41 protein-coding genes (1 of these 41 running past the window's edge) are annotated in these 57,671 nt (G+C 75.4%); 14 read left to right on the top strand and 27 right to left on the bottom strand.

All coding sequences use genetic code 11. The annotated features are described in order from the left end of the window. Window positions 1-368: 368 nt before the first annotated feature. From E0L36_RS08760 to E0L36_RS08750, 3 genes are all read right to left on the bottom strand, one after another. On the bottom strand, window positions 369-1,844 hold the full coding sequence (locus E0L36_RS08760; protein WP_180928247.1) for an FGGY-family carbohydrate kinase: 1,476 nt from the start codon (window positions 1,842-1,844) through the stop codon (window positions 369-371). Between the two features lie 186 nt (window positions 1,845-2,030). Continuing rightward, window positions 2,031-2,834: a DeoR/GlpR family DNA-binding transcription regulator gene (locus E0L36_RS08755; protein ID WP_180928246.1), complete on the bottom strand. Its 804-nt coding sequence runs from the start codon at window positions 2,832-2,834 to the stop codon at window positions 2,031-2,033. Next, a complete protein-coding gene (locus E0L36_RS08750; RefSeq protein ID WP_180928245.1) occupies window positions 2,831-3,484 on the bottom strand; it encodes a histidine phosphatase family protein in 654 nt (217 codons plus the stop codon). Before E0L36_RS08750 ends, E0L36_RS08755 begins: the two co-directional genes overlap by 4 nt. Before the next feature lie 439 nt (window positions 3,485-3,923). Here E0L36_RS08750 and E0L36_RS08745 point away from each other — a divergent pair, with 439 nt between their 5' ends. Next, a complete protein-coding gene (locus tag E0L36_RS08745; RefSeq protein ID WP_180928244.1) occupies window positions 3,924-5,381 on the top strand; it encodes an FGGY-family carbohydrate kinase in 1,458 nt (485 codons plus the stop codon). A gap of 498 nt (window positions 5,382-5,879) precedes the next feature. Here the strand turns inward: E0L36_RS08745 and E0L36_RS08740 are convergent, their stop codons facing one another. Further along, window positions 5,880-6,311: a protein-tyrosine phosphatase family protein gene (locus E0L36_RS08740; RefSeq protein WP_180928243.1), complete on the bottom strand. Its 432-nt coding sequence runs from the start codon at window positions 6,309-6,311 to the stop codon at window positions 5,880-5,882. Between the two features lie 164 nt (window positions 6,312-6,475). Here E0L36_RS08740 and E0L36_RS26950 point away from each other — a divergent pair, with 164 nt between their 5' ends. Further along, window positions 6,476-7,591 (top strand): hypothetical protein, encoded by a 1,116-nt coding sequence (locus E0L36_RS26950; RefSeq protein ID WP_219636525.1) that lies wholly within the window; start codon window positions 6,476-6,478, stop codon window positions 7,589-7,591. 240 nt (window positions 7,592-7,831) lie between these two features. Then, window positions 7,832-8,167: a YnfA family protein gene (locus tag E0L36_RS08730; RefSeq protein WP_180928242.1), complete on the top strand. Its 336-nt coding sequence runs from the start codon at window positions 7,832-7,834 to the stop codon at window positions 8,165-8,167. A 93-nt stretch (window positions 8,168-8,260) separates the two neighbouring features. Here the strand turns inward: E0L36_RS08730 and E0L36_RS08725 are convergent, their stop codons facing one another. From E0L36_RS08725 to E0L36_RS08665, 13 genes are all read right to left on the bottom strand, one after another. Further along, complete coding sequence (locus E0L36_RS08725) at window positions 8,261-9,637, bottom strand: serine hydrolase (RefSeq protein WP_180928241.1); 1,377 nt, start codon at window positions 9,635-9,637, stop codon at window positions 8,261-8,263. A 179-nt stretch (window positions 9,638-9,816) separates the two neighbouring features. Further along, entirely contained in the window at window positions 9,817-10,581 is a 765-nt protein-coding gene (locus tag E0L36_RS08720; RefSeq protein ID WP_180928240.1) for an SDR family NAD(P)-dependent oxidoreductase, read from the bottom strand. 158 nt (window positions 10,582-10,739) lie between these two features. After that, window positions 10,740-12,119, bottom strand: a complete 1,380-nt coding sequence (locus tag E0L36_RS08715) for a hypothetical protein (protein WP_180928239.1) — start codon at window positions 12,117-12,119, stop codon at window positions 10,740-10,742. Between the two features lie 141 nt (window positions 12,120-12,260). Next, complete coding sequence (locus E0L36_RS08710; protein ID WP_180928238.1) at window positions 12,261-13,301, bottom strand: NADP-dependent oxidoreductase; 1,041 nt, start codon at window positions 13,299-13,301, stop codon at window positions 12,261-12,263. Window positions 13,302-13,366: 65 nt separating this feature from the next. Continuing rightward, the gene (locus E0L36_RS08705; protein ID WP_180928237.1) at window positions 13,367-14,590 is read right to left on the bottom strand and encodes an FAD-dependent monooxygenase; all 1,224 of its coding nucleotides are present in this window, start codon (window positions 14,588-14,590) and stop codon (window positions 13,367-13,369) included. 34 nt (window positions 14,591-14,624) lie between these two features. Further along, the gene (locus E0L36_RS08700; protein ID WP_180928236.1) at window positions 14,625-16,142 is read right to left on the bottom strand and encodes an aldehyde dehydrogenase family protein; all 1,518 of its coding nucleotides are present in this window, start codon (window positions 16,140-16,142) and stop codon (window positions 14,625-14,627) included. Then, complete coding sequence (locus E0L36_RS08695) at window positions 16,139-17,530, bottom strand: cytochrome P450 (protein ID WP_180928235.1); 1,392 nt, start codon at window positions 17,528-17,530, stop codon at window positions 16,139-16,141. Before E0L36_RS08695 ends, E0L36_RS08700 begins: the two co-directional genes overlap by 4 nt. A gap of 7 nt (window positions 17,531-17,537) precedes the next feature. Continuing rightward, window positions 17,538-18,428 carry an SDR family oxidoreductase gene (locus tag E0L36_RS08690; RefSeq protein ID WP_180928234.1) on the bottom strand — a complete coding sequence of 297 codons (891 nt, stop codon included), beginning with the start codon at window positions 18,426-18,428 and terminating at the stop codon, window positions 17,538-17,540. Beyond that, window positions 18,425-18,850 carry an ester cyclase gene (locus tag E0L36_RS08685; protein WP_180928233.1) on the bottom strand — a complete coding sequence of 142 codons (426 nt, stop codon included), beginning with the start codon at window positions 18,848-18,850 and terminating at the stop codon, window positions 18,425-18,427. Before E0L36_RS08685 ends, E0L36_RS08690 begins: the two co-directional genes overlap by 4 nt. 274 nt (window positions 18,851-19,124) lie before the next feature. Continuing rightward, window positions 19,125-21,662 (bottom strand): SDR family NAD(P)-dependent oxidoreductase, encoded by a 2,538-nt coding sequence (locus E0L36_RS08680; protein WP_180928232.1) that lies wholly within the window; start codon window positions 21,660-21,662, stop codon window positions 19,125-19,127. Window positions 21,663-21,667: 5 nt separating this feature from the next. After that, window positions 21,668-27,961 (bottom strand): SDR family oxidoreductase, encoded by a 6,294-nt coding sequence (locus E0L36_RS08675; RefSeq protein WP_180928231.1) that lies wholly within the window; start codon window positions 27,959-27,961, stop codon window positions 21,668-21,670. Next, the gene (locus tag E0L36_RS08670; RefSeq protein ID WP_180928230.1) at window positions 27,958-29,664 is read right to left on the bottom strand and encodes an acyltransferase domain-containing protein; all 1,707 of its coding nucleotides are present in this window, start codon (window positions 29,662-29,664) and stop codon (window positions 27,958-27,960) included. Before E0L36_RS08670 ends, E0L36_RS08675 begins: the two co-directional genes overlap by 4 nt. Continuing rightward, the gene (locus tag E0L36_RS08665; RefSeq protein WP_180928229.1) at window positions 29,661-31,076 is read right to left on the bottom strand and encodes an NAD(P)/FAD-dependent oxidoreductase; all 1,416 of its coding nucleotides are present in this window, start codon (window positions 31,074-31,076) and stop codon (window positions 29,661-29,663) included. Before E0L36_RS08665 ends, E0L36_RS08670 begins: the two co-directional genes overlap by 4 nt. Window positions 31,077-31,826: 750 nt before the next feature. Here E0L36_RS08665 and E0L36_RS08660 point away from each other — a divergent pair. The 4 genes from E0L36_RS08660 to E0L36_RS08645 all read left to right on the top strand — a co-directional run bounded on the left by E0L36_RS08660 (window position 31,827) and on the right by E0L36_RS08645 (window position 36,742). Continuing rightward, window positions 31,827-32,777, top strand: coding sequence for an IclR family transcriptional regulator (locus E0L36_RS08660; protein WP_180928228.1), 951 nt, complete (start codon window positions 31,827-31,829; stop codon window positions 32,775-32,777). A 60-nt stretch (window positions 32,778-32,837) separates the two neighbouring features. Further along, the gene (gene lpdA / locus E0L36_RS08655; protein ID WP_180928227.1) at window positions 32,838-34,244 is read left to right on the top strand and encodes a dihydrolipoyl dehydrogenase; all 1,407 of its coding nucleotides are present in this window, start codon (window positions 32,838-32,840) and stop codon (window positions 34,242-34,244) included. An 11-nt stretch (window positions 34,245-34,255) separates the two neighbouring features. Further along, window positions 34,256-34,819 (top strand): FABP family protein, encoded by a 564-nt coding sequence (locus E0L36_RS08650; protein ID WP_180928226.1) that lies wholly within the window; start codon window positions 34,256-34,258, stop codon window positions 34,817-34,819. A gap of 162 nt (window positions 34,820-34,981) precedes the next feature. Continuing rightward, a complete protein-coding gene (locus E0L36_RS08645; protein WP_180928225.1) occupies window positions 34,982-36,742 on the top strand; it encodes a hypothetical protein in 1,761 nt (586 codons plus the stop codon). Window positions 36,743-36,749: 7 nt separating this feature from the next. Here the strand turns inward: E0L36_RS08645 and E0L36_RS08640 are convergent, their stop codons facing one another. Together E0L36_RS08640 and E0L36_RS08635 are read right to left on the bottom strand one after the other, a co-directional pair. Then, window positions 36,750-37,493, bottom strand: a complete 744-nt coding sequence (locus E0L36_RS08640; protein ID WP_308416672.1) for an ankyrin repeat domain-containing protein — start codon at window positions 37,491-37,493, stop codon at window positions 36,750-36,752. A gap of 17 nt (window positions 37,494-37,510) precedes the next feature. Continuing rightward, the gene (locus E0L36_RS08635) at window positions 37,511-38,092 is read right to left on the bottom strand and encodes a heme-binding protein (RefSeq protein WP_180928224.1); all 582 of its coding nucleotides are present in this window, start codon (window positions 38,090-38,092) and stop codon (window positions 37,511-37,513) included. A 312-nt stretch (window positions 38,093-38,404) separates the two neighbouring features. Here E0L36_RS08635 and E0L36_RS08630 point away from each other — a divergent pair, with 312 nt between their 5' ends. From E0L36_RS08630 to E0L36_RS08620, 3 genes are all read left to right on the top strand, one after another. Continuing rightward, window positions 38,405-39,754, top strand: a complete 1,350-nt coding sequence (locus E0L36_RS08630) for a sensor histidine kinase (protein ID WP_180928223.1) — start codon at window positions 38,405-38,407, stop codon at window positions 39,752-39,754. Continuing rightward, complete coding sequence (locus tag E0L36_RS08625; protein ID WP_180928222.1) at window positions 39,751-40,509, top strand: response regulator transcription factor; 759 nt, start codon at window positions 39,751-39,753, stop codon at window positions 40,507-40,509. The genes E0L36_RS08630 and E0L36_RS08625 overlap by 4 nt, the downstream gene beginning before the upstream one ends. A 187-nt stretch (window positions 40,510-40,696) precedes the next feature. Continuing rightward, window positions 40,697-41,302 carry a DUF1989 domain-containing protein gene (locus E0L36_RS08620; protein ID WP_180928221.1) on the top strand — a complete coding sequence of 202 codons (606 nt, stop codon included), beginning with the start codon at window positions 40,697-40,699 and terminating at the stop codon, window positions 41,300-41,302. A 65-nt stretch (window positions 41,303-41,367) separates the two neighbouring features. On the opposite strand, the gene E0L36_RS08615 is transcribed toward E0L36_RS08620, so the two are convergent. The 4 genes from E0L36_RS08615 to E0L36_RS08600 form a co-directional block, all read right to left on the bottom strand. Continuing rightward, on the bottom strand, window positions 41,368-42,678 hold the full coding sequence (locus E0L36_RS08615; protein WP_180928220.1) for an MFS transporter: 1,311 nt from the start codon (window positions 42,676-42,678) through the stop codon (window positions 41,368-41,370). Window positions 42,679-42,724: 46 nt separating this feature from the next. Then, window positions 42,725-44,119, bottom strand: a complete 1,395-nt coding sequence (locus E0L36_RS08610; protein ID WP_180928219.1) for an FAD-dependent oxidoreductase — start codon at window positions 44,117-44,119, stop codon at window positions 42,725-42,727. 273 nt (window positions 44,120-44,392) lie between these two features. Then, window positions 44,393-45,457 carry a sugar-binding transcriptional regulator gene (locus E0L36_RS08605; RefSeq protein WP_180928218.1) on the bottom strand — a complete coding sequence of 355 codons (1,065 nt, stop codon included), beginning with the start codon at window positions 45,455-45,457 and terminating at the stop codon, window positions 44,393-44,395. Between the two features lie 125 nt (window positions 45,458-45,582). Then, a complete protein-coding gene (locus E0L36_RS08600) occupies window positions 45,583-46,542 on the bottom strand; it encodes an ArsR family transcriptional regulator (protein ID WP_180928217.1) in 960 nt (319 codons plus the stop codon). Window positions 46,543-46,689: 147 nt separating this feature from the next. Here E0L36_RS08600 and E0L36_RS08595 point away from each other — a divergent pair, with 147 nt between their 5' ends. Together E0L36_RS08595 and htpG are read left to right on the top strand one after the other, a co-directional pair. Further along, on the top strand, window positions 46,690-47,292 hold the full coding sequence (locus tag E0L36_RS08595) for a TetR/AcrR family transcriptional regulator (RefSeq protein WP_180928216.1): 603 nt from the start codon (window positions 46,690-46,692) through the stop codon (window positions 47,290-47,292). 285 nt (window positions 47,293-47,577) lie between these two features. After that, a complete protein-coding gene (gene htpG, locus E0L36_RS08590; RefSeq protein WP_180928215.1) occupies window positions 47,578-49,515 on the top strand; it encodes a molecular chaperone HtpG in 1,938 nt (645 codons plus the stop codon). Window positions 49,516-49,600: 85 nt separating this feature from the next. Here the strand turns inward: htpG and E0L36_RS08585 are convergent, their stop codons facing one another. Continuing rightward, the gene (locus tag E0L36_RS08585; protein WP_180928214.1) at window positions 49,601-51,064 is read right to left on the bottom strand and encodes an NAD-dependent succinate-semialdehyde dehydrogenase; all 1,464 of its coding nucleotides are present in this window, start codon (window positions 51,062-51,064) and stop codon (window positions 49,601-49,603) included. Between the two features lie 286 nt (window positions 51,065-51,350). Further along, window positions 51,351-53,045, bottom strand: coding sequence for a helix-turn-helix domain-containing protein (locus tag E0L36_RS08580; RefSeq protein WP_180928213.1), 1,695 nt, complete (start codon window positions 53,043-53,045; stop codon window positions 51,351-51,353). A 219-nt stretch (window positions 53,046-53,264) separates the two neighbouring features. Here E0L36_RS08580 and E0L36_RS08575 point away from each other — a divergent pair, with 219 nt between their 5' ends. Beyond that, window positions 53,265-54,374, top strand: coding sequence for a zinc-binding dehydrogenase (locus E0L36_RS08575; protein ID WP_180928212.1), 1,110 nt, complete (start codon window positions 53,265-53,267; stop codon window positions 54,372-54,374). Between the two features lie 162 nt (window positions 54,375-54,536). Then, window positions 54,537-56,135 carry a hypothetical protein gene (locus tag E0L36_RS08570; protein WP_219636135.1) on the top strand — a complete coding sequence of 533 codons (1,599 nt, stop codon included), beginning with the start codon at window positions 54,537-54,539 and terminating at the stop codon, window positions 56,133-56,135. Between the two features lie 142 nt (window positions 56,136-56,277). Here E0L36_RS08570 and E0L36_RS08565 read toward each other — a convergent pair whose 3' ends face one another. Further along, the gene (locus E0L36_RS08565) at window positions 56,278-56,652 is read right to left on the bottom strand and encodes a helix-turn-helix transcriptional regulator (RefSeq protein ID WP_180928211.1); all 375 of its coding nucleotides are present in this window, start codon (window positions 56,650-56,652) and stop codon (window positions 56,278-56,280) included. Between the two features lie 448 nt (window positions 56,653-57,100). Beyond that, window positions 57,101-57,671, bottom strand: the 3' portion of a protein-coding gene (locus E0L36_RS28465; RefSeq protein ID WP_180928210.1) for a DUF309 domain-containing protein. It continues 161 nt past the right edge of the window; the window shows 571 of its 732 coding nt (coding positions 162-732); its start codon lies off the right edge, out of view; its stop codon occupies window positions 57,101-57,103.

Below are 57,671 nucleotides of genomic sequence, written 5' to 3'. Positions count from 1 at the left end.
GGGAATCCCCGTCGCCACCCCCGGAGTTGGCCGTTCCCCGGACTGGAGCACTCACCTCGCACACCCACCGGCCCGTGTTCACACTCCGGAGTGACATTCGAGTGACAACAGCCTGCCGCCGCACGGGAGGTGCCGGCGCGAGCGGCGAACTCACCGTGCTCGACCCGGTGTTCCGGCACGCGGGACGGGGACCCCCACGTGGCACGGCCGCCGCGCGCGGGCACGGCCACGGGGGGGAGGAGCGGGACTCGGAGCACGGACAGCGCGGGAGGTTCGTCAACCCCTCGGCGGCGTTTCGTCAACTCCTCGGCGGCGTACGGCGGTTGGTGGCGGTCGCGGGACCACCGTCGACCACGCGGGGGGGGCGGTCAGGGGGTGGTGAGCCAGCCCCGGGCGCGCAGTTCGCCGGTGAAGCGGGCGTAGGACTCCTCCAGTGCGTCCCGTTCGGCGGCGACCGGCTCCACCAGCCGCCCCTTGCCGACCATCGCGGCGGCGGCCGAGGTGAGATCGGGATGCAGACCGCCCGACGCGGCGAGCAGCGCGGCCCCGACGGCGGTCTCCGCCCCCTCGGTGACCTGGAGCGGACGTCCGAGCACCGTGGCCCGCACCCGGGTCCACAGCGCGCTGCGGCTGCCCCCGCCCGCCGCGTACAACGGGCCCTCGACACGCACCCCCAGGCCCTCCACGGTCTCCAGCGCGAGCCGTTCCAGGAAGGCGACGCCCTCCAGTGCCGCGCGGTGCCGCTCCACCTCGTCCGCCGGGCCGCCCAGGGTGAAGCCGCGGGCCTCGCCGGAGACGAAGGGGAAGCGCTCCCCCTCCCGGCGCAGCGGGTAGCTCACCCCCCGGGCCGGTCCCCGCGCCGCCGCCTCGGCGTCCAGCGCGGGCAGCCGTTCGGCCGGGGTGTCTGCCAGCGCCTCGCCGCCGGTGCTGGAGGCGCCGCCGGGCAGCCACCAGCCGTCCGGGTGCCGGTGGCTGTAGAAGGAGCCCGCCGGGTCGGTGACCAACTCAGCGGTGACGCCCTTGAGGACGTAGGTGGTACCGAGCACACCGACGAACTGGCCGGGGCGGACCGCGCCGGTGGCGAGTTGTCCCGCGCAGCCGTCCGTCATGCCGAGCCGGACCGGGCAGCCCTCCGGAAGCCCGGTCTCGGCCGCCGCCGCGGCGCTGACCCGGCCGACCTCGGCTCCCGGTGCCCGTACCTCCGGCAGCAGTTCGGGCGGGACGTCCAGCGCCTCGAAGACCTCGGTGGCCCACTCCCCCGCCGCCGGGTCGTAGCCGGTCTTCAGCGCGTGGCTCCAGTCGGTGGCGACGGGGCCGCCGGTGAGCCGCCAGCCGAGCAGGTCGGGGGTGTGCAGCACGGTGCGCGTCCGCGCGGCGTCCGCGCCCGCCTCGCGGAGGGACCAGACCAGCCGCCCCAGTGCCGCCGTCGGGCCGACGGACAGTCCCGTCGACCGCCAGCGCCCGGCGCCGAGCCGCTGCGCGGCCGCGTTGAGGTCGGCCGCGCGCCTGTCGTCGTACATCAGCGCTGGCGCCACCGGCTCACCAGCGGTGTCGGCGAGCACCAGGGTGCCGGAGGTGGCGGAGGTCGCGACGGCCACCACCTCCCGCCCCCCGCCGGGCAGCGCGGCGGTGGCCTGGCGCAGCGCGGCGGCGGCCGCGGGCCACCAGGCCCGCGCGTCCTGTTCGCTGTGCCCACCGGGACCGCGCACCGGCGCGGGGAGCGGCGCTCCCCCGGTGGCCAGGGTCCGGCCACCGGCGTCCACACAGACCACGCGGACGGCGGCGGTGGCGACGTCGATTCCGGCGACGACGGGGACGGGGGTGGTCTCGGCGGGCTGACTCATGGCGGGTGCGACCTTTCTGGGCGTGCGTCAGGGTCCGCCCCCGGGGCGGGCGACCGCGTGCGGCGGGATACGGAGCGGCTTCGGGATCGGGGGGCGGAGGGTCAACGGGCCGGGTGGCCGGGATCGTTCAGCCGGAGCGGCCGGGCGGACCGGCCGGGGCGGGCGAGCCGGGGCGGGCGAGCCGGTTCAGCCGGGGCCGCGCGCCACGGGCGGCGCGACGAGGACGTCGGTGCGCTCGCGCAGCCGGGTGAGCAGGTCCTCGGACAGGCCGTCGTCCACCACCAGGTGGTCGAAGTCCTCGACGGGCGCCAGCCGGTGCAGCGCGGTCCTGGCGAGTTTGGACCGGTCCATCAGCAGCACCCTCCGGTTGCCCGCCGCCACCATCGCGCGCTTGACGAGCACCACGTCCTGCTCCTGGTGGTAGGTCATCCTGGCGTCCAGCGCCGAGGTGCTGACCAGCACGATGTCCACCGAGAGGGCCTTGACCGCCTCCATGCAGGGCATGCCCAGGAACGAGTCGTGGGTGTGCGAGTACTCGCCGCCCAGCGCGATGAGCCGCACCCCGGCCAGTCCCGCGAACACCTCTACCACCCGGCGGGCGTTGGTGACGACCGTCAGCGGATCGTGCTCCACCAGCCGCCGCGCCAGGGCCAGCGCGGTGGTGGAGTCGTCGAGCAGCACCGACATCCCCGGTTCCACCAGGCGGGCCGCGGCCGCGGCGATGGCCTCCTTGGCCTCGATGTTGACGCCGAGCCGGTAGTCCAGGTTGCTCTCGAAGACGGTGGAGGGCAGCGCGGAGGCGCCGCCCCGGTACCGGCGCAGCACCCCCCGCCGGGCGAGTTCGTCCAGGTCCCGGTGGACGGTCATCAGGCTGACGCCGGTGAGTTCGGCCAGCTCCGCGCCGCTCACCGTGCCGTGCCCCACGACGTGTTCGGTGATCCGCTGACGGCGGGCCTCCTGCGGAGCGGTGCCCGCGCCGGGGCCCGTCACGCCCCCGCCTCCCCCGGGGCCCGGCCGGGCCCGGCGGACGGCCGCCCGGTGGGGACGTTCAGCGAGCGCAGCGCGGCCCGCTCGCCGTCCAGGTCGACCCGGGTGACGGCGGCGTTGTCGAGCCGGGGGAAGATCGCGCGGTACCGGCCGACGGGGATGTCGAGCAGTCCGCAGAGGGCGACCCGCAGCAGGCTGTTGTGCGCCACGACCAGGACGGTGCCGCCCGCGTGCCGCCCGGCCAGCTCGCGCAGCGCCGCGGTGGCGCGCGCGGCGGCCGACGAGGGGAGTTCGGCGTCGGGGAAGGCGCCGCCCTCGGGGTCGTCGCGGAAGCGGCGGACGATCTCCGCGTCCTCCGCCTCCATCTCGGCGATGGTGCGGCCCTCGCCCCAGCCGAAGTGCATCTCGCGCAGACCCTCGTAAACCTCGGGGCGCAGCCCGAGGGCCTCGGCCGCCGGGGCCGCGGTGCGCCGGGCGCGGCTGAGCGGGGAACAGGCCACCGCGTCCGCTCCGTGCGTGGCGGCCCAGCGGCCCAGCTCGTCCGCCTGGCGCAGGCCGCGCGCGGTCAGCGCGACGTCCGAGCTCCCCGCGTAGCGGTTCTCCGCGTGCCACTCCGTCTCACCGTGCCGCACGAGCAGCAGCCGGGCTGTCATCGAACGTGCCCTCCTCCGCGGGTGGTTCCGCCTCGGCGGGTGCGCCGATGGCGCACACCGCATTGCCTCTTCAACTGGAGTCTGTTAAATCTAACACCCACGATGTTGGAAAAGGGTGGCCGTCACCGTTCGCGGTGGGTCCACGGCCGTCGACCGGCATCCGTCCCACTGGTCCGCACCCACCGGGAGCGCGGCACCCGCCGTCCCGGACCTCGCGAACCGCGAGCCCGGCGGGCCGCGCACCGCGTCGCGGTACCCCGGAGCTGTCCGGGGTACCGGGACAGCCCGGAACCGACCGGGGGCCCGGTCCCCCGCAGAAAGGCCCGACCATGCGCCTGCTCAGCACCGGAGCCCCGAGCGCGCCACCCGGCGCGCGCCGTGCCGCGCCCGGCCCCGCCACCGTGGCCCCCCGCGCCTGGGCGGGAAGGGCGGTGCGGGCGTGAGCGTGATCCTCGGGATCGACATCGGCACCTCGGTGACCAAGGCCGTCGCCTTCGACCACGACCGCACCCCCCTCGCCTCCGCCTCCCGGCGCAGCGACGTCCGGCGGCTGTCCGGCGGACGGGTGGAACAGGACCTGGAGGAGGTGCTGGGGACCGTCGCCGAGGTGGTGCGGGAGACGGCGGCGGCCCTGCCCGTCCCACCCACCGCGATCGCGCTCACCGGACAGGGGGACGGACTCTGGCTGCGGGACGCGGCCGGGCGCGCGGTGCGTCCCGCGATCTCCTGGATGGACGGCCGGGCGGCCGGGCTGGTCTCCGGCTGGCTGGCGGACGGCACCGTGGGCGAGGTGTACGCGCGCACCGGCTCGGGCATGTTCCCCGGCTGCCACGCGCCGCTCCTCGCCTGGCTCCAGGAGCACGAGCCGGAGTCGCTGCGGAGCGCCGCCGTCGCCGGGTACTGCGTCGACGCGGTGGCGCAGCGGCTCACCGGCCAGGTCTGCGTGGACGCCTCGGACGCCACCCTCCCGCTCCTCGACCCGGTCACCCGGGAGTACGCGCGCGAGGCGCTGGCCGCCTGCGGAATCGAGGAGCAGGCCCGGCTGCTCCCGCCCCCCGCCGCGCCGGGCACCGTGCTCGCGCTGGACGCCGAGGGGGCGCGGCTGCTCGGCCTGCCCGAGGGCCTGCCGCTGACCGCCGGTCCCTACGACCTTCCGGCCTGCGCGATCGGCGGCGGCGTGCGGGAGCCGGGGGACGGTCTGCTCATCGTCGGCACGACCCTCGCCTGTCAGGTGCTCACCGACCGGGTGGAGATCTCCACCTCGGCGGAGCCCGCCGGGATGTGGCTGTGCACTCCGGATCGGGAGCGCTGGCTGCGGGCGATGCCCGCGATGGTGGGCACCGCGGCGCTGGAGTGGGTGCTCGCCCTCACCGGTGGCGGCACCACCGACCTCGACGGCTTCCTCGCCGACAGCCCGCCCGGCGCGCGCGGCGCGCACGCGCTGCCCTTCCTCTCCGAGGCCGGGGAACGCGCCCCCTTCGTGGACCCCGCGGCGCGCGGCCGGATCGACGGGCTGACGCTGGGGCACGGCCGGGCCGACGCGGTCCGCGCGGTCTGCGAGGCCATCGGCTACGCGGCCCGGCACTGCCTGGAGACGGCCGGGCTGACCGGAACGCTCGCCGCCTGCGGCGGGGGAACCCGTTCCGGGCCGTGGGCCCAGCTCTTCGCGGACGTGCTCGGCCGTCCGGTGCGCATCCCCACCGAGACGGAGGTGGGCGCGCTCGGCGCGGTGACGGTGGCCCGGCGGGCACTGGGCGAGCCGTTCCCGGAGGGCGGTCAGCCCTTCCGCACCGTGGACCCCCGGCCCGAGCACCGCGCGGTGTACGAGCACGGCTACGCGCGCTACCGCGCGGCGCTCACCGGGGCCCGTGCGGGCTGGGAGCCCCGCGAGGGCTGACCGCGCCGAACGACACGGAACCACCACGCCGTGTCACCCCACACCGCGTCACCGCACGCCCCGCCCGGGCCACTTCGGCCCCGGGCGGGGCGGCGCCGCACCACCGGCACGCCACCCGCCCCCGCGCCGCCCGCCGTTGCCCTCTCCCGGCGTCATCTCCCGCCCAGCGTCCGGCTGTCACCCAAGCCGGGCGGCGCTCCGGCGGGCCGGACGCGGTGTCCGCGCATGGTCAACCGCCGGGCACGGCAGCGCTGTTGGAGGTCGATGGCCCAACGCCCAGGTACACGGGGAAGGTTGCCCGCCCATCCCACGCGCCTCCGGCCCCCGCGCCCCACCCGCCCTCTCCCCGGGAGGGAGCCACACCACCGTCCCGGCGGCGGGAACGGCCCGAGCGATGGGCCAACGACGGCTGTCCGCAACGGGGTTGGCGGAGTACGGAGCGGCGGGGGCGGTCCGGCCGGGTTCGCCCCGTACCGAACCCGGCCGCTCCCTCGCGAACTAGGGGTTGAAGCGGGTGACGAAGCGGCGCTGCCACGGTGTCTCCACCGCACGGCGCGCGTAGTGCTCCCGGACGTATCCGACGGCCTCCCTGGCTGGCACCCCGTCGAGGACCGCGAGGCAGGCCAGCGCGGTACCGGTACGTCCGTACCCGCCGCCGCAGGCGACCTCCACCCGCTCCCGTCCGGCGCGCTCCCACGCCTCACGCAGCGCGGCGGCGCACGCCCGGCGGTCGGCGGGCAGCCGGAAGTCCGGCCAGCGCAGCCAGCGGAACTCCCAGTCGGCCGGGGCGGGTTCGCGACCCAGCAGGTACAGCGCGAAGCCGGGCTCCGGGCCCTCCGGCAGGGGCCGGCGCAGACCCCTGCCGCGCACCAGACGTCCCGAGGGGAGTCGCAGTATCCCCGGAGCCCCGGGGTCCCATCCATCGTTCACCTGGCCGAGCGTACGGGGCGGGCCCGCCGCCCGGAGTGGGTCACCGCGACGCGTGGACCCGTATCCGTCGGAACACGGACAACCGCCACTCCGGCATCCGACACACCTGGGGAGATACCGGAGTAAAGCCACGATTCCACGCATGACATATCTACGTTGTCATTATGGGATCAAAGGTCGTCCTCCATACCCTGCTGGCCGTCTCGCTCGGCTCACTCGGCTCATTGACACCGGCGTCCGCGACGCCCGCCGAGGCGACCGCCCACGAGCGGACGTTCGGCCACCGGGGCGCCCCCGAGTCGTTCACCGTGCCGGACCGCGTCTGCGTCCTGCGGATCACCGCGCGCGGCGGTTCGGGAGGCACGCGCCCGGGCGCGACCGGGGGCGCTCCGGCCATGGTCACCGCGTCCCTGCCGGTCACCCCGGGCGAGACCCTGACCGTCGAGGTCGCGGGGGCGGGCACCGGACGGAGCGGCGGCTACGGCGGCGGTGGGGACGGCGGGGAGACCATGGGCGGGCTCGGCCCCGGCGCGGGTGGCGGCGGCGCCTCCACGGTGAGCCGGGGCCGGTCCGCGCTGCTCGTCGCGGCCGGAGGTGGCGGAGCCTCCGCGCACGCGGACGGCGGAGCCGGGGGGACGAACGGGGTATCCGGCTCCGACGGACGTCCGGACGGCGAGACCGCCACCGTCGGACGGGGTGGACGGCCCGGCGGCGCCGGGGGGTTCGGCGGTGGTGGCGGCACCGGACCCACCGCCGACGGACAGCGCGGCTCCGGCGCCCAGGAGACCCGTGGCGGCGCGGGCGCCGACCTGATGGCGCGGCTCTCCCGGGTCGCCACCGGCGGCGGGGGCGGAGGCGGCGGGGCCGTGGGAGGCGGGGGTGGGGGCGAGGGCGGCTCGTTCGCCGCCCTCCCCGGCCGCAGCTACGCGGTGGGCTCGGGAGGCGGCGGAGGCGGCAGCAGCCTCACCCCGCCGGGGGGCCGGGTCACCACCGCGACCGGCCCACGCGGCGACGGGGCCGTCACCGTCTCCTACCGGCCCGGATCGGGCTGCCCCAGCGCCGAAGGGGCCCGCTCACCGGAGGGCGGACCGTCCCCCCGGGGAGACCGCTCGCCCACCCCCGAGGGGGCCGGTCGCGACGAGCCGGGCGCGGACGGGGGCGGCCACGTCGCCTCCTCCGGCGCCGACTCCACGCTCCACACCCGGCTGTTGCTCGTGGCGGGCGGACTCGCCGTCGCCGGTGGCCTGTTCCGCGCGCTGGCCGCCCGGCGCCGGAGCTGACCCGCCCTCGCCTCATCCGGTGGGCCGTCCCCGGACACGGCGGCGGCCCGCGCGCGAGCGCCGTCACTCACGGGCGGGGCGGAACGGGACGGGCGGTCGCGGGGTACGGGGCAGCGGTTACGGTCGGGGACGCACGGGCGACCCGAGGGCCGTCCGTCCGCACGGACCGCCGTCCGCGCCCCGCGGACGGGCCGGGCACGGCCCCGCAGCCATCACCGCACCGCCCGGAAGGACCCCGCCGTGCTCGCCAGCCGCTCCCTCGCCCTGTTCGCCCTCGCCGCCCTCTTCGAGATCGGCGGCGCCTGGCTGGTGTGGCAGGGGCTGCGCGAGCACCGGGGCTGGGTGTGGGCCGGGGCGGGGGCGATCGCGCTGGGTCTGTACGGCGTGGTGGCGACCTTCCAGCCGGAGGAGCACTTCGGCCGTGTCCTCGCCGCGTACGGCGGGGTGTTCGTCGCGGGGTCGATCGCCTGGGGGATGGTGGCGGACGGCTACCGGCCGGACCGCTACGACGTGTTCGGCGCGCTGGTCTGCCTGGCCGGGATGGCCGTCATCATGTACGCGCCGCGCGGCGACTGACCCCGCCCCACCCGCCGCGGGGACGGGTGGGGCGGGCCCGGCAGGAGGTGCCGGACGGGGGGACGCCGGGGACGCGGATGCTCCGAGGGGGCGTCAGGGGGTGTGCCAGCCCCGGCCGTCGACGCCGCCGGGTAGCGGATCCGCCGGGTCGTAGGGGGCGCGGGTGAACACGAAGGAGCCCAGGTCCAGATGGCCGGCCCGGCCGTCCGCGTCCCGCACCACGCGCAGCGTCTCCCCCGCGTGGTAGCCGTCCAGGCCGAGCCAGGCGTCCGCACCGGCCGGGCGCAGCCGCGAGGCGCGGCCGCCGCCGGTGAGCGGGGCCAGCGCCAGGGCGCCACCGGCGAGCAGCCGTACCGTGTGGGGCTGCGTCCCCCAGTACCAGAGGCCGGTCAGTTCCAGCAGCGTCTCGTCGAACTCGCCCAGCGGCGCCCAGGGTTCGGGGACGCGCGGCTCGTGCCGCGCGAGCAGGCCGATCAGGTCGGCGGCGACGTCCCGGACGGCCGGGCCGGAGGTGGCGTTGGCCAGCACCACGGCGCCGGTCCGCTCCTCGGGGTCGACCCACAGCCCGGCCAGGAAGCCCGGCATCGAGCCGCCGTGGCCGATCAGGGTGCGCCCGCCGGCGCGCAGGATCTGCACGCCCAGCCCGAACACGGCACTGTCCTCGGCCGGCAGCGCGCCCGAGGCGGGTTCCCGCATCCGCTCGACCGCCTCCGCGCTCAGCACCCGCGGGTCGCCGTCCGAGAGGACCGCGCCCCAGCGGCACAGGTCCTCCGCCGTGGACCACAGCTGCCCCGCGGGCCCCATCAGCCCGGTGTCCGTCTCGGGTTCGGAGAGCAGGACGTCCGCCCAGGGATGGACGGCCCAGCCACGGGCGTGCGGGGGGCTGGGCAGCGGCGTGGTGGTGGCCATGCCGAGCGGCTCCAGGATCTCCTCGGCCAGCGCCCGCTCCCAGGGCTTGCCGCGCAGCCGCGTGACCAGGGCGCCGAGCAGCGCGTAGCCGGGGTTGGAGTAGTGGAAGCGCCGCCCGGGCGGATGGCGCAGGGGGTCCTCGCCCAGCAGGTCGGCGAGGGCGGGCCGTTCGGTGCCCGGGGACCGCTCCCACCAGGGTCCCGGCGTCTCGGCGGCCAGTCCTGCCGTGTGCGACAGGAGCTGGGCGACCGTCACGTGCCCGACCCCGGTGCCGGGCAGATGTGTCTCCAGCGGGTCCCCGAGATCGAGGGTGCCCTCCTCCGCGAGACGCACGACCAGCGCCGCGACGAGGGTCTTGGAGATCGATCCGATGCGGTAGGGGACGTCGGGACCGGTGGGTGGCAGGCCCCGGGCGTCGCTCCAGACCACCCGTCCCTCCCGGAAGACCGCCCCGGCCAGCGACGGCGCGCGGCCCTCGGCCTGGCCGACGGCCAGGCGGTGACTCAGCGCGCGGTGCGTACCGGGCAGGATTCCGGACTGCTCGCCGGAGAACGGCTCCATGGTGCGCGGCTCCTCAACTTCCAGAGAATTCCCGAAACATGCCGACGGCACCCCGGAGGCCCACACGCCCGGGTGCCGCGCCGCCCGGGTCCGCGTGGGGGCGGGGGCCGGGCGGCCCGGGCGATCGTACGCCGCCCACCTGACTCCGGACCGAGTCCGGGTAGACGCCGGTGGCCGGGTCAGACGGCGGCGTAGCCGCCGTCCACCGGGTGGTAGCTGCCGTACACGAAGGAGGCCCGGTCGGAGAGCAGGAAGGCGACCACCTCGGCCACCTCCTCGGGGGTGCCCATGCGCCCGACGGGGTGCAGTCCGGTGAAGTACCGCTTGGCCTCCTCGTCGAAGTCGACGAGGAAGGCGGTGTCCACGAAGCCGGGGCCGACGGCGTTGATCCGCACGCCGAGCGGCGCGTACTCCAGGGCGGCGGTCTTGGTGAGCCCGATGAGGCCGTGTTTGGCCGTGGTGTACGCGGGCGATCCAGGCAGCGGCTTGGTGCTCAGCACCGACCCCATGTTGACGACGGCGCCGCCCCCGGAGTCGACGATGGCGGGGAGTTCGTGGTGCAGGCTGTGGAAGACGCCGGTCAGGTTGGTCGTCAGGACGCGCTGGAACTCCTCCGGCGGGAACTCACCGGTGACGCCCTTCGGCCCGGGCGTCCCCGCGCTGTTGACGGCGAGGTGCAGCCCGCCGTGGGCCTCGCACGCGGTGCGGACCGCGCGCCCCACGGCCTGGTGGTCGGTGACGTCGGCGGTGACGCCGATCGCCCGGTGGCCGTCGGCGGCGAGCGCGGCGGCCGCCTTCTCGACCTTCTCACCGTCGCGGCCGAGGAGCGCCACCGAGGCGCCCGACTCGGCCAGCCGTCGCGCGACGGCCAGTCCGATACCGGAGCCACCACCGGTGATCAGGGCCGACTTGCCGGTGAACTCGGGGGGTTGGGCAGTGGGCATGGTGTTTCCTCATCTCTCGGGTTCCGCCCGCCACACGGCAGCGGACGGTGACGACAGGGGGACGCACAGGGCTGAACGGGGCTGAGCGGTCCGGCGGTCCGGGGCGGCGTCCCGCCCGGGTCCGGGTGGGGACGCCGTGCGGGTGCCGGGCGGGGAGGCTATCCGGCGTGCCCGGCGACGCGCCCCGTGGCGCCCTCCGGCAGCGGCGCGGGCGGGCGGCCGGGGGCGAGCAGTGCGCGGACGGCCAGCGCGGGCCGGAGCACGGCGGTGGGTGGGGCGAGCAACTGCTGCACGTCCATCAGCGTCCGGTTGACGGTCGCGGAGCGGTGGCTGGCCCGCAGGACCCGGCCGGTGTACCAGCCGCGGAAGCCGGTCCCGCGCGGCCGGGGCCCGGTGGTCTCCGCGTGGGCGAAGTCCCCGGCCGCCGCCATCCGCCAGGGGTCGGCCACCACCCGGGCGGCGGCCGCGTAGTAGGCGCGGGCCAGGGCGCCGTCCGCGCCGCCGGTGGCGTCCAGCGCCTCGGCCAGGGCGGCGGCCTGCCGCGCGGCGACCGTCATGCCCTGCCCGTAGAGGGGGTTGAAGCTGCACAGCGCGTCGCCGAGGGTCACGAAACCGGCGGGCGGGTTCCGCAGCCGCTCGAAGCGGCGCCACCGGGCGGCGGGGAAGGTGAACTTCCGCGGCGCGTCGCCGGGGACGGGCTCGCCGTCGAGCACCACCCGGCGCACCGTCTCACCAGGCAGTTCGGCGGCGAACCGGGCGAAGCCCTCGGGGTCGGTGGGCGCGTGGGCGCGGTGCCAGCCGCCGAGCGTCACCATCCAGCGGCCGCCCTCCACCGCGAAGACGGAGGCGGCGCGCTTGTCCCCGTCCGCGCCCGCCAGCAGGTGCAGCAGTCCGCCCCCGGCCAGCCGCTCCCCCGGCGCCCGGCGGTAGAGGCGGGTGGTGTAGCCGACGCCGACCCGTATCTCGTCCGTACGTGGCCGCGGGCAGCCGAGCTCCCGCAGCCAGGATCCGGCGGCGGAACCGCCCCGGCCGGAGGCGTTGACCACCAGGTCGGCGACGAGCGGCGCGCCGTCGCGCGGCCGCGCCCCGGTGATCCGGCCGGGTCCGCCGGTGAGGCCGTCGACCGGGGTTCGGTCGCGGATCTCCACGCCGGGCAGCTCCGCGACGCGGGCCCGCAGAGTGAACTCCAGCAGGGCGCGGGTGGCGCTGAGGCCCTCCGCCCCGCTGCGGAAGCGCCTGCGCGGCGCGCCCTGCTGGTGCATCAGCAGGTCCTGGCCGGGGTCGAAGGGCACCGCGCCCGCGGCGGTCAGCTCGGCGCCGAAGCCGGGGAAGAACTCCTCCAACTGCCGTTTGCCGCCCAGGAGCAGGGCGTGCCCGTGCTCCCCGTGCGGGACGCCCCGGCGCGGGAGCGGGGCGCCGGGCAGCTCGTCGCGGTCCAGTACGGTCACCCTGGCGAAGCGGTCCGCCAGGACGCGGGCGGCCAGCAGGCCGCCGAGGGAACCTCCGATGACGAGGGCGTGCCGGCCGGTCGCACCCATGGTGCCGTCCTCTCCTGAGCGTCGTGTGCTTCCTGGGGTGCCCGGGTACGGGCGGGCCGGGCGGTGGCCACCGGGTGGGGTCGGTCGCGTCCGGGCCGCCTCCGGGCCCCGGTGGGCCGTCTCCGGGCCACGGGCGGGGCGTTACCGGGCGGGGGCCTGGGGGTCGAGACGGACGAGGGCCTTACCGGTGTTGTCTCCGGTGAACAGGCCCAGAAAGGTCTCCGGTGCGCGCTCGATACCCTCGGTGACGGTCTCGCGCCAGGTGAGTTCCCCGGAGCGGACGAGCGGGGCGACCTCCTCCAGGAAGCGCGGCAGGAGGTTCTGGTGGTCCGTCACGATCATGCCGCGCAGGCTGAGGCGCTTGCCGATGGCCTGCGCGAGGTTGCGGGGGCCGGGGGGCGCCTCCACGTCGTTGTACTGGGCGATGGCCCCGCAGAGCGCGACCCGGCCGTGCTCGTGGAGGGCGCCGATGGCGGCTTCGAGGTGGTCGCCGCCGACGGTGTCGAAGTAGAGGTCGATGCCGTCCGGGGCCGCCTCGCGCAGCTGCTGGTCCACCGGCCCCGCCCGGTAGTTGAAGGCCGCGTCGAAGCCGAACTCCTCGACCAGCACCCGCACCTTCTCGTCCGTCCCGGCCGAACCGACCACCCGGCGGGCGCCGTTGAGCCGGGCGAGCTGACCGGCCTGGCTGCCGACCGCCCCGGCGGCTCCGGACACGAAGACGGTGTCGCCCTTCCGGAACCCGGCGATCTCGAACAGGCCCGCGTAGGCGGACAGTCCGGTCATGCCCAGGGCGCTGAGGTAGGCGGTGAGCGGGATCCCGTCCGTGTCGAGGGGGGTGGCCTCGGCGGCCGGGACCTCGGCGTACTCGCGCCAGCCGGCGAAGTGCAGCACGGGGTCGCCCGGGGCGAGGCCGGGGGCCCGGGAGGCGAGGACCTCGCCGACCGCGTGCCCGGGCAGCGGCTCGCCGAGGGGGTACGCCGGGAAGTAGGCGTAGCCGGGGGTGTCGCCCATCCGCCCCCGCATGTACGGGTCGACGGAGAAGTAGTGGTTGCGGACGAGCACGTGTCCCTCGGCGGGCTCGGTCACGGGGGACGCGCGCAGCGCGAAGTCGTCCGGGCCGGGGGTGCCGTGCGGGCGGGAGACCAGGTGCCAGGCGCGGCCGGTGGTGGGGAGCGCGGTCATGCGGAGCTTCCTCTCGGGTGTCCGGGCGGGGCGGCGCGGCGCGGGCCGACGCCGGGGGCGTGGGGTCAGGGCAGGTCGTCGGGGTGGACGCGGTGCGGGGTGTTGAGCAGCCGGTCGAAGACGCCGTACTTGAGCGGCAGCGCGTGCAGCATCCGGAAGCGGGCGCGCCGGGCGGCCACCTGCCAGCCGGAGCGCATCGCCAGCGAGGCTTCCTGACGTTTCTGGAACCGGGCGACGAACGCCTTGTGGCGGCGGCGCTCCGCGATGAACTCGCCGAAGGCCGTGGCCGGGACGGAGGGGCCGCCCGCCCCGTTGGCCAGCGCGGACGCGATGAGCGGCGCGACGCCGACCACGTCCTGGATGGCCAGGTTGACGCCCTGGCCGAGGGTCGGTGTCGCGGTGTGCGAGGCGTCCCCGATGAGCAGCACGCCGTCCCGCGCCCACTCGTCCAGCTCCGCGTTGAAGACCTCCAGGAAGCCGGTGTCGTCCCAGGAGCGCAGGTGGCGTTCGACGAGGGGCGCCAGCCGGGGGTCGATGGTGACGACCCGCTCCCGGAAGCTCTCCAGGCCCCGCGCGCGCAGCGCGCCCAGGCCGCGCTTGGGCAGGTTGTGGCTGACGCGGATCGCGTCCGGATAGGTGGGCAGCACCGCGAGGTGCTGGTCGCGCCGGACCACCAGTTCGGACTCCAGCGGCCAGCCGTCGGGGCGGGGCAGCCGGAAGGAGAGCAGGTCCCGGGCGGACTGGTCGGTGCGGGGGGCGAGTCCGGCGGCCTTGCGCACCTTGGAGAACCGCCCGTCGGCGCCGACCACCAGCCGGGCCCGTACGGTGACGGGTGTGCCGCCGGGCGGTCTGAGGACCGCCCCGCGCACCCGGCCGTCCTCCTCCAGCAGGCCGGTGAAGCGGGTGCCGCCCACGAAGTGGTGGTGCGGCAGGGACGCCGCCCGGCGCTGGAAGGCGCGGATCAGCGGGGGCTGCGGGAACTCGATGGGCAGGGTGCCGATGGAGAAGCGGCGGTAGTCCACGTGGAAGACCCGGCGGCCCTCCAGCCACATGCCGACGCCGCTGCTTTCCAGGTAGCCGTGGTGGTCCAGGTCCTCGCCGAAGCCCAGCTTCCGCAGGGTGATCACGGAGGGCGCGGCGAGGCTCTCGCCGCGGAACTCACGCTCGAAGTCGGCCTGTTTCTCCACGACCAGGACGTCCACGCCCCGGCGGGCGAGCAGGTACCCGAGGAGGGCGCCAGCCGGTCCGCTGCCCACGATCAGGACGTCGGTCTCGTGCGGTATCCCCATCACCACTCCCTCGTCTCGCGCGTTCTCGTGGCCGTCATCCGCGGACGGTCCGGATCAGCCGGAGCAGGACGCCCATGGTGCGGGGCCCGCGCCGGAAGGACAGCGGCTGGAGGAGGGGCCGCACGCGCTGCCGGGTCACCGACTGGACGCGGGTGAACTCCCGCATCCCCTCCGGGCCGTGCACCCGGCCGAAGCCCGAGGCGCCGGTGCCGCCGAACGGCAGCGCGGGGACGCCGGTGAAGGCCAGCACCGAGTTGACCGAGACCATCCCGGCGCGGAGCCGCCGGGCGAGGCGCGGTCCGGCGCGGCGGGAGTAGACGGCAGCGCCGAGCCCGTAGGCGCAGCCGTTGGCGCGTTCCACCGCCTCCTCCATGGAGGCCACCCGGTTGACGACCAGGACCGGGCCGAAGGTCTCCTCCCGCATCGCGCGGGCGTCCTCGGGGACGTCGGTCAGCACCACGGGCGGCAGCAGGGCGGAGCCGCCCGGGGAGGCCGGATCGTGCGGCGCCCCCTCTCCGGGCTCCGGGGCTCCGAGCAGCGCGCGGCCGCCACGGGCGAGCGCGTCGCGGACGTGCTCGCGGACCAGGCCCGGCTGCTCCGGTGTCGTCATCGGGCCGATGTCGGCGTCCGGACCGGTGCCGGTGCGCAGCGCGGCGGCTCCCTCGACGACGCGGGCGGTGAACTCCTCGGCGACCGCCTCGTGGACGTACACCCGCTCGACACCCACGCAGGTCTGGCCCGCGTTGGACAGTCCGCCCCAGACCGCCGCCTCGGCCGCGGCGGCCAGGTCGGCGTCGCGGTCGACCAGGAGCGCGTCCTTCCCCCCGCACTCCAGCAGCACCGGGGTGAGGTGCTCCGCGCAGGCCGCCATGACCTTCCGGCCGGTGGCCGTGGACCCGGTGAAGGCCACCTTGTCCACGCCCGACGAGCAGAGCGCGGCACCGGTCTCGCCGGTGCCGAACACCGGCTCCAGGACCCGCGGTCCGTCGACGGCCTCGGCGAGGGTGTCGGCCAGCCAGGCGCCGACCCCGGGGGTGTGCTCGCTCGGCTTGAACACCACGGTGTTGCCCGCGGCGAGCGCGTGGGCGATCGGGCCGATCGGGATGAAGGCCGGGTAGTTCCACGGGCCGATCACCCCGACGACCCCGAGCGGGTGGTGCTCGACCGTCGCCGTGTGGTTGTACATCAGCAGACCGGACGGCACGCGCCGGGGGCGCAGCACCCGCCGCGCGTGGGCCGCCGCCCAGTGCAGGTGGTCGGCGACGAGCATCGCCTCCAGCTGCGCGTCGGCCGTCGTCTTGCCGGTCTCGGCGGAGATCAGCCGGACCAGCTCCGGGACGCGCCGCACGAGGACGCGGCGCCAGGCGTCCAGCCGGCGCCGCCGCCCGGAGTGACCCAGCCCCGACCACCAGGACGCCGCCCGGCGGGCGGCCGTGACGGCGGCGGCCACCTCGGCGGGCGCGTGCCGTGGGTAGCGCCCCAGCTCCCGGCCGTCGCGCGGGTCGCGGGAGACCAGCTCGGCGCCGTCCACGGCGCGCGCGCCGCCCGTCACGCCGCCCCCCGCCCGGATCGCTCCGCGCGGGGCCGCGGGGTGACCAGGACCTCGCCCATCGGGCGCAGCGAGATCGAGGTGTCGCCGTAGCGCACGAAGCCGCCCGGCACGAGGCTGAGCCGGAACCGCTGGGTGATCATGGCGAGGGCGATGCGGAGTTCCAGCAGCGCCATGGAGTTCCCGATGCACATCCGCGCGCCCCCGCCGAAGGGGAAGTAGGTCATCCGGGGCCGGTCGGCGGCCACGTCGGGGTCGAAGCGGTGCGGGTCGAACGTCTCGGGGTCCTGCCAGTAGCGGGGGTTGCGGTGCGAGACGAGCGGGGAGAGCAGCACCGAGGAGCCCGCCGGGACGGGGTAGCCGCCGAGTTCGTCGGCCTCCACCGCGTCCCTCGGGTAGATCCAGATCGGCGGGTAGAGCCGCAGGCTCTCGTCGACGACCTGCTGGGTGAAGGTCAGCCGCTCCACGTCCTCGACGGTGGGATCGCGCCCGGCGAGCACCCCGTCCACCTCGGCCTCCAGTTCCTCCCGGGCGGAGGGGTGACCGGCGGCGGACAGCAGGGTCCACAGCAGCGCGACCGCCGTGGTCTCGTGACCGGCGAGGAAGATGGTCAGCATCTCGTCGCGGACCTCGGCGTCGGTCCACCGGGCTCCGGTGGCCGGGTCGGAAGCCGCCTCGATCAGCCCCATCAGCGGGCCCTCGCCGGTCGCGGCGTGGTGCTCGCGGATCTCCCGCACGAGGCGGGTGAAGACCCGGCGGTCGCGGGCGATGAGCCGGTTCCGCTTCGTCGGCACCCAGGAGGGCAGCAGTTCGCCGAGGGTGCCGTGCTTGAACATCACCTCGATGACGTTGTCCACCACGTCCTTCAGCACCGGGGTGGCGGGGCGGATGTCGAAGCCGAACAGCGAGCGGCTGAGGGTGATCAGGGTCAGCCGCAGCGTCTCGGTGACCAGGTCGACGGGCTCCCCACGGCGGGCCTTCTCCTCCCAGCCGTCGAGCATCTCCCGGGTCGCGTCCACGGTGTACGGGCCGACGGCCGCCACCGCCCGGCGCAGGAACGCGGGCTGCATGGCGCGGCGGTGGGCCTTCCAGAAGTCGCCGTCGGTGGTGAGCAGCCCGTCCCCCATGACGATCTTGAACTGCTCGTAGAGCGTGCCGCGCACGTAGTTGCCGTTGTTGCCCCGCAGGACGTGGTCCACCGCCTCCGGGTCGGAGACCAGGTAGACGCTCTGCGGGCCGAGCCGGATCCGGCTGATCTCGCCGTAATCCCGCTGGGTGCGCAGCAGGAACTCGGCGGTCGAGCGCTTCCACTGCGGGAGGCTCCCGAGCACCGGTACGCCCTTGGGGCCCGGCACCGTGCGGCTGGCCGCCGCGGGCGGAAGGAGGGTCATGCTGTCCTCACCTCGGATCGTCTGGTCGCGGCACGGGGAACTGGCGGCGCACGAAGGCGTGGTCGAAGACGCCGTCGGGGGCCAGGCGGCGCAGGGCGAGCGTGCTGGAGGCGAGGAAGCCGACCGGATAGCGCGCCCGCGGCCGGCGGGCCCGCACCGCCCGTTCGACGACGGCCGCCACCCGCTCGGGTTCGATGGCGAAGGCGCCCGCCAGGCTGCGCCGGGAACGGTGGTAGATCGCGCCGTAGTACTCGGCGGCGCGTTCGTGGAACCCCCGGTAGGGCGAGTCCGCCCGGCCGGTGGGGAGTTGGTCCAGGAACCCCTGGCCCCAGGGGGTGCGCACCGGTCCCGGCGCGACGGCCACCACCCGCACGCCGAAGGCGGCGGTCTCCAGCCGCAGGGCGTCGCTGAGCGCCTCCACCGCGTGCTTGCTCGCGGCGTAGAGGCCGCCGCCGGGCACCGCGTACCGGCCGAAGATGGAGGAGACGTTGACGATCCGGCCGCCGCCGCGCCGCCGCATCCCGGGCAGGACGAGCTGGGTGAGCCGGACCAGCCCGAGCACGTTCGTCTCGAACTGCTCCCGCACCCGCTCCAGTTCGGTCTCCTCGACGGTTCCGGAGAGGCCGTAGCCCGCGTTGTTGACGAGGACGTCCACCCCGCCGTGCCGGGCGGTGGTGGCCTCGACGGCGGCCTCCGCCGAGGCCGCGTCGGTGACGTCCAGCGGGAGGGTGTCCATCCCGGCCCGCGCCGCCTCCTCCAGGGTCTCCGGCTTCCGGGCGGTCGCCACGACCCGCAGCCCGGCACGGTGCAGACGCGCGGCGGTGGCCCGGCCGATACCGGAGGAGCAGCCGGTGACGAGCGCGACGGCCGGGCGGGCGGCCGGCGGCGGGCCACTCATCCGAGGGCCCCGAGCTGTTTGGCGAGTTCGAGACCGTCCATCGAGAACCAGCTCTCGACGATCTTGCCGTTCTCGAACCAGTCGATGACGATGCCCCAGATCTCGAAGCTCCGTCCGGAGGCGGGGATGCCGTGGTAGTCGTCACCGGTGTGCGAGCCGCGCGCGGTGAAGCGCTGGACGACCTTGTCCCCCTCCTCGATCCAGTCCTCGACGACGACGTGCAGGTCGGGGAAGGAGGCGCGCTGGATGCGCACCCACTCCCGCAGGTGTTCGACGCCCTCGAAGCCCTCCGCGACGGTGCCGTGGCTGACGTGGTCGGGGACGGCCTTGGCGTGGACGGCGTCGAGGTTGCCCTTGTTGAGGCACTCCTCGTAGTAGTGCTCCAGGACCCGGCGGTTGGCGCTGACGGCTGAGGTGGTCATGGTGCTCCTTCGGGGTCGCGGTCCGGTCCGGTCGGTGCTCCGTGCGCTGGGTGTGTTCGGTACTCCGTGGGCTGGGAGGGCTGGTGGGCTCGGTGTCGCCCGGTGCGCGGTCGCTGGTCGGTCGGTGCCCGTCGGTGTTCGCCGGGAGCCGGGGGGTCGGCCGGTGCCCGTCGGTGTTCGCCGGGAGCCGGGGGGTCGGCCGGTCGGTTGCCGGTTAGCCGGTCGGTTAGTCGGCTGGCCGGTCGGGGTCGGGGCGGGTTCGCCCGGGGCGGGGTCAGCTGGGGGTGGGCGGCCCCTCCAGGACGGCCACCGGGGAGCCGTCGGTGGCGGTGATCCGCCAGACGCCCAGCGCGGGGTCCGCGCTGATCCGGGTCCGCTCCGGCTCGGGGCCGTGCAGCCGCAGGGCGTGCAGGACCAGCGGGTCGGGTGTGCTGGACAGTCCGGGCACCCGCCGGGTCACGGCGCGCACCACGTTCTCGATCGGCGCCAACGGCAGGGCCAGGGCGGGCGGTTGGGGCAGCGCCCACAGGTCCTCGGGATGGCAGCGACGCACCTCGGCCGCGGAGCGGCCGGGCCCGTCGGGCCGCCAGCCGGCCAGCGGGACGGCCAACCCGCGCCAGCGCAGCACCGGTTCGCCGGTCAGCAGCACCGGGCCGGACGCGGGGCGGGCGGCGGGCCGGGCGGGCGGCCCGGACGGGGCGGTGTGCGGCGCGGCGCCGAAGACGAGCCGGAAGCGGGCGACGGGCTCCTCCTCCTGGCCGCCCGCCCCGTCCTGACCACCTGCCCCCTCCGGGCCGCCCTCCACTCCCGGCGGGCCGTCGTGCTCCGGGGGGCCGCTCTCCTCCGGGGGGTGCGGGGCGGGGCGGAAGACGGCCTCCACGCTCCACCGCTCCCCCTCCGCCGCCGTCCCGTCGGGCCGCGCGGTACCCGGGCCGAGGCGCAGCGCGCGGTGGAGCCGCAGCCGCCCGTCGGGTCCGCAGCGCAGCAGCGACCACGGGACCGTCAGCTCCTCCACCGCCAGCAGGGCCGGTTCGCCGTCCGGCGGCAGCAGCCACTCGGCGGCCCGCGCCGCGCTCTCCAGCAGCAGCCCGACGGGCAGCGCGGGGGCGCCGCGCACGGTGAAGTCCCGCAGCACCGGGGCGCTGGCCGCGTCGAACTGGACGTGGCCGGAGAGCCGTTCACCCGGCGCGTAGGTCTCGGGGGTGCCGAGGTGGAAGACCCTGGGGTAGGTCTCCCGGTACCCGGGCAGGCTCGGCGGCATGGGGTAGCCGACGGCCTGCACCGGGTCCAGCGCGCGGCCCAGCGGCCCGACGAAGCTGACCTCCCCGGAGGTCCCGGCCAGCAGCTCGGCCCGCCAGTGCGCCAGCCCCTCCTCCACCGCGAGGGCCGCCATGTAGCGCAGGCTCGCCTCGTAGTTCGCGATCAGGCCGAGCCGCGCCCAGGTGGGCCAGGCCAGGACCTGTACGGGGAAGGTCACCCGCCGCTGGGCCCAGCGGCCCAGCCGGGCCAGGCAGTCGTTGGCGGCCGCGTAGTCGAACTGGCCGACCATGCCGCCCAGTCGGCCGGTCAGCGAGCCGACGGCGCAGAGCACCTTCAGCTCCCGGTCGCGGACCGCCTCCACCAGGTGGACGAAGGCGTCGACCTTGACGGAGACGACCTCCGCGATGTCGGCGTCGCTCTTGCGCGGCAGCCGCGCGGGCCGGTCGAGTCCGGCGTTGTGCACCACCGCCGTCAGTCCCGGGAGCCCCGCCACCAGCGCGCGGACGGCCTCCGGGTCGGTGACGTCGCAGGGCAGGTAGTCGACGCGCAGTCCCTCGGCGCGGGCCGAGCGGAGGTTGCCGACGACCTCCCACAGTCCCTCCGCGCGGACGATGTCGCGCCGGATGTCGGCCACCGGGCGGCCCGCGCGGTGCCCGGCCCACAGTTCGGCCCGGCGGGCGTCCAGCGCCTTCGGCGTCATCGCCTCCCAGCTCTCCTCCGGGGGGAGCGCGGTGCGTCCCGTCACCACGGCGCGCAGCCCGAACTCCCGGGTCAGCGCCCGGGCCAGGGCCATGCCGAGGCCGCGTCCGCCGCCGCTGACCAGCACCGTGTCGGCGGCCGTCCAGCGCACGGCGGGCGGCCCGGGCGGCGGGGTCTCGGGGGTGAGCGTCCAGCGCCGTCCGTCCCGGTGGCCGATCTCGGTGAGGCCGGTCCGCCCGGCCTCCTCCACGATCCGCTCCGGCAGGGCGGCGAGGTCGCCGAGCGAGGTGTCGAGGACCCGCGCCGCGCAGTTGGGCAGCTCCCGGTGGAGGGTCTTGGCGAGTCCGGCCCAGAGCCCGCCGAGGGGCTGGGCGAGGTCGTCGTCGGGGTGCTGGCCCATGCCCCCGCCGAGGTAGGTGACGGCGATATAGCCGACGCTGCCGGTGGCGGTCTCCGCGCTCCACCGCGCGTAGCAGTGCCGCAGCCAATCGACGGTGCGCGGCAGCGCCTCCCGCCACCTCCCGGCCGCCGCCGGGGTGAAGGGCTCCGCGAGGGTGAGGTCCACCAGCAGGGACGGGACGGGGCCACCGGCCTCCTCCCGCTCCCCGGCCACCTCGGCGCCCCGGGCGCGCAGCGCGTCCCGGACCCGCGCGGCCAGTGCGGGCGTCCCGCCGATGACGGCTGTCCGCCGCCCGGTCAGCGCCCGTTGGGCGCCTCCGGCCGGGGCGGGCGTCAGCCGCCACACCATCCGCCGCACCGGGCGGACACCGTCCCCGGGGCCGGGGTCCGGGGCGGGGCCCGGCCCCGGGTCCGCCGCGCGGGGCGGCCCGGCGGGGATGGCGGGCGTGCGCACGGCGGTCACCGGGCGGCCTGGGCGGTGGGCTCGACGGGGCGGATCTGACCGGTGGCGGTGTCGAACCGGCCGATCACGGTGGCGTCCACCCCCTTCAGCTGCGCGACCACCCGGCCGTCGGGCGCCACCGCCACGAAGCGGTTCTCCGGCCGCTGTCCGGCCTCCCGCTCCGGGAAGCCGGGGTGGGTGACGTACAGCTCCAACCCGCCGTGCGCGGCGAGCAGTTCGAGGTCGTTGGCCTGCTGGTAGAGGTCGACGCGGCGGATCGACAGCGGTGCCGCCACCGGCAGCGACCCCCCGTCCGGCTCCAGGACCCCCGTGCGGGCGAGGGCGTCCAGCAGGACCACCGGCATCAGGAACGACGCCCAGGGGCCGTCCGTCTCCGCCGCGAGCGGCGGCTGGAACCGGGCGCGCGCCCCGTGCGGGTTGTGGCGGGTGTCGGTGGTGGCGCGGAAGGGCCCGGTGAGCAGCACCGGTGCGGCCTCGGCGTGGTACGGGTCGGGTACCGGCCGCTCCCCCGCGCCGTCCCAGTCGCTCCAGACCGGGGCCTCCGGGAAGCGGGGCGCCAGCAGCACCCGGACGGTGAAGTGCGGCTGGTCGGCGCGGAGCAGGACCCCGGAGGGGGCGACCACGTCCTGGCTGACCCGTACCTCCACGGTGGTCAGGTCACCGACCCGGTCGGTCACCCGGGCCGTGATCCGCTTCGGGGTCCGGTGGGCGTCCGCGCGGACCTTGAGGAAGCGCAGGAAGCGCAGCTCCTCGAAGGCGACGACGCGGCCGCCGGGCACCAGTTCCAGCGCGGCCTCGGCCGCGATCTCGGTGACGAAGGTGCCCGGGAGCGTGGGTACTCCGCGCACCCGGTGGTGGTCCAGGTAGGCGTCGGTCCGCGGGTCGAAGAGGCAGGTGAAGCGGAGCGCGGGGTGCTCCCCCGCGTCCGGTTCGGGCTCCGGGCCGCCACGGAGGTAGAACCGCCCCCGGCCGCCGTCGCCCGCGCGGGACGTGGCGGGCTCCCCGGCCCGCGCCGGGCCGGAGGCCGGGGTGGGCACCTGTGTGGGGGCGTCGGAGGCCGTGGGCGGGTGGCCGCCGGGGCCGGGCTCGGGGTCGAGGAAGCCGGGGTAGAAGCGCTCCACCGTGGCCCGCTCGGCGCCGCCGAGGTGGACCAGTGACGGGACCCGGTCCCCGGTGTCCAGCTCCGCGAGGAAGTGCCGCACCCCCTCCTCGACCGGCATGTGGGAGTAGGAGCCCGCCTTCCGGTAGTAGTCGCGGACGAGCGCGGACGAGCCCATCCCCACCTCGTCCCAGAGGGTCCAGCCGATGGCGAACTCGGTCGCCCCCGCGTCCGCCCCGGCCGTGGCCCCGCGACCGGCGTACTCCGCCACCGTGGCGAGGTAGTCGTTGCCGGAGGCGTAGTCCGCCTCCCCGAGCTGCCCGAAGTAGCCCAGCAGCGAGCCGAAGTCGCACCAGAGGCGCGGGGGACGGCCCGCCAGCGCGCGGCTCAGGTTGCGGTGGGCGGCCAGCTTGAGGTCGCGGATCCGCCGGAACTCGGCGAGGTCCTTGTCGCGGATCAGCGCTGAGCGGTTCAGGCCCGGCGCGTTGACCAGCAGGTCGATCCGGCCGTGCGCGGCGGTCACCGTGTCGATGGCGGTCCGTACGGAGTCCTCGTCGCGGGCGTCGCAGGGCAGGTAGGACACCCGGTCCGGTCCGCTGTGCGCGGCCATCCGGGCGAGGTTCCGGCGGGCGGCGCGGGCGTCCACGATCCGGTCGAACCGCCTGTTGAGCTGGGCCACCGTGCCCTCGCCCGCCGCGACCCCGGCGGCGATGAACGCGGGGCGGCGGGCGGCGAACTCCTCGTCGCCGCCCTCGAAGTACTCCTCGGGCCAGTCATCGATCCGGTTGCTGCCCAGCGCGTGGATCCGGCAGCGGTGCCGTTCCGCGAGCGACACCAGCAGTTCGGCGGTGATACCACGCGCTCCGCCGAGCGCCACCACGACCGACTCCGGTCCCAGCGGCGGCCGTTGGGCCGGGTCGCCGCCGGGGCCAGCCGCCCTCGGGACGAGCGACGGCACCAGCCGCCGCCCGCCCGCGTGGCGCACGACGGGGAAGCGGCGCGGGGTGCTCCGCTCCCGCCCGGTCAGCGCGGCGGCAGCGGCGGGCGCGCGCTCCCCGGTGAGCAGCGCGAGGCAGTCGGCCTTCAGCTCCAGGCCGACGCACTTGGCGAGGCCGGTGAACAGTCCGGCGTGCGGATGCGCGCGCTCCCCCTCCAGCGCGCCGAGCAGCGCGAGGACCACCGAGGCGGAGGGGTCGTCCAGTTCGGCGTACCGCTGCTGGACGACGAGGAAGAGCAGGTCGTGCAGGGCGGTCAGCTCCGCGGCCTCCGCCGTCGGCGCGGTCGCCGGAGGGACGGCGGCGCTCAGGTCGGTCACGGCCACCAGGTGCCGCACCGGCCCCTGGACGGCGGCGAGCGCCCGCCGCACCGCCTCCGGCTCGGCCTGGACGTGGTGCCACCCGGGCCGCTCGCCGCTGAGCGGAGCCGTGCTCAGCACCGTCGTGCCGTGGGCCGCTCCGGCGAACTCGGCGGCCAGCGCGGGGCGGTCGGTCAGCAGGACGGCGCCGTCCGGGACGGCCGGTCCCACCGGGCCGGTGGGCTCGGTGGCGTCCGGGCGCAGCTCCGGGACGTACCGGCGGACGGTGTCCGAGGCCTCTCCCGCGCCGGGCGTAGCGGCCGCCGGGGAGGTGGGAGCGCCCACGCTCCCCGGCCCGTTGGCCGCGCCGGCGCCGTCCGCGCCGTCAGCGTCCTGGCCGCCGGGCGCGGGGAGCGGGGTGATGAGCAGGTCCGCGGCGGTTCCGGCGCCGCGCGGATGGCAGCTCAGCTCGACGGGGCCCACGGTCCCGTCCGGGGCGGCGATCCCCAGCAGCGCGCGGAGGATCTCCGGCCCGCCGGAGGCGCCGAGGTAGCGGCTGTACGCACCGGCCGGTCCGCAGTCGAGGCGCGCGGCGGACCGGCCGCCGGAGCCCTCCCGGCGCTCCGTCCCGTCCTCCCGCTCCGCCTCGTCGACGAGGGCCAGGACGGGCAGCCCGGCCTCCCGGGCCCGGCTCTCGGTGGTCAGGGCGAAGAGGAACGCGCCCTCGGCGGTGGGCGGCGGCCCCGCCGCGTCCGGCTCCCGGCCGAGGACACCGGTCAGCAGGTCGCCGTACTCCGGGAGGCTGTTGCCGTTGATGCCACCGGCGAGGACGAAGTCCAGCTCGCCGCTGCGCAGATAGCGCATCGCGGTGCCGAACGCCGAGAGCGTGGAGGCGAGTCCGGCGTCGACGGTGAGGTTCGGGCCGTGCAGGTCGAAGGTGTTGGCCACCCGCGCCGAGATGATGTTGGGCATGATGCCCGGGAAGGAGTCCTCGTTCGACGGCGGGATGGCGTCCCGTACCCGCTCCCTCAACCGCTCCAGCAGCCCTGGCAGTTCGGGGACGTGCGCGGTCTCGGGCCCGGTGCGCAGGGCGTGTTCGACGTCGTCGAGGTAGCAGCGGGCGGCGTAGCGCATGGCGGCCCTGGTGGGGCCCATGTTCCCGAGCACCACACCGGTGCGCGCGGCGTGCTCCCGCCAGAACTCGGGCAGTTGGTCGCGGAGCGCGTGGGCGCACTGGACGGCCATCAGCTGGCAGCGGTCGATGGCCCGTACGGTCGCCGGGGGCATCCGTACCTGCTGGAAGGGTGGCGCGGGGTAGGTCTCCCCCCAGCCCGGGTCCACCGCGAGGTCCCCGGCGAGCCACTCCCGTACCCGGGCGGGGCTCTCCGCGCCGGGCAGCCTGGCCGACCAGCCGACCAGGGCGATCCGCTCGGCGGGGGCGGGAGCGGGCCCGGCGGCGGGCCCGGCTGGCCGGTGCGCGGCCGCCCCCGGCTCGGTGACGAGCAGATGGGCGTTGGTGCCGCCGAAGCCGAACCCGGAGATGGCGGCGGTCCGGGGGCTGCCGTCGGCCCGGGGGGTCCAGGGGCGCGGCTCGGCGGTGATCTCCAGCCGGGTCGAGTCGAGGGCGAAGGCCTCGGGGGCGGAGCGGAAGCGGAACTGCCCCGGCACGGTCTCCTCACGCAGGCCGAGCAGGCACTCGGCGAGGGAGACCACCCCGGCCGCCCAACCGGTGTGGCCGATCAGCGACTTGTTGGAGGTGACCAGCGCGGGCCGTTCGGTCCCGTAGTGCTCGCGGAGGGTGGTGAACTCGGCGAGGTCCCCCACGGGCGTGCCGGTGGCGTGCGCGTTCACCCAGTCCACGGCGGTCCCGCCGGTGCCGCCGGGCGCGAGCGCGCGCCGCACCGCGAGGTCCTGGCCGGTGGAGCTGGGGGCGTAGATGGCCTTGCCCCGGCCGTCGGAGGAGGCGCCGAAGGCGGTCAGCACGCCCAGCACCCGGTCGCCGTCGGCCCGGGCGCGGCTGAGCCGTTTGAGGACGACGACCCCGGCGCCGTCGGCGAAGATGACGCCGTCGGCCTCGGCGTCCAGCGCGTGCACGGCCCCGCGCCGGGACAACCCCTTGAGCTTGGAGAACAGGACGGTGCCGCGGGGGGCCAGCGCGAAGGCGCCGCCGCAGACCGCGATGGACCGCGCCCCGCTGAGCAGGTCCTTCATGCCGAGGTCGATCGCGTACAGCGAGGAGGAGCAGGCGGTGTCGACCATCTGCACCCGGGTGTCCCCCGGCAGGATCCCGGCCATGGCCTCCTCTCCCACCTGGTGCGGCAGGAAGCGCGGTGTCCCGGCCCCCCGGTGGTAGCGGCGGGAGAGCACCCGCCCGACGGCGGCGCGCAGCTCCGGGTCGGCGGTGGCCTCGGCCATCAGGTGCCGCACGGAGGCGAGGATCCCGGCCTCCTCCAGGTGCTGGCTGCCGTCGGCGGTGTAGCCGACGTGGAAGGAGAACCGGTCGCGCTCCGTCCGCCGGACGCCGTCCAGCGCCTGGACGAGCGAGTGGCGCAGCCAGAGCGTGGTCAGCTCCGCCTCGTCCGGCTCGGTGGACAGCCCCTCCAGGGCGGCTGGTTCGGGGCGGAAGTCGGTGATGAAGACACAGGTGTCCTGGTAGGACTTGTCCTCCTCGGCGTGGTCGGGCGAGGAGAAGCGCGCCCGGTCCCAGCGGTCCGGCGGCACCTCGGTGAACAGCTCCCGCCCGGTGGTGCGCAGCGCCCAGAACTCCTCCGGGTCGCTGGCGCCGCTGACGGCCAGCCCCATCCCGACGACGGCGATCTCCTCGCCGCCGGTACCGTCCCCCACCGCCCCGGTGGCGGCCGCCGCGCTCCCGGCACGGGGTTCGGCGACGGCGGCACCGGGTTCGGTGGTGGCGCGCACCCCGGTGACCGCCGGTTCCGGCGCCGGGGGCCGGGACGGGCTCGCCGACGGTTCCGTTCCGGCGGGGCTCGCGGACGGCTCCGGCGCCGGGGGCGCGGGCTCCGCGCCGGGGGCCACGGCCGCCGGGGGCGGGGCGGGGACCGGGTCGGCGGCGGGGTCCTCGGCGCCCGGGGAGAGCAGGGGGGCGCCGAGGCTGAGACCGCCGTCCGCGAGTACCAGCTGACCGGTGATCCAGCTGGCGCTATCGGAGGCGAGGAAGGCCACCACCTCCGCGAACTCCTCGGGCGTGCCCAGCCGTTGGCCCAGCGGCGTGGCGTCGGCGATGGCCCGCCGCATGGCTCCGGCGCGGGGGAAGGCGTCCGCGACGGGGCTGGTCAGCATCGCGGCGGAGGCGGTGTTGACGCGGATGTCGCGCGGTGCCAGCTCCACCGCCAGGTAGCGGGTCGCCGCCTCCGCGGCGGCCTTGGCGGGGGCGCAGGCCAGGTAGTTGGCCATTACCAACTGCGAGCCGCCCAGCGCGGAGACGGTGACGATCGACCCGCCGCCGTGCCGCTCCATCAGCGGCGCGGCGGCCCGGGCGCAGCGCAGTCCGCCCTTCAGGTTGGTCTCCAGCGCCCGGTCGAGGTGGGCGTCGGTAACCTCGTCCACGGGTAACAGGGCGCCGTCGGCGGCGTTGTTGACGAGGACGTCCAGACGGCCCACCCGGCGCTCGATCTCCGCGAACATCCTGGTGACCTGCTCCGGCCTGGCGACCGAGGCGCGCAGCAGGTCGGCGCGGGCGCCACGGGCGCGCAGGTCCCGCAGGGTCTCCTTGGCCTCCTCGTGCGAGTGGAAGTAGTTGACGAGGACGTACGCGCCGCGCTCCGCGAGCGCGGTGGCGATCGCCCTGCCGATGTTCCGGGCGCCGCCGGTGACCAGCGCCACCCGGCCGCTGAGGTCCCCGCGGGCGCCCCCGCCGCGCGGGGGCGTGGGCGTCATGCGGGGACCCCCTCGACCTGGTGCAGCCCCTCCTCGATCAGCTCGGCGACCTTGCCGAGGGTGTCGTGGTCGGCGAGCTGGAAGCCGGGGTCCCGGGTGGGCAGTCCGTACAACTCGGTGGCACGGCCCAGCAGTTCGACCTGTTTGACGGAGTCGACCCCCAGCTCGGCCTCCAGCAGGGCGTCGTCGGTCAAGACCTCCTCCGGGTACTCCAGGGCCCGCGCGTAGAGGGTCCGGACGGCCGTGAGGATCTCCTGCCGTCCCGGCGGCGCGCCGCCCGCCGCGTGCTCCCGCGGGCCGGAGGGCCGCGCCCCGGCGCCGGGCGCGGGGTCCGCTCCCCCGGTCGACGCGGGGGCCGGGTCGTGCGCGGGGGCCGGACCCGGCGCGGGCGGTTCACCGGTCGGCGCGGCGGTGGGCGCGGCGGTGGGCGGCGGCTCGGCTCCGGGCGGCGGGCCGAACGAGGGCGCGGCGCCCGGCGGTTCGGCCAGGGCGGTCGCGGCGCGCGGCGCGGTGGCGGCCGCGGCCTCGGGTGCCGTGGGACCAGCGCCGCCGCGCGCGCCGAGGAAGGCGCTGGCCCGCTCGCTCACCAGCGTCAGCACCTCGTGCCCGGCGGCCGCCCAGAAGTCCGCGAACTCCCGCTCCGAGAGCGCCGGTCCCAGCAGCGCCCGCAGGTCACCCCCGTCCGGCGCGGCGGCCAGCCCACGGTCCCGGAGCGCGCCGAGCGTCGGCTCCAGCGCGTCCGCGCCGTCCCGCCCGGAGGCCAGGGTGGCCAGGACGGTGTGGTCCGCCCGGTCCCCGCCCGACAGGGCCTTCCCGGCCGCCGGGGCCAGGGTGGCCCGACCGCCGGTCTCGACGAAGACCCGCGCGCCCTCCCCGTACAGCGTGCGCAGCGCGGCGGCGAACCGCACGGGGCGGGTGAAGTGCTCGGCAAGCGGCGCCGCGAGCGGCTCCTCCGCTCCGTAGAAGCGCCCCAGGATGGGCGAGTAGACGGGCACGGCCGAGGGGTGCCGGGGGAAGCCGCCGACGAAGTCCGCGAAGCGGCGGGCCGCCCGGGCCAGCGAGGGGTGGTGGAAGGCGAAGGGCGAGTCGAGCGGGACGACGGCGGTGTGCAGCAGCTCGCCGAGGGCCCGCACCCGGCCGATGGCCGTCCGGGATCCGCTCAGCACCGTCTGTCCCTCGTGGTTCTCGGCGGCCACCGCCGGCGGTTCGTCCTCCAGCAGGGCGGCCATGTGGGCGGCGCGGGAGGCGGAGGCGCCGACGGCCACCATCGAGCCGCCCTCGCAGTTGCCCTCGGCGGCGAGTTCGGTCCGCCGCGCCACGACGCGCGCGCCGTCCTCCACGGTGTACGCGCCCGCCGCGACCAGCGCGGTGATCTCGCCCAGGCTGTGCCCGACGAGTACGGCGGGCCGCACCCCGTTCGCGGTCAGCCGCTGGTGGGCGGCCAGCCCCGCGCTGTACACGGCCAGTTGGGAGACCCAGGGGGCGTCGTCGAGGAGCTGGCGCAGCTCGGCCGGTTCCCCTCCGGGGAAGAGCGCGCCGGACAGGGGGCGGCCGAAGAGTTCGCCGGTCACCGCGTCGACGCGGGCGAGCAGCGCCCGGACCTCCGGGTGACGCTGGTGGACGCGGTGCAGGGCGGCGCCGTCGTAGCCCCCCTGGCCGGGGAAGAGCAGTACCGGACCCGTGGCGTGCGCGGTCGTGGTCATCGCGGCGTTCCTTCCATACGGCGGGTACGGGGCGGTGCGGCCTGCGGCCTCCGGCTGCGCAGCAGCAGCTGGCCCATCGGTCCCAGGCCGCGCGCGAGCAGCCGGTCGGCGAGCGCCGCCGGGGCGGCGGCGAGGGGGCTGGGCGGGCCGTGCAGGAGCAGGCGCAGCAGGCGGATCCGCGGCGGCAGTCCGGCGTCGTCGTCCAGGTAGTCGAAGAGGTCCCGGAATCCGGCGCGGGTGTAGAAACGGGCGGGCGGCAGGGCGGTCGCGAACAGGCCGATCATGTCCCGCGCGTGCCGGGGGCTGCGGCTCATCGCCCCGATCAGCGCGCGCTCCTCGGGGGAGTGCTCCGCGACGCGCGCGTAGTCCCGGGTGTAGTCGTAGTGGTCGGTCATCAGCAGGTCGCGCTCCCGCGCGTACCGGGCCAGCGTCCGGTCCATCGACTCCTGCCCGGCGAGGGCGGAGTGCGCGGCCTCCGCCAGGAGTTCCGCGCCGAGCAGCCCGTAGGTGATGCCGGAGGCGGTGATGGGGTCGCGGGTGGCGCCGGCGTCGCCGGTGAGCGCCCAGCCCGGTCCGTGGGGCACGCGCAGGAAGTTGGGCACCGCGCCGGTCAGCCAGCGGTCGGCGCGGCGGGTGGCGCGCAGCCGTTCGGCGAACTCCGGGTCGGCCCGCTCGAAGGCGTCGAGCACGGTACGGTCGGTCTCCTCGGCCGAGGTCCGGGCCGGGAAGCGGTCGGCGGGCCAGGCGGTGCCGACGATGGTGAGGCCGTCGTGGGTGGGCCAGGTGAAGGGGTGGCGGCGGCCGTCGCGGTAGGTGCGCACCAGCCCCTCGTGCGGCAGCCCCTCCCAGTACGTCCAGGAACTCTTGCTCAGCACCGGCTCGTCCCGGTAGGCGCGGGCGCCGGCCAGCCGGGCCACCGTGGAGTTCTTGCCGTCCGCGCCGACGACCAGGGCCGCCCGTTCGGTGAAGCGCCCGGCGCCCTTCGCGACGCCGGTGACGCCGGTGACCGTGCCGTCCGCGTCGCGCCGCAGCTCCTGTACGGAGACGCCCTCGCGCAGCTCCGCCCCGGCCTCCACCGCACACCGGACCAGGGCCTCGTCGAGGGTGAGGCGGGGTGGCGACAGGGCGTACCCCACCCCCTCCACCTCGGGCAGTGGGGCTTCGAGACGGACCGGTCCGGTCTGGAGGCGGTAGCGGGTGATGGGTGGGCCGGTGCGCTCGGCGAGCCGGTCCAGGACGCCCCAGGCGCTCAGCCGCTGGACGCCCGGTGGGTGGATGAGGTTGGTGGACGAGGAGGTGGGGCTGGGGAACGAGGCCCGGTCGAGCAGCAGGACCCGGTGTCCGCGCCGGGCCAGCAGCAGCGCCGTCGCGGCCCCGGACACCCGAGCGCCCACAACAATGACGTCGTACATTCACGCCCCCGATGTCAGGGCCCGTTCGGGCCGGATCACGGGGCGGTCCGGGCACCCGCACGGTGTCCCATTCCCGCTCCCACGCATCTTCGGAGCTTGGCGCCCGACCTCCGTAATTCCCCTCCCAGGGAATGCCAAATTCCAGCCGGAAGACGTGCGACTATCAACTTCTCCGGAACATTAGCAACACCGGTCAGTGCGGGGTCAACCGTTGGGCGAGCAGAGGTCCGCCGGTTTCTCATGCGCCGAGAAATAGCGTGTCAGCTCCCCGGAGAGGAACGTGATGGGGAATTCTCACTAGCCAAGAAAACGCAGAACAGGGGACCCGCCGGAGCGCTCCGGGCAAACCAGCGGGCACCGCGCCCCGGAACGAGACCTGCGTCACACCGGACCCCAGGAAGCACAAGCGGAGCGATCAACTCCCCGATGTATGCCCCTTTTTGACCATCTATGCAGCGGTTGGCTCCGTAGCACCGGAACGAGACCTCCCGAAGAGGATCCGACGCGCTAACTACCCGGCGGTACACACACACCCTCCCGTTCCGGCAATTTCACGCTGGCAATTTGACGTACAACTCCATCGTTTCGGCCAGGCTGGCAAGAAACCGGTTGACGCGCCTGTTTCGGCCGCATAGCCTAAATCCACAGTGAAAGCTGTTGCGATTGGCGCGAACGGGGGATTCATATCAGGGTCACGGCTGCACACTCCCATCGCTTTCCATGCCCGTACCGGGCACTGGGGTGTACGCGGTGCGCAACACACGAACCCCTGGGCGCGGCCTCACGGGAAAGGATGTCGCCATCGCTCCGCAGCCGCCGGCAGGCAACCGCGTCATACGGACAGGCACCAATCACGCCGAACGCGTCTTCCGCGTCCAGCAGGCCTTCACACGGCTGGGCGGCGCGTCACACTCACTGGCCGAACTGGCGCGGGAGTCGCGCCTGGACGACTCGACGGTGCACCGGATACTCCAGTCCGGCGTCGAGCACGGGACCATCGTCCGCGTGGGCCGGGGCAGATACCGCCTCGGGCCGCCCGCCGCGCGGCTCGCCGCCCAGAGCCTCTTCCACGTACCGGGCAGCGACTGCACCACCGTCCCGCTCCGGCGACTGCGCCAGGCCGCCACCCCCGGACTCGCCTTCTTCTACGGTCTGACGTTCTTCGGGGGCGCCCGCCGCGAGTGCATCGACATGGCCGTCGGCGACTCCGACCTGACCGAACTCGGCATCAGCCCGCGGCAGGTCGTGGCCGCCAACCGCTGTCTGCGACTCAGCACCCCGGGGCGGGTCATGCTGGCCCACCTCCCCCGAGTGCACCGGGAGCAGATCCTCTCCGGCCCCCCGCCCGTCGGCGGCGGCCCGGGCGTCTACCGCGACGCCGACCGATTACGCGCCTCGCTCGCCCACATCCGGGAACACGGATTCGCCATCGGACGAGAGGAGTGCACCCGTGGCTGGAACACCTTCGCCACTCCCGTCAGCTGGGGGGACGTCGTGGTCGGCGCCGTCGCCCTGCTCATCCCCGCGCACGCGCCGCACGCGCCCGAGGAGCGGCTGGTGGCCGCCGTGCGGCGGGCGGGCGCCGAGATCGGGACCAGAATGGGCCAGTGGCAGGGCTCCCCCACCGTGGTCCGGCACGAGACCTCCGGGGCGGCCGCCGCCGAGAGTGCAAGGAAGATCACACAGCTGACGAAGCGGTGAACCACTCCCCGGCGGCAGGGAAGAATCGGCCCGGAAAGCCGATCGAAGAAGGCAGAGGTCATGATGAAGCACTTCGATGTCGTCGTCCTGGGAGCGGGCCCGGGTGGCTACACGAGCGCGGTTCGCTGTGCGCAACTCGGGCTGAGCGTCGCGGTGGTGGAGGAGAGGTACTGGGGCGGCGTCTGCCTCAACGTCGGCTGTATCCCCTCCAAGGCGCTGCTGCGCAACGCGGAGCTGGCGCACCTCGTGACGACGCAGGCCAGCACCTTCGGCATCCAGTCGCAGGGCCCGGTCACCTTCGACTTCGGCGCCGCGTTCCAGCGCAGCCGCAAGGTCGCGGACGGGCGGGTCTCCGGCGTCCACTACCTGATGCGCAAGAACGGCATCACCGAGTACGACGGGCGGGGCACCTTCACCGACCCGCACACCCTCCAGGTCGCCCTGAGCGACGGCGGCGCGGAGACGCTCACCTTCGGCCACTGCGTGGTCGCCACCGGCGCCACCACCCGGCTGCTGCCCGGCACCCAGCTCAGCGACCGCGTGGTCACCTACGAGGAGCAGATCCTCACCGAGGAGCTGCCGGAGAGCATCGTCATCGCGGGCGCGGGGGCCATCGGCGTCGAGTTCGCGTACGTCCTGCACAACTACGGGGTCAAGGTGACCCTGGTGGAGTTCGCCGACCGGATCGTCCCGCTGGAGGACGCCGACGTCTCCAAGGAACTCGCCAAGAACTACCGCAAGTTGGGCATCGAGGTGCTCACCTCGACCCGCGTCGACGCGATCGACGACTCCGACCCCTCCGCCCCGGTGCGCGTGACGGTCACCAAGGACGGCGCCCAGCGGACCCTGGAGACCGCGAAGGTCCTCCAGGCCATCGGCTTCGCCCCGCGCGTGACGGGCTACGGGCTGGAGGCCGCCGGGGTGGGGCTCACCGACCGCGGCGCGATCGCCATCGACGAGCGCGGGCGCACCAGCGTCCCGCACATCTACGCCATCGGCGACGTGACGGCCAAGCTGATGCTCGCGCACGCCGCCGAGACCATGGGGATCGTCGCCGCCGAGACCATCGCCGGGGCCGAGACGATGGAGATCGACTTCCTGATGGTGCCGCGCGCCACCTACTGCCAGCCGCAGATCGCCAGCTTCGGCCACACCGAGGAGCAGGCGCGCGCCGCGGGCTTCGACGTGGAGGTGGCCAAGTTCCCCTTCATGGCCAACGGAAAGGCCCACGGCCTGGGCGAGCCCGGCGGCTTCGTCAAGGTCGTCAGCGACAAGCGCTACGGCGAGATCCTCGGCGCGCACCTCATCGGCCCCGAGGTCACCGAACTGCTGCCGGAACTCACCCTGGCGCAGCAGTGGGACCTCACCGTCCACGAGGTCGCCCGCAACATCCACGCCCACCCCACGCTGGGCGAGGCGGTCAAGGAGGCCGTGCACGGCCTCGCCGGGCACATGATCAACATGTGAAGGAGCACACGGTGACGACTCCCTTCCCCGACGCCCACTCCCCCTCCGAGAGCGTGGCCCTCCATCCCTGGCTGCTTCCCGTGCGGCCGTTCCTGGGGGTCTGGCGCGGCCGGGGCGAGGGCCGTTACCCCACCCTGTCAGAGGGCTTCGCCTTCGCCTGGGAGCTGAGCCTCTCGCACGACGGACGGCCCTTCCTCCACTACACCTCGCGGGCCTGGCTCCTCGACGGGAACGGTGGCGCGCTGCGCCCCTCGGGGCGGGAGAGCGGCTGGCTGCGGGTCGGCCCGGACGGCTACCTGGAGGCGCTGCTCAACCACCCCACCGGGATCTCCGAGATCTACACCGGGCGGGTCACGGCCGGGGAGGGCGACGAGGGCGCGGGAGCCGTCATCGAGATGAGCAGCCAGGAGGTGGCCCGCACCCCGCTGGCCAAGGAGGTCACCGCGGGCCGCCGCCGCTACGCCCACTCCGGGGACGGCCTCTCCTACGCGTACGACATGGCGGCCATGGGGCAGCCGTTGAGCCCGCACCTCACCGCCGAGCTGACCCGGGTGCCGGACGCGACGGACGGCTGAGCGGGGCGGGCCACCACTGCCCGCCCCGCTTGGCCCGGTTGCCCCTTCGGTCGCGCAGGTCTGCGCGATCGGCTCCGCCGCGAGGGCCCCACGGCCGCCGGGGTGCCGCCTAGCCTGGGGCGGGGCGCCGAACGGGCGCGCCCGCGGCGTCTGGAGGCAGCAGTGCGGGAGCGGGAACGGCGGGAGACGGCGCCCGGCGGCGAGCGGGCCCCGGCGGCGCCGGTGCGCGGTGCGGAGCCGGCGGGCCGCGCCGCGCGGCACGCCGTGACCGGCGGCCCCGCCGCCCTGACGCCACACACCGTCCGGGTGTTGCAGCAGGCGGCGGGCAACGCGGCGGTGTCGGCGGCCGTCGGCGGGCGCGCCCCCGTACAGCGGGCTGGCGGCACCGGCGGCGAGGCGGAGCGCTCGGGCGCGGCCGGTCGGGACGGGACGGCCCGTCCCACCGCCTCCCCCGGACAGCAGGCCCGGGCCGCGGGGGCGGGAACCGTCCAGGGCGTCGGGGCGACCGGCGATCCGCACACCGTCGCCGGGGGCGCCTCGGTGGAGACCGCCCAGACGCCGGGCGTACCGCACGACTTCCTCGACCCCACCACCAGCACCGACTCCTCCTACGCGGCAGGCATCGGTGGCCCGTTCGCGAGCATGCTGCCCTCCGCCGTGGCCGCGGGCACCAGCGCGGTCACCGCGACCCGGGCGCTGCGCGAGGACCGGTCGGAGGGCGCCGGGGTGCGGGGACAGGAGGCGGGCAGCACCCTCCGCACGGCCGGGGCGGAGACCGCGCAGAGCGGCTCCGCGTTCCTCGGCCAGGCCGCCAGCGGGGCGGGTGGCGCGATGAACCTCGCCGGGCAGAACGTCCACGACTACCACGGGGTGCTCGCCGGGGGCGCCGGGGCCGCCCTGGTCACCGGGACGATCCAGGCCGGAAGGTACGCCCGCAAGGCGGTGCGCGCGCGGGAGCGGGTCAGGGAGCTGGAGGCGGCGATCGAGCGGCTGAGCGCGCCCGACGAGGTGCTGCGCGAGGCCGAGAAGGAGGTCGGTGTGAGGCAAGAGCTGGTCTCCGGCCTCCAGTTCGACATCGACGTCGACGAGCTGTACATCCAGCGCCTGGAGGAGACCCTCGACGAGATGCACGAGCAGCGCCATACGCCCGAGGTCGCGAATCTCGACTCGTTCGAGCGTGCTGGCAGGCTCGAACAACTGCGGTCGCTCACCGAGGCGCTGCACACCAGACGGGCGGAGGTCGACCGGCGACGCGACGAGTTGACGGTCGCGAAGCGGGAGCTGGCGGAGGCCCGCGAGCGAGCCGTCCTCCGCCAGCGGGTGCGCGCGGCCATCGAGGAGGCCGTCGCGGACGTGGAACGGGCCGCGCGGGCGTACGAGTCGGGCGAGTCGCGCGAGATCTCCATGGTGATGATCCAGCGGTACGCGCTGAAGAAGAACCAGCACGGTTACTGGAAGAAGGTCGTGGCCGCGGTGAGCGGTGCCACGGGCGCCGCCGGTTCGGTGGCCACCCTGGTCGCCACGATCGCCGTGGCCGCGGGCGCGACCGCCGGGGCCACCGCGCTGTTCGCCACCCCGGTCGGCTGGGCCCTGGCCGGGGTGGCCGCGGGCGCCGGTATGACCCTCGGCGCGTACAAGGCCTGGCGTTTCTTCGCGCAGCGCTGGTATCAGACGAGCCAGCCCTCGTCCGACGACGGAGCGCTCGGCACCCTCAAGCACCTGGGGAGGACGCTCGCCTTCTGGGAGGGCCGCCCCCGGAAGGAGCGGAAGGAGTACGCGGAGGCGCTCTTCCGGTACGCGGAGGACGAAGTGTGGGGCGAACAGGCGCAGTTCACCCTCACCGCCCTCGGACTCCGCTGGGAGGAGCTGCGCGGGGACCGGGCGGCCGCGGTCGAGCGGATCGCCCGCAAGATGGCCTCCTGAGCGACGGCTACCGGTCGGGCGCCGCACGCAGCAGAGCGGCGATCCGGTCGAAGCCGCGCCGCTCCGCGTGCTCCAGCGGCGTCACCCCGTCCTTGTCCCCGAGGGAGGGATCGGCGCCGTGGTCCAGCAGCAGGGCGACCACCCGCTGGTGGTCCCGGCCGCCGTCGCCCAGGATCACCGCCTCCAGCAGGGCGGTCCAGCCGAGCCCGTTGACGTGGTCCACCGGCACGTCCGTCCGCTCCAGCACCTCCCGCACGTAGGCGACGTGACCGCGCTCGCTCGCCGGGATGAGGGAGGTTCCGCCGAAGCGGTTGGTCACCGAGTGGTCCGGTTCCGCCGGGAGCAGGACCCGGGCCATCCGGACGCTGCCCGTCACGCCCGTGACCAGCCAGGCGCTGTCCTGCCGCGCGTCCCGCGCGTTGGCGTCGGCGCCCGCCGTGACCAGGGCCCGCGCCGCTTCCACGTGGTCGCCGAGCGCGGCGAGCAGCAGCGGCGTCCGCCGCTGGCCGTCGCGCGCCTCGGTCCGGGCGCCCGCGTCGAGCGCCGCCCGCACGGCCGCGGCGTCCCCCTTCTCCGCCGCCGTCAGCAGCGCCCGGTCCGCCCCGGGGGACGGCGCGGGGGACCGTCCACCCGAGGGCGGCGCCGCGGAGGAGCTGCTTCCGGGGTGCGAGGGGCCGTCCGTCCTCCCGCCGTCCTGGGTGGCGCAGGCGGTGCCCAGGGCGAGTACGGCGGCCAGGGTCATGCCGAGCACGCTGCTCCTCCGTCCCGTCACTCGCTGAGCTTCTCCGCGCCAGCGCGGGCGAACTTCTCGTCCAGCTCCCCGCTGGGCGCCCCGGCCACCCCGATCCCGGCCACCGGGGAGTCGCCCGCGGTGACGGGGGTGCCGCCGCCGAGGAAGAGGGTGCCCGGGATGTCCTTCAGGTTCGGTGTCTTCTCCAGGTTCTTCACCAGCTGGGAGGTCGGCGCGTTCCAGGAGACGGCGGTGTAGGCCTTCTTCTCGGCCGAGACGTAGGACTGCGGTCCGGCGCCGTCGCCGCGCAGGGTGACGATCGTGTTGCCGTCGCGGCCGACGACCGCGACCGACACCCGCTGGTTCTCCCGCTCGGCGGCGTCCAGCGCGGCCCGCGCCGCCGTGGTCGCGGCGTCGACGGTCAGGTGCCGGTCACTGGTGACGTTGTCGCCGCCCGCCCCCGCCTTCGCGGGGGCGGCCGCGCGGTCGGCGGCGGAGGTGGAGTCGGAGGCGGTGGCCTGGACGGCGCCGAAGCCGCCGAGCCCGGCGAGGGCGACGGCCCCGACGGCGGTACCGGCCACGATCCGGCCACGGCGGGGGCTGTTGAAGGGGGTGCGCATGGTGCTCCCTGAGGTGTCGGCGCGGTGCGGGCCAGCGGGCCCGGCACGGACGCGGTCTGGTGCGGACGCGGTCTCGGTGCGTCGCGTCTCCCATTCTGGTGAGCCACCGCCCGTCCGGGCCTCGGGCTTCCGGCTGCCGTCCGCCACCGCCTCGGCTGATCCGAGGATCAGCCGATCGGTTGATGCGCGGAGGTGTCGGCGCGGGCTACGACTGTCCGGGAACCCGCCAGCGGGAGACGAGGGCGACCGGCGGAGAGCCGGGCGGCCCGGGGGAACCCCGGGGACCGAGGGTGAACGACGAGGGGAGGACCGGTGCGCGGTGCGAGTGCCGAGCGGGAGGACCGCTGGCTGTCCCCGGTCCTCCACACCGCCTTCTTCCTGCTGCTCGGCGCCTCGCTCGCCCGGTACCTGCACAACCACCCGGGCCAGCCGCTGATCCCCTGGGTCCTCGCGCTGAGCGCCGCGCTCGCGCTGCTCTACGTCCTCGGGCCGGTACGCGTCCCAGCCGCCGCGGGGTCCGGCGCGGCGGGGTCCGGCGCCGCGGGGTCCGGCACCGCGGGCCGCGCGCCGTCGGCCCCCGCCCCCGTCTCTCCCGCCCCGCTGCCGCTGGCCGGGCTGGGCGCGATCACCGTCACCTGGGTGGTGCTGGTGCTCCTCGCGCCGAGCTTCGCCTGGTGCGCCGTCCCCCTCGTCTACACGGCGCTGCGCAGCCTGCCCCCGCGCGCCGCCGTCGCCCTCGTGACGCTGCTGACGGCGCTGGTCGTCTTCGCGCAGCTGCGGCTGGCCGAGGGGTTCGACCCGCACCTGGTGCTCCTGCCGCCCGCGGTCGCCGCGCTGGCCACCGCCGTCTTCCTGCACACCGAGCGACAGGCCGCCCGGCAGCGCGCCCTCATCGACGACCTGCTGCGCACCCGGCGCGAACTGGCCGCCACCGAGCGGCGCGAGGGCGGTCTCGCCGAGCGGCAGCGGCTGTCGATGGAGATCCACGACACCCTCGCCCAGGGGCTGTCCAGTCAGCAGCTGCTGCTCCAGGCCGCGGAGCGGATCTGGGAGGCCGATCCGGCGGCGGCCCGCGCCCACGTCCGCACGGCCGCCGAGGCCGCCGGGCGCGACCTGGCGGAGGCGCGCCGCTTCGTCCACGACCTCGCGCCATCCGCGCTGGCCGGGGGAGCCCCGCTGGAGACGGCACTGCGCGAACTGGCCGCGCGCGAGCACGAACAGGGCGAGCGCGCACGGGGCGAGCGGGTGGGAGGCGGGCACGCGGGCGGCGGAGGCGAGGGCGGCGGGCGGCCCCCCGCTCGGGTCCGCTTCCACCGGGAGGGTGCCCCGGTCCCGCTGCCGGAGAGCGTCGCCGCCGCCCTGCTCCGCGTGGCGCAGGGCGCCCTGGCGAACGCGCGGGAGCACGCGGAGGCGGACACCGTGGCGCTGACCCTCAGCTACCTCGGGGACCAGGTGGTGCTGGACGTGGCGGACGACGGCCGCGGCTTCGACCCACCCTCCGCCTCCGGCGCGCGCGCCGCCGCCTCCGGCCCCGCCCGGGGGTACGGACTGCCCGCCATGCGCGCCCGGGTGGCGCGTCTCGGCGGGACGCTCACCGTCGAGTCCACCCCCGAGGAGGGCACCGTCCTGTCCGCCGCCATCCCGCTGGAGCCCACGCCATGACCCCGGCACCACCCCCGCCCCCGCCCGGTTCCCCACCTCCCCCCGGCTCCGCTGGCCCTTCCGGTTCCGCTGGCCCGTCCGAGACGGCCGACGCCGCCGAGGCCGCCGAGACAGTGCCCGTGCGTCTGCTGCTCTGCGACGACCACACCGTGGTGCGTGCCGGGCTGCTCGCGCTGCTCGGGAGCGCGCCCGGTATCGAGGTCGTGGGCGAGGCGGGGACCGGCGAGGAGGCGGTCGCCCGGTCCGCGGCGCTCGCGCCGGACGTGGTCCTGATGGACATCCAGCTCGGGGAGGGCATCGACGGAGTGGAGGCCACCCGGCGCATCCTGGCCCAGGCCCCGGCGGACGCCTCCGGCAGCGCGCCGCGCGTCCTCGTGCTGACCACCTACGACACGGACGCGGACCTCACCCGCGCCATCGAGGCGGGGGCCACCGGCTACCTCCTCAAGGCCGAGCGCCCCGAGGAGCTGTTCGCCGCGATCCGGGCGGCGGCCCGGGGACACACCGCGCTCTCCGCCCCCGTCGCCCAGCGCATGGTGTCCCGGCTGCGCGATCCGCGCCCCACCCTCACCGACCGTGAACGCGACATCCTGCGGCAGCTGTCCCGTGGTCTCGGCAACCGGGAGATCGCCCGGGCGCTGTTCATCAGCGAGGCCACCGTGAAGACCCATCTGGGCCGCATCTACGACAAGCTCGGCGTCGACACCCGGGCCGGGGCGGTCGCCGTGGCCCAGGAGCGGCGGCTGCTCCCCTGAGGTCCGGGCAGACCGGCCGCCTCACCGAGACCGGCCACCCCGCCGAGGCCGCGCGGCCCGCCACGTCCGTCAACTCCCCCGCCGGGGCGGGCGGACGGACCGTGGCCGCGCAACTGCGCGCGGACGATTCCGCCGGGGACGGCCGTACGCCATGGTGTGAGCTGGTAGAGGCGTCGAAAGGGGAGAGATGCGGGTCCTGGAAGCACGCACGGGAACGGCCTTCGCGCTGGTGGCGGGGCAGACGGTCAGCTTCGTGAACACCCACGGCCAGCAGGTCGTGGACACCTGGGCCTTCGCCGCGGACGATCCGGGCCGCACGGTCTGCACCGGGATGACGCGCATGCGCAACGGCCGTATCGGCCTCGGGGTCGGGGATCTGCTCGTGGACACCACGCGCGCCACGCTGCTGGAGGTCGTCGCCGACACCAGCCCGGGGGCGCACGACCTGCTCATGCCGAGCTGCGACCCGGTCCGATACCGGGAGCTGGGCGCCGAGGGGTACCACGCCAACTGCCACGACAACTTCCTCGCGGCCGTCGAGGCGTTCGGTGCCGGGCGGCCGCCGCTCGTCCCGATGCCGGTGAACCTCTTCATGCGGGTCCCCGTGGAGGCGGACGGCTCCCTCAGCATCCAGCCCCCGACCTCGCGCCCGGGCGACCAGGTCACGCTGCGGGCCACCGAGGACGTCGTCGTGGTCGCCTCGGCCTGTCCGCAGGACATGGCGCCCACCAACGGAGCCGCCGCCGTCCCGGCCGACGTGGAGATCCGGTTCGGCGAGGCTCCGGGGGCGTAGCTCCGGCCGGGCCCCGGCCCCGCGCGCGGCCGTACGGTCCGCGGCGGGCGCCGGGGCGGCGGCGCTCAGCTCGCGGGGGCGGCCGCCCTGCCGGGCTCGGCGTCGGCGGTGGGGTCCTCGACGAAGGACAGCTCCCGGCCGTCCCGGAGACCGGCCACCCCGATGAGCGAGAGCACGCACATGAAGATCATCAGGAGGGAGAGCGCCCACGTTCCGCCGGTGAGCGAGGTCAGGGCCGCGGCGATGAAGGGCAGGGTGCCGCCCGCTATCGCCGCCGCGAACTCCCGGCTCACCGCCACGCCGGTGTACCGCACGCTCGTGTCGAACTGCTCGGGGAGCATCGCCGCCTGGGCACCGAGCATCAGGTCGTTGGCGAAGGTGAGCATCAGCGTCATCGCGATCCACACCACCCAGGAGTGGCCGGTGTCGAGCAGCCAGAAGAACGGGAAGGCGAGCAGCGCGCACAGCACGGCGCCCGAGGCGAAGACCGGTCTCCGGCCCCATCTGTCCGAGAGCGCCCCGGATAGCGGAAGCGTGACCATCTTGACGGAGTTGGCGATCAGCAGGCCGACGGTGCCCACGCTGGCGGCCATGCCCAGGTCCTCCTCGATGTAGGTGAGGGCGTAGACGCTCGGCACGTAGGTGGCGACGTTGGGGCCGATGTTGGTGAGCAGGCACCGCAGCAGCGTCCTGGGCTCGCTCCGGGCGAGGTCCAGGGCCGGGAACGAGGCGTCCTCACCCCGCTCCTTGGTCTCGTCGAACGCGGGTGTCTCGGACACCCGCATGCGGATGTACAGGCCGACCGGCAGGATCAGGATGCTGACCAGGAAGGGGACCCGCCAGCCCCAGGTGGTGAACTGGTCCTCCGGGAGCATGGTGAAGGGCGTGAAGACGGCGGCGGCCAGGATGACGCCGATCCCGTTGCCGGTCGGCGGGATGGCCGCGTACAGGCCGCGTTTGCGCGGTGGCGCGTGCTCGGCCGCCATCAGCGCCCCGCCCGCGTACTCCGCGCCGGCGCCGAGCCCCTGGAGGACGCGCAGGAACACCAGCATCGCGGGCGCGGCGACGCCGATGCTGTCGTAGCTGGGGATCAGGCCCATGAGGGTGGAGGCCACCGCCATCAGGACGAGCGTGATGACCAGGACCTTCTTCCGGCCGATCCGGTCACCGTAGTGCCCGAAGAGCAGGCCGCCGAAGGGGCGGGCGAAGAAGCCGACGGCGAAGGTGGCGAGGGCGGCCAGCGTGCCGACCACGGGGTCGTGGTCGGGGAAGAAGACCTTGTCGAAGACCAGCGCGGCGGCGGTCCCGAAGAGCATGAAGTCGTACCACTCCAGGGCGGTGCCCACGGTGCTGGCGCTGACGACGCGACGGATCATGGGATGTCCATTCGTTCAGGGGATGCGCTGGCCGCTGCCCGCACGGTCAGCCGACGGAAGCGGACTCGAAACGGGGACCCAGGTAGGCGCCCTGGTCGAGGAGGAGGCGCTGGAGCGCGGGCACGTCGACCGCCCGGGGCGGGACCCCGTCCCGCCGGGCGAGAGCGGCGGCGGTCCCGGCCGCCTCGCCCATCGCGAAGGACGGGGGCATGACGCGGACCGCGGCGAGCGCCTCGTGGGTCGCGGAGACGCAGCGTCCGGAGAGCAGCAGGTTGTCCAGGTCCCGGGGCACCAGGCTGCCGAAGGGGATCTCGTAGATGTTGGCGGTGGGCGGGATCCCGTCGTCGAAGGGGCCGTTCGGCCCGGTGGGACTGTGGATGTCGACGGGGTAGCCGGCCACCGCGACGGTGTCCTCGAAGGCGTGCCCCGAGGTCAGCTCGTCCAGGGTGAGGAGGTGCTCCCCCCGTATCCGCCGGGTCTCCCGGACGCCGATGGTGGCCGCCGTGTCCAGTAGCGTGCAGTCGCGCATTCCGGGCAGCCGCTCGCGGAAGAACCGCAGCAGCTCGACGACCTGCTGGCGGGCCGTGAGTTCGCCGGAGGTGAGGTCGTCGGCGTCGGTGCCGTCCAGGCCCAGCACGCGCGTGGTGTTGATCCGCCACACCCCCGGCTCCAGCGTCTTGAACAGCTGGATGCCGCGGCGGGGCAGGGTGAAGGACCCGTCCTCGCTCGCCCGCTCGACGAGCCCCTGGAAGGGGAACCGCTCCTCGGGGTGCGCGTCCTGGTAGGCCCGCACCGCCTCGTCGTCGACGCCCGCCACCCGGAAGAAGAGCGTCATCGGCTGTGTCTGGCCGTCCCCGTCCCGGCCCAGGTCGAACCCGGCCCCCGCGCGGGCGGCGACGTCGCCGTCCCCGGTGCAGTCGATGACCGTGGTGGCGGGGAGCACGCTGAGGCCGCTCTTGTTGGCCACCACCACACCGGTCACCCGGCGCCCCTCGGTGACGGCGTCGGCGACGAAGGTGTGCAGCAGCAGCCGGACTCCGGCCTCCTGGCACATGTCGGCCGCGACCCGCTTGGCCGCCTCGGGGTCGAAGGGGGTCACCGCCTCGTGCCCGTAGACCATGAAGCCCGAGTAGGGGCTGCCGGAGCGGGTCTCGGAGGGGTGCACCGCACCGCCCACCTCGACCATGCGCCGGACGAACTCGTCGAAGACCCCGCGCACCAGCTGGGTCGATCCGTCCAGCGAGAAGGAGGTCATACAGGGGCCGACCAGCCCGGCGGTCAGGTTGCCCCCGAGGAATCCGAACCGTTCCACCAGCCGGACGGAGGCCCCGTTGCGCGCGGCGGACAGCGCCGCGCCCAGCCCGGAGGGGCCGCTCCCCACGACGAGGACGTCGGTGGGCTCGGCCACCGGCAGCTGGCGGGTGAAGGTGTGGCTGGGCATGGCGGACAGACCTCCAGGCAGGGGGGATGAGGGGGGTCCGCCCCGTTCGGCGGCTCGCGGACCCGGCGATGTCCGCCACCATGCCTGGTGCCGTGCACGTTTCACCAGGCTTACGCACACATGTGCACCGTGAGTCGATTGTGCGTCTGACCAGCGCGTCGAGCGCCGTCCGGCCCGCGGTCGGTGCGCGGCGGGGCGGCAGGGGGCAGGGCGGCAGGGGGCAGGGCGGCGGGGAGACGCGGCGGACGAGCGACGGGGGCGGCCGGGGCGCGGTCAGGCGGGCGGCGCGTCCAGCGTGCCGAGCAGGAGGGCGGCGGTGCGCTCGTCGATCACGAGGTGGGTGATGTAGCCCCCGGCGAGGGCGGCCCGCAGCGCGCCGATCTTGTGGTCACCGGAGACGGCGCAGATGCGGTGGTCCACCTCGCGGAGCCGGTCCAGGTCCGGGCCGCTGGTGCGCTCGTTGAGCCGCACCCCGTGGTGGCTGCCGTCGGCGCGGAGGAAGACGGTGGCGATGTCCCCCACCGCCTCGTCCTCCGCGAGGGAGACGAAGTCGGAGTCGTCGAGGAAGTAGCCGGCCAGATAGGGGCTGCTGGGCGTCCCGTCCGCCACCGTGCCCACGCTGAACAGGGCCGCGTCGGCGGCCTGCTGGAGTTCGGTGACCCGGCGCACCACCCGCTCGCGGAACAGCGCGCGCTTGGTCGCCGCCGAGTCGAAGAACAGGGGTGCGGGCAGCTGCTGGACGACCGCGTCGAACGCGGAGCCGAAGGCGGAGAACATCTGGTGGGAGTAGTGGGTGCCGGTGGCCCGGGAGTTGCCGACGCCGTTCAGCTGCACGAACTGGCAGTTGTGGACCGGTTTGGGGATCAGGCGACGGCTGATGGCGTTGACCATGGTCCCCCAGGACAGGCCGATCACCATGTCCGAGTCGAAGACGGAGTTGATCACCCGAGCGGCCTGGATGGCCGTCAGCTCCAGCCGCTCGACGTTGGTAGCGGTGCTGGGGACGCGCGCCACGTGGGCCCGGACGTCGAAGCTCTCCCGCAGGCGCCGCTCCACCACGTTCGCCCGGGGCTGCGGCCGGTGGATGTGGATCTCCACCAGACCGGCGTCCCTGGCGTAGCTGAGGAGTCTGGAGACGGTGGAGCGCGAGGTCCCCAGCTCCTTGGCGATGGCGCCCATGGTGGACCGCTGAAGGTAGTACTGCTGGGCGGCGCGGAGGGCCGTCTCGACCCGGCCGTCCACCGGCGGGCCGTGCGCCTCCGGCTCGTACCGGCCGGGGTCCCCGTCCTGCTGGAGGGGCCGGCGGGGAGTCGGCCCGGGTACGTCCGCGGATCCCACCCGGCAACTCTAGGCCAGAAGGGCCGAAAGGGGTACGGGAAGCACCCGGGGCCGCGAAGGCGCGGGGACACGTCGGACGCGCCGGACGCGGGAGACGCGGCGGTGACCGGGACGCCCGGGGGGGGCTAGACCGAGCCGTGCAGCAGGTCCGAGCCGAGCGGCGAGAGCGCGTGCTGGACCCGGTGCCGGTCCCGCGTGCTGATCACCAGCCCGGCGCGGCGCAGGACCGCGGCGTGCTCGCTGGCGGTGGAGAGGGAGACCCCGGCGTGCAGCGCCAGTTCGCTGGTCGTGCGCGGCTTGCGGAGGGACTGGAGGACGGCCGTGCGGGTGTGCCCCATCAGCGACGCCAGCGGGCAGGCGCCGAGGGTGGGCTCGCGCCGCGCGGCCGTCCGCGCCGGGTACACGAGCACCGGCGGCAGGTCCTCGTTGACGAGGGCCACCGGGGTGCGGTGGCAGAAGTACGAGGGCACCAGCAGCAGTCCGCGACCGTCCAGGTGGATGTCGCGGTCGGTCGGGTAGTCGGCGGTGAGGACGGGCGACTGCCACCGCAGCAGCGGCGCGAAGCCGCGCAGCATCTCCTCGGTGCCGGACGCGCTCTGCACGCGGCCGCGGTGGCGCCGGTCGGCCTCCAGACGTCCGGAGATGGCGGGCCACTCGGGCTGGAGGACGCTGGCGTGGTAGCGGCGCAGCGCACCGCCGACCTGGCGCAGCGTCTCGCGGTCCCCGTCGGCCAGCGTCCGGAACCAGGAGGGCACCGGGCCGGAGTCCGCGAGGAGTTCGAGTTCGGAGCGGAGTCTGCGGCGCGGGGTGGACCGGACGGCGTCGACCCCGCACTCCAGCCCGCCCAGCGCCGCGGCCGGGGTGAGGAAGTCCGGGAAGTAGCCGCGGACCGGCATCAGCGGGATGAGCACCCGCAGTTCGGAGGCGTCCCGGGTCTCGGCCCGGCGGCGCCAGGCGTCCAGTAACGGCTCCGGTCGTCGTTCCTGGAGACCCTGGACGCTGAGCACGATCTCCCACAGGACGTCCGGTCCCTCGGCAACGCGCGTGCGCGCCAGGTCCCCGGCGCTGAAATGTACGCGCAGCACGGCTCCACCCCCCGTTGGTCCGGCTGACACCGGAAGTGCGGCGCGGGTGTGGCGACGGTCCACCACACCCCGAGAACAACCGTTCTCACCCCATGACGGTAGTATGGAGAACCTGGATTCTCAAGATGTGCGGGGGGCCGGTACGTGGTGACCACAGCAGACTCACCGGAGCGTGAGCACGACGGCCCGGAAGGGGAGGACCCCGCGTACGCGCACGTCGTGGCCGTCGCGGACGACCTGTTCTACACCCACGGGATCCGGGCCGTGACCATGCGGTACGTCCGCGACGAGGCGGGGATCCCGCTCAAGCGGCTCTACCGGATGTTCCCGTCCAAGGAGGTGCTGGTGGCGGCCAGCCTCAGACGGCGGGACGAGACCGCCCGCACCGCCATCCAGGAGCGGGTGGACGCGGCCGAGAACCCCACCGAGAAGGTCCTGGCCGTCTTCGACTTCCTCAACGACTGGTTCCACCAGCCGGGTTTCCGCGGCTGTGTGTTCGTCGACGCCTTCGGGCAGCTCGGCGGCACCTCCCCCGAGGTGCACGACGTCGTCGTCCGGCACAAGCGGAGCCTGCGCGATCTGGTGATCCGGGCGGTCGAGGAGATGGGGGTGCCGAACGCGCCCGTGGTGGGCGCCCAGCTCGCCGTCCTGGTGGACGGCGCCATGGCGCACGCCACCATCGCCGGTGATCCGGACGCCGCCCGGTACGCCCAGCGCGCCGCCCGGACGGTACTCAACTCCGGGGAGTGACCCGGACCGCCGCGCACCGCCCGCCGGGGCCGCGCCCCGGGGCGCGGCCCCGGCGGGACACCCCGCCTCCCCGGGGACTCCCCCGGACTCTCCCCCGACTTCCCCCGGGCCCCCGGAGCGGCGAGAGCGGAAGGATCCGTACCGACTGGCGCCGCCGTCCGCCGAGCGGGCAAGATCGGTGTCCGGCGGGCGCGCGCGGAGCGCGGCGCCCGCCGGCGGTGGCCGCGCGGGACCGCGGCGGCCCCCGTCTGACGACTACGTGAGTTGGGTTCCAGGAGGACTGTTGTGAGCGGCAAGGTCGAGACACACGAGTTTCGGGCCGAGTCCCGTCAGCTGTTGCAGTTGGTGGTGCACTCGGTCTACTCCAACAAGGACGTCTTCCTGCGGGAGTTGATCTCCAACGCCTCCGACGCGCTGGACAAGCTGCGTCTGGAGTCGCTGCGCGACGACAGCCTCCAGGCGGACACCTCGGATCTGCACGTCACGCTGGAGACCGACCCGGAGGCCCGCACGCTGACCGTGCGGGACAACGGCATCGGCATGTCGCGGGAAGAGGTGCTGAACCTGATCGGCACCATCGCCAAGTCCGGCACCGCGGAGTTCGTCCGCTCCCTGAAGGAGGCGAACAAGAACCAGGACGCCGCCGCGTCCGCCGACCTCATCGGCAACTTCGGCGTCGGGTTCTACTCCAGCTTCATGGTCGCCGACCGGGTCACCCTGGTCACCCGGCGCGCGGGCGAGACGGAGGGCACCCGCTGGGAGTCCGACGGCGGCGACTCGTACCAGGTACAGGCGGTCGACCAGGCGCCGCAGGGCACCTCGGTCACCCTGCACCTGAAGCCGGAGGACTCCGAGGACCACCTCTTCGACTACACGGACCCGAACCGGCTGCGGCAGATCGTCCGCAAGCACTCGGACTTCATCCCCTGGCCGGTGCGGACGACCGTGGAGCGCCCCGGGGAGGGCGAGGACGCCGAACCCGAGCGGACCGTCGAGACGCTCAACTCCATGAAGGCGCTGTGGACCCGCTCCCCCGACGAGATCTCCGAGGAGGAGTACAAGGAGTTCTACCGGCACGTCAGCCACGACTGGACCGACCCGCTGGAGACGATCCACACCCGGGCGGAGGGGACCTTCGAGTACCAGGCGGTGCTCTTCATCCCGTCGCACGCCCCGCTCGACCTCTACCAGCAGGGCGGCCAGCGCGGCGTGCACCTGTACGTGCGGCGGGTGTTCATCATGGACGACTGCACCTCGCTGCTCCCCGACTACCTGCGCTTCGTCTCGGGTGTCGTGGACGCGCAGGACCTCTCGCTGAACGTCTCGCGGGAGGCGCTCCAGCAGGACCGCCAGATCCAGCTGATGCACCGCAGGCTGGTGAAGAAGATCCTCTCCGCCGTCACCTCGCTGCGTACCAAGGACGCCGAGCGCTACCGGGACTTCTGGCGGGAGTTCGGGCCCGCGATGAAGGAGGGGCTGCTCTCGGACGTCGACAACCGGGAGACCCTCCTGGAGCTGGCCTCCTTCCCCTCCACCCACGACCCGAAGGAGCAGACGAGCCTGCGGGACTACGTCTCCCGGATGAAGGAGGGGCAGGAGCACGTCTACTTCCTCACCGGTGACTCCCGCACCCGGCTGGAGAACAGCCCGCACATGGAGGCGTTCCTGGCCAAGGGGTACGAGGTGCTGCTGCTCACCGACCCGGTGGACGAGGTCTGGGTGGAGCAGGTCCGCGAGTACGACGGCGTCAGCCTCCAGTCGATCGCCAAGGGCCAGGTCGACCTGGACGCGGGCGACTCCGAGACCGGGGAGGACGGCGAGGACGGCGCCGACGAGCAGCGGAAGCAGGACTTCGCGTCGCTGCTGGGCTGGATGGGCACCGCGCTCGGCGAGGACGTGAAGGAGGTCCGCCTCTCCTCCCGGCTCACCACCTCGCCCGCGTGCATCGTGGGGGACTCCCACGACCTCACGCCGAACCTGGAGAAGATGTACCGGGCGATGGGCCAGGAACTGCCGCGCGTCAAGCGCATCCTGGAACTGAACCCCGGCCACCAGCTGGTGGCCAGCCTCAAGGACGCGCACAGCGCCAACCAGGAGGACCCGGCGCTGGCGGAGACCGCCGAACTCCTCTACGGCATGGCCCTGCTGGCCGAGGGCGGCGAACTGACCGACCCCGCCCGGTTCACGCGGCTGCTGGCGACCCGGCTGACCGCCGGGCTCTGACCGGTGCGGGCCCCGCGCCCGCACGGCACGCGAGACGCCCCGGCCCACTCGGTGAGTGGGCCGGGGCGTCCGTGTGTGGTCCGGCTCAGATCTCGGTGCCGACGTACTGGATCTCCTGGTACTCGGCGATGCCCTCGAAGCTGCCCTCGCGTCCGCTGCCGGACTGCTTCATCCCGCCGAACGGGGCCGCCGCGTTGGAGATGACGCCCACGTTCAGGCCGAGCAGCCCGAACTCCAGCCGCTCGGCGAACCGCAGGCCCCGGCGCACGTCCCCGGTGAAGACGTAGGAGGCCAGGCCGTACTCGGTGGCGTTGGCCAGCTCCACCGCCTCGTCCTCGGTGCGGAAGGTCGACACCGGGGCGACCGGGCCGAAGATCTCCTCGCGCATGCAGCGGGCGTCGGCGGGCACGCCGGAGAGCAGCGTCGGCGCGAAGAAGTGCCCGGGGCGCTCGACGCGCGCGCCACCCACCTCGACGCGCGCCCCCCGGTCCACCGCGTCCCGGACCAGCGCCTCGATCGAGTCGACGGCCTTGGCCTCCACCAGCGGGCCCAGTGTGACCCCGTCCTCCTGGCCGTCGCCGACGACGACCTCCCGCATGGAGGCGGCCAGCCGCGCCACGAACTCCTCGGCCACCGACTCGTGGACGTAGATCCGGTTGGCCGCGGTGCAGGCCTCACCGCCGTTGCGCAGCTTCGCGGCCATCGCCCCGGCGACCGCCTTGTCCAGGTCGGCGTCCTCGAAGACGACCAGCGGGGCGTTGCCGCCCAGCTCCATCGAGGTGCGCAGGACGTTGTCGGCGGAGGCCCGCAGCAGGGCCTGCCCCACCGGGGTGGACCCGGTGAAGGACAGCTTCCGCAGCCGGGGGTCGGCCAGCAGGGGCTCGCTGACGGCGGAGGCGGAGCCCGCGGGCACCACGTTCAGCACGCCGTCGGGGAGCCCGGCGTCCGCCATGAGCCGCGCGAGGTAGAGCGCGGTCAGCGGGGTGAGGCGGGCGGGCTTGAGCACCATGGTGCAGCCCGCCGCCACGGCCGGGGCGATCTTGCGGGTGGCCATCGCGAGGGGGAAGTTCCACGGGGTGACCAGCAGGCAGGGGCCGACCGGCCGCCGCTGGACGAGCAGCCGCAGCCCGCCCTCCGGGGAACGGGTGTAGCGGGAGTCGTCGCGCACCGCCTCCTCGGCGAACCAGCGCAGGAACTCCCCGCCGTAGGCGACCTCGCCACGGGCCTCGGCCAGCGGCTTGCCCATCTCCAGCGTCATCAGCAGGGCGAGGTCCTCGGCACGCTCCTGCACCAGCTCGAAGGCGCGGCGCAGGATCTCCGCCCGCTGTCGCGCGGGGGTCGCGGCCCAGGACTCCTGGACCTCCGCGGCGGCGTCCAGCGCCGCCACGGCGTCGGCGGACGTCGCGGACGCCACCTCGGTGAGGGCCCCTCCGGTCGCCGGGTTCTCCACCGTGAAGGTGGCGCCGTCCGCGGCGTCCCGCCACTGCCCCCCGATCAGCAGACCGGTCGGGGTCCTCGCCAGCACGTCGCCCACGCGCACGTCGCTCATCGTCTCCCTGCCTCTCTTCGGCCGGTTCGGCCGGTTCTCGGGCCGTCGCGGCCGCGACGGGGCCGCTCGGCCCCGCGCGGTCCGCCGGCGCCGCACGCCTCGCTCACCCGGGTCCCCGTGGATACCGGCCCCGTGCCCGGCCACACGGCGCGGGAGGGGTCGGGCGGGCGGAACGGGCCGCCCGCGCCCGGTGGCGCCAGGCTCACACGCGCGCCCCGGCCCGGGCGACGTGCCCGTGCCCATCCCGGCGCGGGTGTGGTGTGCGTACGTCCACCCCCGGGCGCGGTCAGGGCCGCAGACCCACCCGCGCGTCGCGCACCCGCAGCGCGAGGTGGGTCTCCAGACGGCGCGGCGAGGCGTCCCAGTCCGGCCCGAGCAGCGTGCGGGTGCGGTCCAGCCGCTGCCGCACGGTGTTGCGGTGCACGTGCAGCAGCTCGGCGGTGCGGGCGACGTTCCCGTCGGTCTCCAGGTAGCAGAAGGCGGTGCGGACGAGGTCGGTGCCGTGCCGCTCGTCGTACGCGACCAGTGGGTCGACCCCGGCCGTCAGGCTGCCCGGCAGCCCGCCCCGGCCCGCGAGGTCCAGCAGCGCCCCGAGCATGCCGAGCCGACCGCCGTCCATGACCTCGTCGCGGCCGAGCAGACTCAGCGAGCCCAGGGCGAGTTCGGCGCGCTGGTGCGCGTCGGGCAGCTCCCGCACCCCGTCGGCCGGACCGCCCACCCCGGCGCGCACCGGCCAGCCGTGGTCGGCGAAGGCGCGGCGCAGCCGGGCCTCCCAGCGGGGGTCGGAGGTCACCAGGCACACGTGGTCGCCGTGCTGGGCGGTGAGCGCGCCGGGGCCGAGCGCCGCGTGCAGCGCCCGCAGCCGGGTGTGGACGGCGTCCCTGGGGACGGCGACGGCCACGCTCCACAGCCGGTCGCCGGGGCGCAACCCCCAGTGGTGCATGCGCCTCGCGAGGCGTTCGCGCGGCACCTCCCGCCCCGCGAGGAGGTCGTCGAGCAGGTCGTGCCCGCGCCGCAGGTCGGCGTCCTCCGCGGCGCGGGCGAACAGCAGGGCGAGGGCCACGTGCACGCTGACCCGCTCCAGCAGCGCGCGCCCGGCCTCGTCGACGGGGGTGGCGCACTCCAGCGTCCCCAGGTGCTCCCCGGCGGCCGTGACGTCCACCGCGATCGCCTCGCCGCCGCCTCCGCCGTCCCCGCCCGGGCCGGGCGTGCCCGGTCCGCCGTCTCCGGGCGCGTCCGTGGTGGAGGCGACCGGGCCGCCGCCGGGGCCGCGCAGCCGCAGCGCGGTGCCGACCTCCCGGGCGCCGAGCGCGAGCACCCGGCGTACGTCCGGCTCGGCCATCACGGCCTGCATCAGCCGCCGGTCGAGGTCGAGAACCCGCGTGGCCAGGGCCAGTTCGGCCGCGGCGCGGCGCTCCTGCGCCTCCAGCCGCTCGGCGAACCGGGTCAGCTCCTCGAAGCGCAGGGAGTTGTCGAGCGCCACCGCCGCCTGCTTGCCGATCGACTCGACGCAGCCGACCTCCTCGGGCGTGTACTGGCGCCGCCGCCGTTCGGCCACCACCAGCGCCCCGATGACCCGGCCCTCGACGGTCAGCGGGGCGCCCATGATCGACTGCACGCCCTCGCCGCGGACGATCTCGTCCACCTCCGGTGAGTGCACCAGCGCCTCGTCCTCCAGATAGCCGGAGGTGCGGTACGGCGCGAGCCCCGTGGCCGCCTGTCCGAGCACGCCCTCGCCCAGTGGCATCCGCAGCGTCCGGTAGGCGGTGGTGGTCACCCCCTCCGACCAGCGAATGTAGGTCTCCCCGCGGTCCCGGTCGTTCAGGCTGATGTAGGCCATGTCCGCGCCGACGACGCTGCGGGTGCGGCGCACGATCGCCTGGAGCTGCGCCTCGACGTCACGGAGGGTGGCCAGATCGGCGGCGGTGTCGAGCAGTACGCGCAGCAGGTGCTCCCGCGACCCACCCGAAATGTTCATCATGCACACAAGGTACGACGTGTTGTGGGCGGGACTCCGTCGCCCCCACGGTGCGCGCCCGGGAAACTCGACCCGACCCACGACGACGGGACGGCAGGTCCGTACCCGCCCGGAACGCATGACGACGACGTCCGTGCGGACCTGGGCCCGCCGATCCCCGACGATCACCGGTGCCCGGTCCCGGCGGCCCATCCGCCCGGCGTCGGAAAGAGGTGACCTGGAGTGCGCATCACTGGAGCCGTTCTGGAGGAGATCGGACGGTCGCGTCCCTACGCGGAGTCGACGCCGATCAGCGTGTGCGAGCTGGACCTCTCGGAGCCGGGCCCGACCGAGGTGCGCGTCCGCATCGAGGCCGCCGGGATCTGCCACTCCGACCTCTCGGTCGTGGACGGCAACCGTGTCCGCCCGCTGCCGATGCTCCTCGGGCACGAGGCCGCCGGCCGGGTCGAGGCCGTCGGCGCCGAGGTCGACCTGGAGCCCGGGCAGCGGGTCGTGATGGCCTTCCTGCCGCGCTGTGAGGACTGTCCCGGCTGCGCCACCGACGGGCGGCTGCCCTGCGGTCCCGGCTCCGCCGCCAACAACGAGGGGACGCTGCTGCACGGCGGCCGTCACCTGTCCCGCGACGGCGAGACCGTCCAGCACCACCTGGGCGTCTCGGGCTTCGCGACGCACGCGGTGGTCGACCGGGCCTCCGTGGTGCCCGTCGGCGACGACATCCCCCCGGAGGTCGCCGCGGTGCTCGGCTGCGCGGTGCTCACCGGCGGCGGGGCGCTGCTCAACGCGGTGCGGCCGGAGCCTGGCGAGAGCGTCATGGTGGTGGGGCTCGGCGGGGTCGGCATGGCCGCGCTGCTCGCCGCCGTCGCGGAGCGCACCGGTGAGGTCATCGCCGTCGACACGGTCCCCGAGAAGCTGGAGCTGGCCCGGGAGTTCGGCGCCGACCGCGTGTACACCCCGTCCGAGGTCGCCGAGGGGGGCGTCCGCGCCTCCCACGTGATCGAGTGCGCCGGACACCCCCGCGCCTTCGAGACCGCCTTCGGCGCTACCGCGCCGGGCGGCCGGACCGTCACCGTCGGGCTGCCCGACCCGGCGGCCCGCTCCGAGATCTCCCCGCTCACGCTGACCGGCGAGGCCCGGACGGTGATCGGCTCGTACCTGGGCTCCGCCGTTCCGGCGCGCGATATCCCGCGCTTCGCCCAGTGGTGGCGCGAGGGCCGCCTTCCGGTGGAGCGGATGATCAGCCGTCGCATCGCGCTCTCACAGGTCAACGAGGCGATGGACGAGCTGGCGGACGGCCGGGCCGTGCGGCAGGTCATCCTCTTCGACGACGCCTGACGCCGTCCGGGGCGGGCGGTGGCCAGCCACCGCCCGCCCCTCCTTCTCCCCCACTCCACACGGCGGGCCTGCCGGGTCTCCTCGGGCTCCGGACGGCAGCCGCGTGCGCCATCCCCGGTACGGCGGTGCTGAGGCCGCCCCGATCCACCCGAGGAACCACCCGTGAAGAAGACCCCGAGTCGCGCCCCCGACGCGCTCTCCCCCCACTGGAAGGTCGGCCCGTTCGACGTCCGGTTGCCGTTCGTGCACTACCGGTTCGAGTGGCAGGACTACAGCCAGGGCCTGCTGATGTGCGCTGTCGACCTCTCGGCCATCCCGCTGATGACCGAGCTGCTCGGGATGCCGTTCGAGGTGGCGCTCGCCGTCGTCGTCCTCAACGGCCTGCTGTACCTGCTGCACCACCTGCTGGGTGACCCCGTCGTACCCGGCTGGATCACGCCCGCCATCCCGCTGCTGATGGCCTACTGCTCGCAGTTCCCCGAGGGGGAGGAGCGGGTACACGCCCTGATCGCCTTCCAGTTGATGCTCGCCGCGCTGTCGATCTTCCTCGGTGTGACAGGACTGGCGAGCAAGGTGGTGCGGATCGTCCCGAACGCGCTGCGCGCCGGGGTGATCATCGGCGCCGGGTTCGCGGCCGTGCAGGGCGTGTTCGAGGCGGGCGGGCGGTTCGACACCTTCCCCGTCACCATCACCGTGGCCGTCGCCCTCGCCTTCTACCTGATGTACTCGCGGCACTTCGCGGGCCTTCAGCGGCGCTCGCGGGTCTGGCGGACCATCGGTGGCCTCGGCATCCTGCCGTGCGTCCTGCTGGCCGTGTTCGTCGCCCCGCTGTTCGGCGAGGCCCCCTGGCCGACGATCGAGTGGGGCTTCTCCTCCCCCGACTTCGTCACCCTGTGGACCGACTACACGGTGTTCGGCCTCGGCCTGCCGCCGCTGTCGATGTTCCTCACCGCCGTGCCCACCGTGCTCGCCGCCTACATCGTCGTCTTCGGCGACGTCCTCCAGGCCCGCTCCGTGCTGGGCGAGGCGGCCAAGGCCCGCCCGGACGAGGCCGTCCGGTACAACCCGAACCGCGCCCACATGATCTTCGGCGGCCGGAACATGCTGATGGGCGTCTTCGGACCGGACACCGCGATGTGCGGCCCGCTCTGGGCGGCCATGCACGTGACGATCTCGGAGCGGTACAAGAAGGGCCGCGACACGATGCGGTCGATCTTCGGCGGCGCGGGCTCCTTCCGCTGGGGCACGAACACGGCGCTCTGGCTGATGCCGATCGTCAGCCTGCTGGAGCCCATCCTGGGCGTGGCGCTCGCGCTGACCCTGATCATCCAGGGCTACGTCAGCGTGCGGGTCGGTGTCCTGGAGTCCCGCAGCCGCACCGACCTGGGCATCGCGGGGGTGACCGGCGCCGTGCTCGCCGTGCAGGGCGCGTCCTGGGGCTTCGTCACCGGCATCCTGCTGTGCCTCGTCATCTACGGACGGCGGTTCTTCAGCGGCGAGGACGACGGCGTCATCAACCACGACGATGACGAGACCGGCGGCCCGGACGGCGCCGTCCACCCGGCCGACGGGGCCGAAGCGGCCCACCCGGGCGACGCGACCGGCCCGGCCACGGGCGAGGCCACCGGCGGCACCGGCGGCACGGCCCCCGGCGGCGTCCCGTCCGTCGCGCCGGCCCCGGTCGCCGTAGGAAGCGAGGGGGCGCGGGAGGCGCGGCCGCGCGGCGACGGCGCACGGGACCGCGACACCGCCGAGCGCTGACGTCCGAGCCCCGGTCCGGCCCCACGGTCCGGCGGTTCCCAGCTCACCGGCGCGGGCTCTCCCCCGGGAGGGCCCGTGCCGCGTCTCCCCCGCCGGTCTCCCGGCTCGCCTCTCGGACGGCGCGCCCAGCGGACGGGGCCGTTCACGCCCCGGCGGTGTCCAGCTCCTGGCTCGCGCACGACAGACCACGGCAGCCACCGGCACCGGCGGGTACCGCCACGTCCTGGCACCAGCAGAACGCGCAGGCCGCGACGATCCCCACCTGGAGGCGGGAGCGCAGCCGCAGTTTGCTCATGATGCGCGTGAGGTGGACCCGGGCCGTGCGCTCCGAGATGGAGAGGCGCTTGGCGATGGCCCGGTTGTCCTTGCCCATGCCGACCAGCTGGAACACCTCCTCCTCCCGTTCGGTGAGCGTGGCGATGTACGCGTAGCTCGCGCGGAGACTCGGCGGGGCGCACTTGGCGGCCCCCACCCGCGAGCCGTCAGCCAGATCCCCGCCGCGCGACCCGTCCCCCATGGCGTCCTCCTCCGCTCTCGGTTCCGGGGAGGAGGACGCGGACGTCCCGTCGGCCGCGGGGACACTCCGCCACGACGCGGGGCCGACGGTGGACCCGCCAGCGGAACCCCACGTTCCGTCGAACCGACTCCCCGGGTTTCACCGGGATTTTCGCACCGGTGCAGGGCTGGCTACACGGTGTTTCGGGCAGCGCCGAAACACCGTGCGCGCGACCGGTCAGGTGCGGAGGGGGACGCGGCGAGCGGCACGGTGGGGGAACCGCGCTCCCTCTCCGTACCGGGCCCGGCGGCGGTGCGGCACACCAGCCCGGTGCCCTCGGCCGGGGGCCAGCGGCCGTTCCGGTACCGGCTCGGCCGCGACGCGCACACCGGGGCGCGCGGTGGACGGCGGCGGCGGACGCCGCGGGCCGTGTCGGCGGCGCGCGATCGGCGGAGCCGGGCGGGCGGGGTCAGCCGGGGTGGCGGAGCGGGGGTGGCGGGTCCTGGACCGCGGCGGGGTCTGCCGCCGCCGCGCGGGCCCAGGCCGAGAGGGCCGCGGCGGCGACGCCGTGCGGCGGCCGCTCGGCGAACGGGGCGAGCCCGTCGGCGGCGCGCCGGAGCAGCGCCGCCGCGCCGTTGGGGTTGCCCCGGGCGGCGTGGGTGAGACCGACGGCGAACTGGGCGAGCGACCTCCAGAGCCGGCGTTCGTTCGCCGGGCCGGACTTCCAGGCGTCCTCCAGGACCTCGTGGGCGTGGAAGGGCATGCCGGCGTCGAGGAGGTGCTGGGCCTCGGTGAGGGTCTCGTCGGGGGTGCGGACGACGCCCTCGGGCGCGCGGGCGACGCCCCGGGTGCCGTAGGGCAGGGGGCGCCCCAGTCCGTCGCGGGGGCGGGCGTTCCGGGCCCGCCCGGTGGCCGGATCCCGATCCCGGGACCGGGCGGGGGCGGCCGCCCCCTCACTGGTCTCCGGTCCGGGGGCCGTCGGCCCGGTCCCGGTGAACTCGGCCCCGGCGGGCCCCGGTTCGGCGGACTCGGTCTCCGCC

The organism is Streptomyces sp. AJS327, from assembly GCF_013450295.1.
GTDB lineage: Bacteria > Actinomycetota > Actinomycetes > Streptomycetales > Streptomycetaceae > Streptomyces.
This window is presented reverse-complemented; position numbering and strand designations above follow the sequence as displayed.

What these genes read in the sequence shown, in the direction of transcription:
- E0L36_RS08620 (WP_180928221.1), top strand. Translation starts at nt 40,697, where the DNA reads ATGCGGGTCCTGGAAGCACGCACGGGAACGGCCTTCGCGCTGGTGGCG.
- E0L36_RS08750 (WP_180928245.1), bottom strand. Translation starts at nt 3,484, where the DNA reads ATGACAGCCCGGCTGCTGCTCGTGCGGCACGGTGAGACGGAGTGGCAC.
- E0L36_RS26950 (WP_219636525.1), top strand. Translation starts at nt 6,476, where the DNA reads ATGGGATCAAAGGTCGTCCTCCATACCCTGCTGGCCGTCTCGCTCGGC.
- E0L36_RS08725 (WP_180928241.1), bottom strand. Translation starts at nt 9,637, where the DNA reads ATGGAGCCGTTCTCCGGCGAGCAGTCCGGAATCCTGCCCGGTACGCAC.
- E0L36_RS08760 (WP_180928247.1), bottom strand. Translation starts at nt 1,844, where the DNA reads ATGAGTCAGCCCGCCGAGACCACCCCCGTCCCCGTCGTCGCCGGAATC.
- E0L36_RS08580 (WP_180928213.1), bottom strand. Translation starts at nt 53,045, where the DNA reads ATGATGAACATTTCGGGTGGGTCGCGGGAGCACCTGCTGCGCGTACTG.
- E0L36_RS08705 (WP_180928237.1), bottom strand. Translation starts at nt 14,590, where the DNA reads ATGGGGATACCGCACGAGACCGACGTCCTGATCGTGGGCAGCGGACCG.
- E0L36_RS08710 (WP_180928238.1), bottom strand. Translation starts at nt 13,301, where the DNA reads ATGACCGCGCTCCCCACCACCGGCCGCGCCTGGCACCTGGTCTCCCGC.
- lpdA (WP_180928227.1), top strand. Translation starts at nt 32,838, where the DNA reads ATGATGAAGCACTTCGATGTCGTCGTCCTGGGAGCGGGCCCGGGTGGC.
- E0L36_RS08665 (WP_180928229.1), bottom strand. Translation starts at nt 31,076, where the DNA reads ATGTACGACGTCATTGTTGTGGGCGCTCGGGTGTCCGGGGCCGCGACG.
- E0L36_RS08565 (WP_180928211.1), bottom strand. Translation starts at nt 56,652, where the DNA reads ATGGGGGACGGGTCGCGCGGCGGGGATCTGGCTGACGGCTCGCGGGTG.
- E0L36_RS08610 (WP_180928219.1), bottom strand. Translation starts at nt 44,119, where the DNA reads ATGCCCAGCCACACCTTCACCCGCCAGCTGCCGGTGGCCGAGCCCACC.
- E0L36_RS08615 (WP_180928220.1), bottom strand. Translation starts at nt 42,678, where the DNA reads ATGATCCGTCGCGTCGTCAGCGCCAGCACCGTGGGCACCGCCCTGGAG.
- E0L36_RS08695 (WP_180928235.1), bottom strand. Translation starts at nt 17,530, where the DNA reads ATGACCCTCCTTCCGCCCGCGGCGGCCAGCCGCACGGTGCCGGGCCCC.
- E0L36_RS08585 (WP_180928214.1), bottom strand. Translation starts at nt 51,064, where the DNA reads ATGAGCGACGTGCGCGTGGGCGACGTGCTGGCGAGGACCCCGACCGGT.
- E0L36_RS08685 (WP_180928233.1), bottom strand. Translation starts at nt 18,850, where the DNA reads ATGACCACCTCAGCCGTCAGCGCCAACCGCCGGGTCCTGGAGCACTAC.
- E0L36_RS08625 (WP_180928222.1), top strand. Translation starts at nt 39,751, where the DNA reads ATGACCCCGGCACCACCCCCGCCCCCGCCCGGTTCCCCACCTCCCCCC.
- E0L36_RS08690 (WP_180928234.1), bottom strand. Translation starts at nt 18,428, where the DNA reads ATGAGTGGCCCGCCGCCGGCCGCCCGCCCGGCCGTCGCGCTCGTCACC.
- E0L36_RS08635 (WP_180928224.1), bottom strand. Translation starts at nt 38,092, where the DNA reads ATGCGCACCCCCTTCAACAGCCCCCGCCGTGGCCGGATCGTGGCCGGT.
- E0L36_RS08670 (WP_180928230.1), bottom strand. Translation starts at nt 29,664, where the DNA reads ATGACCACGACCGCGCACGCCACGGGTCCGGTACTGCTCTTCCCCGGC.
- E0L36_RS08720 (WP_180928240.1), bottom strand. Translation starts at nt 10,581, where the DNA reads ATGCCCACTGCCCAACCCCCCGAGTTCACCGGCAAGTCGGCCCTGATC.
- E0L36_RS08675 (WP_180928231.1), bottom strand. Translation starts at nt 27,961, where the DNA reads ATGACGCCCACGCCCCCGCGCGGCGGGGGCGCCCGCGGGGACCTCAGC.
- E0L36_RS08715 (WP_180928239.1), bottom strand. Translation starts at nt 12,119, where the DNA reads ATGGGTGCGACCGGCCGGCACGCCCTCGTCATCGGAGGTTCCCTCGGC.